The sequence below is a fragment of the Micromonospora sp. LA-10 genome, from assembly GCF_051853095.1.
Taxonomy (GTDB): Bacteria; Actinomycetota; Actinomycetes; order Mycobacteriales; family Micromonosporaceae; genus Micromonospora; species Micromonospora echinospora_A.
Genome location: NZ_CP195710.1, coordinates 4498026 through 4554631, shown reverse-complemented (window position 1 = coordinate 4554631; position 56606 = coordinate 4498026). Strand labels below are relative to the sequence as shown.

51 protein-coding genes and 1 pseudogene (2 of these 52 cut by a window edge) are annotated in these 56606 nt (G+C 72.6%); 22 read left to right on the top strand and 30 right to left on the bottom strand.

Translation table 11 applies throughout. The features are described from left to right. Positions 1–481: the end of an ABC transporter ATP-binding protein gene (locus ACSDG8_RS21585; protein ID WP_210896333.1), read on the top strand. It extends 557 nt beyond the left edge of the window; 481 of the gene's 1038 nt are visible here — the last part of the coding sequence; the start codon falls outside the window, past its left edge; the stop codon is at positions 479–481. Then, a complete protein-coding gene (locus tag ACSDG8_RS21580) occupies positions 465–1493 on the top strand; it encodes an ABC transporter ATP-binding protein (protein WP_210896335.1) in 1029 nt (342 codons plus the stop codon). Before ACSDG8_RS21585 ends, ACSDG8_RS21580 begins: the two co-directional genes overlap by 17 nt. 199 nt (positions 1494–1692) lie before the next feature. Here ACSDG8_RS21580 and ACSDG8_RS21575 read toward each other — a convergent pair whose 3' ends face one another. The 3 genes from ACSDG8_RS21575 to purN form a co-directional block, all read right to left on the bottom strand. Then, positions 1693–2109 carry a hypothetical protein gene (locus ACSDG8_RS21575; protein WP_210896337.1) on the bottom strand — a complete coding sequence of 139 codons (417 nt, stop codon included), beginning with the start codon at positions 2107–2109 and terminating at the stop codon, positions 1693–1695. Positions 2110–2262: 153 nt separating this feature from the next. Then, entirely contained in the window at positions 2263–3837 is a 1575-nt protein-coding gene (purH, locus tag ACSDG8_RS21570; RefSeq protein WP_210896339.1) for a bifunctional phosphoribosylaminoimidazolecarboxamide formyltransferase/IMP cyclohydrolase, read from the bottom strand. Then, the gene (gene purN / locus ACSDG8_RS21565; RefSeq protein ID WP_073828854.1) at positions 3834–4454 is read right to left on the bottom strand and encodes a phosphoribosylglycinamide formyltransferase; all 621 of its coding nucleotides are present in this window, start codon (positions 4452–4454) and stop codon (positions 3834–3836) included. Before purN ends, purH begins: the two co-directional genes overlap by 4 nt. Positions 4455–4635: 181 nt before the next feature. Between purN and ACSDG8_RS21560 the strand changes: the two genes are divergently transcribed. Then, complete coding sequence (locus ACSDG8_RS21560; RefSeq protein ID WP_210896341.1) at positions 4636–4932, top strand: CD225/dispanin family protein; 297 nt, start codon at positions 4636–4638, stop codon at positions 4930–4932. A gap of 35 nt (positions 4933–4967) precedes the next feature. Next, positions 4968–5513, top strand: coding sequence for a DUF4190 domain-containing protein (locus ACSDG8_RS21555; protein ID WP_210896343.1), 546 nt, complete (start codon positions 4968–4970; stop codon positions 5511–5513). Between the two features lie 77 nt (positions 5514–5590). Here the strand turns inward: ACSDG8_RS21555 and ACSDG8_RS21550 are convergent, their stop codons facing one another. Continuing rightward, positions 5591–6916, bottom strand: coding sequence for a cell division protein PerM (locus ACSDG8_RS21550; RefSeq protein ID WP_210896345.1), 1326 nt, complete (start codon positions 6914–6916; stop codon positions 5591–5593). Between the two features lie 158 nt (positions 6917–7074). Between ACSDG8_RS21550 and ACSDG8_RS21545 the strand changes: the two genes are divergently transcribed. Beyond that, complete coding sequence (locus tag ACSDG8_RS21545) at positions 7075–7344, top strand: DUF4190 domain-containing protein (RefSeq protein ID WP_210896347.1); 270 nt, start codon at positions 7075–7077, stop codon at positions 7342–7344. A 56-nt stretch (positions 7345–7400) separates the two neighbouring features. Here the strand turns inward: ACSDG8_RS21545 and sucD are convergent, their stop codons facing one another. The 3 genes from sucD to ACSDG8_RS21530 form a co-directional block, all read right to left on the bottom strand. Further along, entirely contained in the window at positions 7401–8288 is an 888-nt protein-coding gene (gene sucD / locus ACSDG8_RS21540; RefSeq protein WP_210896349.1) for a succinate--CoA ligase subunit alpha, read from the bottom strand. A gap of 2 nt (positions 8289–8290) precedes the next feature. Then, a complete protein-coding gene (gene sucC / locus ACSDG8_RS21535) occupies positions 8291–9469 on the bottom strand; it encodes an ADP-forming succinate--CoA ligase subunit beta (protein WP_210896351.1) in 1179 nt (392 codons plus the stop codon). A gap of 464 nt (positions 9470–9933) precedes the next feature. Then, positions 9934–10338: a cobalamin B12-binding domain-containing protein gene (locus tag ACSDG8_RS21530; RefSeq protein ID WP_210896353.1), complete on the bottom strand. Its 405-nt coding sequence runs from the start codon at positions 10336–10338 to the stop codon at positions 9934–9936. A 402-nt stretch (positions 10339–10740) separates the two neighbouring features. Here ACSDG8_RS21530 and ACSDG8_RS21525 point away from each other — a divergent pair, with 402 nt between their 5' ends. Together ACSDG8_RS21525 and ACSDG8_RS21520 are read left to right on the top strand one after the other, a co-directional pair. Then, positions 10741–11451: a M23 family metallopeptidase gene (locus ACSDG8_RS21525; RefSeq protein ID WP_030501513.1), complete on the top strand. Its 711-nt coding sequence runs from the start codon at positions 10741–10743 to the stop codon at positions 11449–11451. 259 nt (positions 11452–11710) lie between these two features. Further along, on the top strand, positions 11711–12466 hold the full coding sequence (locus ACSDG8_RS21520) for a M23 family metallopeptidase (RefSeq protein WP_210896357.1): 756 nt from the start codon (positions 11711–11713) through the stop codon (positions 12464–12466). A gap of 60 nt (positions 12467–12526) precedes the next feature. Here the strand turns inward: ACSDG8_RS21520 and pcrA are convergent, their stop codons facing one another. Further along, entirely contained in the window at positions 12527–14920 is a 2394-nt protein-coding gene (gene pcrA / locus ACSDG8_RS21515) for a DNA helicase PcrA (protein WP_439427199.1), read from the bottom strand. A gap of 288 nt (positions 14921–15208) precedes the next feature. Between pcrA and ACSDG8_RS21510 the strand changes: the two genes are divergently transcribed. Then, positions 15209–15562 carry a chorismate mutase gene (locus ACSDG8_RS21510; RefSeq protein WP_210896361.1) on the top strand — a complete coding sequence of 118 codons (354 nt, stop codon included), beginning with the start codon at positions 15209–15211 and terminating at the stop codon, positions 15560–15562. Between the two features lie 73 nt (positions 15563–15635). Here ACSDG8_RS21510 and ACSDG8_RS21505 read toward each other — a convergent pair whose 3' ends face one another. The 7 genes from ACSDG8_RS21505 to ACSDG8_RS21475 all read right to left on the bottom strand — a co-directional run bounded on the left by ACSDG8_RS21505 (position 15636) and on the right by ACSDG8_RS21475 (position 23985). Further along, on the bottom strand, positions 15636–16652 hold the full coding sequence (locus tag ACSDG8_RS21505; RefSeq protein WP_210896363.1) for an ABC transporter ATP-binding protein: 1017 nt from the start codon (positions 16650–16652) through the stop codon (positions 15636–15638). Then, on the bottom strand, positions 16645–17673 hold the full coding sequence (locus ACSDG8_RS21500) for an ABC transporter ATP-binding protein (RefSeq protein WP_210896456.1): 1029 nt from the start codon (positions 17671–17673) through the stop codon (positions 16645–16647). The genes ACSDG8_RS21505 and ACSDG8_RS21500 overlap by 8 nt, the downstream gene beginning before the upstream one ends. Positions 17674–17698: 25 nt before the next feature. After that, positions 17699–18682: an ABC transporter permease gene (locus ACSDG8_RS21495; protein WP_210896365.1), complete on the bottom strand. Its 984-nt coding sequence runs from the start codon at positions 18680–18682 to the stop codon at positions 17699–17701. A gap of 75 nt (positions 18683–18757) precedes the next feature. Then, positions 18758–19684 (bottom strand): ABC transporter permease, encoded by a 927-nt coding sequence (locus ACSDG8_RS21490; protein WP_013288523.1) that lies wholly within the window; start codon positions 19682–19684, stop codon positions 18758–18760. A 146-nt stretch (positions 19685–19830) separates the two neighbouring features. Further along, entirely contained in the window at positions 19831–21474 is a 1644-nt protein-coding gene (locus tag ACSDG8_RS21485) for a peptide ABC transporter substrate-binding protein (protein WP_210896367.1), read from the bottom strand. Positions 21475–22055: 581 nt separating this feature from the next. Next, the gene (locus tag ACSDG8_RS21480; RefSeq protein WP_210896368.1) at positions 22056–22733 is read right to left on the bottom strand and encodes a response regulator; all 678 of its coding nucleotides are present in this window, start codon (positions 22731–22733) and stop codon (positions 22056–22058) included. A gap of 1 nt (position 22734) precedes the next feature. Next, positions 22735–23985: an ATP-binding protein gene (locus ACSDG8_RS21475; RefSeq protein WP_210896457.1), complete on the bottom strand. Its 1251-nt coding sequence runs from the start codon at positions 23983–23985 to the stop codon at positions 22735–22737. 176 nt (positions 23986–24161) lie between these two features. On the opposite strand from ACSDG8_RS21475, the gene ACSDG8_RS21470 reads away from it, so the two are divergent. From ACSDG8_RS21470 to ACSDG8_RS21460, 3 genes are all read left to right on the top strand, one after another. After that, positions 24162–26021 (top strand): PspC domain-containing protein, encoded by a 1860-nt coding sequence (locus ACSDG8_RS21470; protein WP_439427198.1) that lies wholly within the window; start codon positions 24162–24164, stop codon positions 26019–26021. After that, entirely contained in the window at positions 26018–26407 is a 390-nt protein-coding gene (locus tag ACSDG8_RS21465) for a hypothetical protein (protein WP_210896373.1), read from the top strand. Before ACSDG8_RS21470 ends, ACSDG8_RS21465 begins: the two co-directional genes overlap by 4 nt. Positions 26408–26562: 155 nt before the next feature. Then, positions 26563–27810, top strand: a complete 1248-nt coding sequence (locus tag ACSDG8_RS21460) for a phosphatidylserine decarboxylase (protein WP_210896375.1) — start codon at positions 26563–26565, stop codon at positions 27808–27810. A 60-nt stretch (positions 27811–27870) separates the two neighbouring features. Here ACSDG8_RS21460 and ACSDG8_RS21455 read toward each other — a convergent pair whose 3' ends face one another. The 3 genes from ACSDG8_RS21455 to ACSDG8_RS21445 all read right to left on the bottom strand — a co-directional run bounded on the left by ACSDG8_RS21455 (position 27871) and on the right by ACSDG8_RS21445 (position 31124). Continuing rightward, complete coding sequence (locus tag ACSDG8_RS21455) at positions 27871–28782, bottom strand: CDP-alcohol phosphatidyltransferase family protein (RefSeq protein ID WP_210896377.1); 912 nt, start codon at positions 28780–28782, stop codon at positions 27871–27873. Positions 28783–29128: 346 nt separating this feature from the next. Further along, positions 29129–30040, bottom strand: coding sequence for an NUDIX hydrolase (locus ACSDG8_RS21450; RefSeq protein ID WP_439427197.1), 912 nt, complete (start codon positions 30038–30040; stop codon positions 29129–29131). Between the two features lie 136 nt (positions 30041–30176). Next, the gene (locus tag ACSDG8_RS21445) at positions 30177–31124 is read right to left on the bottom strand and encodes an NUDIX hydrolase (protein ID WP_439427196.1); all 948 of its coding nucleotides are present in this window, start codon (positions 31122–31124) and stop codon (positions 30177–30179) included. A 144-nt stretch (positions 31125–31268) separates the two neighbouring features. Between ACSDG8_RS21445 and ACSDG8_RS21440 the strand changes: the two are divergent. After that, positions 31269–31568: pseudogene (locus tag ACSDG8_RS21440) on the top strand (PspC domain-containing protein); the annotation flags it as partial. Between the two features lie 144 nt (positions 31569–31712). Here ACSDG8_RS21440 and guaA read toward each other — a convergent pair. Then, positions 31713–33269: a glutamine-hydrolyzing GMP synthase gene (gene guaA / locus ACSDG8_RS21435; protein ID WP_439427195.1), complete on the bottom strand. Its 1557-nt coding sequence runs from the start codon at positions 33267–33269 to the stop codon at positions 31713–31715. A gap of 119 nt (positions 33270–33388) precedes the next feature. Then, positions 33389–35071, bottom strand: a complete 1683-nt coding sequence (locus ACSDG8_RS21430; RefSeq protein ID WP_439427194.1) for an FAD-dependent oxidoreductase — start codon at positions 35069–35071, stop codon at positions 33389–33391. 140 nt (positions 35072–35211) lie between these two features. Here ACSDG8_RS21430 and ACSDG8_RS21425 point away from each other — a divergent pair, with 140 nt between their 5' ends. Continuing rightward, entirely contained in the window at positions 35212–36312 is a 1101-nt protein-coding gene (locus tag ACSDG8_RS21425; RefSeq protein WP_439427193.1) for an LCP family protein, read from the top strand. 6 nt (positions 36313–36318) lie between these two features. On the opposite strand, the gene ACSDG8_RS21420 is transcribed toward ACSDG8_RS21425, so the two are convergent. The 4 genes from ACSDG8_RS21420 to guaB form a co-directional block, all read right to left on the bottom strand. Continuing rightward, complete coding sequence (locus tag ACSDG8_RS21420) at positions 36319–37776, bottom strand: M1 family metallopeptidase (protein WP_439427192.1); 1458 nt, start codon at positions 37774–37776, stop codon at positions 36319–36321. 88 nt (positions 37777–37864) lie between these two features. Next, entirely contained in the window at positions 37865–39259 is a 1395-nt protein-coding gene (locus ACSDG8_RS21415) for a M1 family metallopeptidase (protein WP_210896390.1), read from the bottom strand. Between the two features lie 97 nt (positions 39260–39356). Then, positions 39357–40475: a GuaB3 family IMP dehydrogenase-related protein gene (locus ACSDG8_RS21410; RefSeq protein ID WP_174537005.1), complete on the bottom strand. Its 1119-nt coding sequence runs from the start codon at positions 40473–40475 to the stop codon at positions 39357–39359. A gap of 30 nt (positions 40476–40505) precedes the next feature. Further along, entirely contained in the window at positions 40506–42068 is a 1563-nt protein-coding gene (gene guaB, locus ACSDG8_RS21405; RefSeq protein WP_210896393.1) for an IMP dehydrogenase, read from the bottom strand. A gap of 197 nt (positions 42069–42265) precedes the next feature. Here guaB and ACSDG8_RS21400 point away from each other — a divergent pair, with 197 nt between their 5' ends. Beyond that, positions 42266–42670 carry a DUF5319 domain-containing protein gene (locus ACSDG8_RS21400; RefSeq protein ID WP_030501537.1) on the top strand — a complete coding sequence of 135 codons (405 nt, stop codon included), beginning with the start codon at positions 42266–42268 and terminating at the stop codon, positions 42668–42670. Between the two features lie 18 nt (positions 42671–42688). Here ACSDG8_RS21400 and ACSDG8_RS21395 read toward each other — a convergent pair whose 3' ends face one another. Beyond that, positions 42689–43501 (bottom strand): helix-turn-helix transcriptional regulator, encoded by an 813-nt coding sequence (locus ACSDG8_RS21395; RefSeq protein ID WP_210896395.1) that lies wholly within the window; start codon positions 43499–43501, stop codon positions 42689–42691. Between the two features lie 252 nt (positions 43502–43753). Here ACSDG8_RS21395 and ACSDG8_RS21390 point away from each other — a divergent pair, with 252 nt between their 5' ends. Continuing rightward, positions 43754–44137, top strand: a complete 384-nt coding sequence (locus tag ACSDG8_RS21390) for a WhiB family transcriptional regulator (protein ID WP_210896396.1) — start codon at positions 43754–43756, stop codon at positions 44135–44137. Between the two features lie 171 nt (positions 44138–44308). Here ACSDG8_RS21390 and ACSDG8_RS21385 read toward each other — a convergent pair whose 3' ends face one another. From ACSDG8_RS21385 to groES, 3 genes are all read right to left on the bottom strand, one after another. Next, complete coding sequence (locus ACSDG8_RS21385; protein ID WP_439427191.1) at positions 44309–46012, bottom strand: sulfite oxidase; 1704 nt, start codon at positions 46010–46012, stop codon at positions 44309–44311. 135 nt (positions 46013–46147) lie between these two features. Then, positions 46148–47791 carry a chaperonin GroEL gene (groL, locus tag ACSDG8_RS21380; RefSeq protein WP_439427190.1) on the bottom strand — a complete coding sequence of 548 codons (1644 nt, stop codon included), beginning with the start codon at positions 47789–47791 and terminating at the stop codon, positions 46148–46150. Between the two features lie 70 nt (positions 47792–47861). Continuing rightward, entirely contained in the window at positions 47862–48176 is a 315-nt protein-coding gene (groES, locus tag ACSDG8_RS21375) for a co-chaperone GroES (RefSeq protein ID WP_018222648.1), read from the bottom strand. Positions 48177–48430: 254 nt separating this feature from the next. Here groES and ACSDG8_RS21370 point away from each other — a divergent pair, with 254 nt between their 5' ends. The 7 genes from ACSDG8_RS21370 to ACSDG8_RS21340 all read left to right on the top strand — a co-directional run bounded on the left by ACSDG8_RS21370 (position 48431) and on the right by ACSDG8_RS21340 (position 55711). Continuing rightward, positions 48431–49663, top strand: a complete 1233-nt coding sequence (locus ACSDG8_RS21370; protein ID WP_439427189.1) for a THUMP-like domain-containing protein — start codon at positions 48431–48433, stop codon at positions 49661–49663. A gap of 56 nt (positions 49664–49719) precedes the next feature. After that, the gene (ybaK, locus tag ACSDG8_RS21365) at positions 49720–50199 is read left to right on the top strand and encodes a Cys-tRNA(Pro) deacylase (RefSeq protein WP_439427188.1); all 480 of its coding nucleotides are present in this window, start codon (positions 49720–49722) and stop codon (positions 50197–50199) included. 204 nt (positions 50200–50403) lie between these two features. Continuing rightward, positions 50404–51507: a sugar ABC transporter substrate-binding protein gene (locus tag ACSDG8_RS21360; RefSeq protein ID WP_439427187.1), complete on the top strand. Its 1104-nt coding sequence runs from the start codon at positions 50404–50406 to the stop codon at positions 51505–51507. A 103-nt stretch (positions 51508–51610) separates the two neighbouring features. Beyond that, positions 51611–52423 (top strand): ATP-binding cassette domain-containing protein, encoded by an 813-nt coding sequence (locus ACSDG8_RS21355; RefSeq protein ID WP_439427186.1) that lies wholly within the window; start codon positions 51611–51613, stop codon positions 52421–52423. Further along, positions 52420–53679 (top strand): sugar ABC transporter permease, encoded by a 1260-nt coding sequence (locus ACSDG8_RS21350; protein ID WP_210896408.1) that lies wholly within the window; start codon positions 52420–52422, stop codon positions 53677–53679. Before ACSDG8_RS21355 ends, ACSDG8_RS21350 begins: the two co-directional genes overlap by 4 nt. Positions 53680–53710: 31 nt before the next feature. Then, entirely contained in the window at positions 53711–54886 is a 1176-nt protein-coding gene (locus ACSDG8_RS21345) for an ROK family protein (protein ID WP_210896459.1), read from the top strand. An 87-nt stretch (positions 54887–54973) separates the two neighbouring features. After that, a complete protein-coding gene (locus ACSDG8_RS21340; RefSeq protein WP_073828892.1) occupies positions 54974–55711 on the top strand; it encodes a DUF4142 domain-containing protein in 738 nt (245 codons plus the stop codon). Positions 55712–55724: 13 nt separating this feature from the next. Here ACSDG8_RS21340 and ACSDG8_RS21335 read toward each other — a convergent pair whose 3' ends face one another. Both ACSDG8_RS21335 and tsaD read right to left on the bottom strand, forming a co-directional pair. After that, positions 55725–55979: a hypothetical protein gene (locus tag ACSDG8_RS21335; protein ID WP_269704054.1), complete on the bottom strand. Its 255-nt coding sequence runs from the start codon at positions 55977–55979 to the stop codon at positions 55725–55727. A gap of 17 nt (positions 55980–55996) precedes the next feature. After that, on the bottom strand, positions 55997–56606 hold the 3' portion of the coding sequence (gene tsaD / locus ACSDG8_RS21330) for a tRNA (adenosine(37)-N6)-threonylcarbamoyltransferase complex transferase subunit TsaD (protein ID WP_439427185.1). It continues 437 nt past the right edge of the window; only the last 610 of its 1047 coding nucleotides appear in the window; the start codon falls outside the window, past its right edge; it ends in the stop codon at positions 55997–55999.

The window sequence follows — 56606 nt, the reverse complement described above, 5'->3', positions numbered from 1 at the left end:
GGCGCTCGACCCGAAGGTGCTGATCGCCGACGAACCGACAACCGCGCTGGACGTCACCGTGCAGGCGCAGATCATGGACCTCCTGGCCGACCTGCGCCGCGACCTCGGCACGGCGCTCATCCTGATCACCCACGACCTGGGTGTGGTCGCCGGCGTGGCGGACCGGATCGCGGTCATGTACGCGGGCCGCATCGTCGAGCACGCCGACGTGCACGCGCTGTACCGGGCGCCCGCCCACCCGTACACGAAGGGGTTGCTGGAGTCGATCCCGCGCCTGGACGTGCGCGGCCAGGCGCTGTCGAGCATCCGCGGCCTGCCGCCGAACCTGATGGCGATCCCGTCCGGCTGCCCGTTCCACCCCCGGTGCCCGTACGTCCAGCAGGTCTGTGTGGACGAGGTACCGCACGACCTGGTGCTCGGCGACGGGCGGACCAGCGCCTGCCACTTCGCGCAGGAGGTGCACGATGACAGCGCCGGCTGAGCCCGCCAAGGTGCGCGGCGAGACCATCCTCGCCGTCGACCACCTGGTCAAACACTTCCCGATCAGCCAGGGCGTGCTGTTCAAGAAGACCATCGGCCAGGTCAAGGCGGTCGACGGCGTCTCGTTCGAGCTGCGGCGCGGCGAGACGCTCGGCGTGGTCGGCGAGTCCGGCTGCGGCAAGTCCACGCTGGCCCGGCTGCTCATGCGGCTGGAGACCCCGACCGCCGGGCGGGTCACGCTGGAGGGGCGCGACCTGCTCGGGGCCAAGGGGGCGGACCTGCGCCGGCTGCGCCGCAACATGCAGATGGTGATGCAGGACCCGTACACCTCGCTGAACCCGCGCATGACGGTCGGCGACATCATCGGCGAGCCGTTCGAGATCCACCCGGAGGTCGCGCCGAAGCGCAGCCGGCGGCAGCGGGTGCAGGAGCTGCTGGACGTGGTAGGGCTCAACCCGGAACACGTCAACCGCTACCCGCACCAGTTCTCCGGCGGCCAGCGGCAGCGCATCGGCATCGCCCGGGCGCTCGCGCTGCGCCCCGAGATCATCGTCTGCGACGAGCCGGTGTCGGCCCTGGACGTCTCCATCCAGGCCCAGGTGATCAACCTGTTGGAGCAACTCCAGGACGAGTTCGGGCTGTCGTACGTCTTCATCGCCCACGACCTGTCCGTGGTGCGCCACATCTCCGACCGGGTCGCGGTGATGTACCTGGGCCGGATCGTCGAGATCGGCACCGAGGAGCAGATCTACGAGCGGGCCACCCACCCGTACACCCAGGCGCTGCTGTCGGCGGTGCCGGTGCCCGACCCGGAGGCCCGCGACCGGCAGACCATCATCCGGCTCAGCGGCGACGTGCCCAGCCCGGCCGAACCGCCGTCCGGCTGCCACTTCCGGACCCGCTGCTGGAAGGCCGAGGAGGTCTGCGCCGTCCAGGACCCGCAGACAGTGCCCCGGGCCGCCGACCCGCACCCCAGCGCCTGCCACTTCGCGGAGGTCCGCACCGCCGTGTGAGCGCGACGAAGGCCCCGTCCCCCGGAGGAAGAGGGGGCGGGGCCTCCGCTGCGGCGGGTGGGCGTGGACCCGGGAGATCGCGGCGGCGTTGAGGCGCGCCGCCGTACGTGATCGGTGTCCCGGAACCGCCGGGTCGACGCGGCGGTCCGGTGCGCTCGGGTGAGGTGTCCCGGCGTGCGGGTCCCGGGTCCGGCGTGGCTCAGGCGGCCGGCGGGGCGCGCGCGGCGAGCGGGCCGCGCGGCGGCAGCGGCGCCGCCGACGGCCGGGGCGCGGGCGCCACCGGCACGGGCACGGCCGGTCCGGCCACGCGCGGGAGCGCGGCCGGGACCACGTCGTCCGGCCCGTCGGCGTAGGCGAGGCCGCCGCGGTGGTCACCCGAGCGCCCGTCGGCAAGCTCCGACCAGGACCGTTCGGGGTACGCGGCACGCAGCGCCACCGGGCTCGTTCCGCTCGCCGGCGCGGCGGCGAGCGTTCCGGCGGGTGGCGCGGCGGCGAGCGCTTCGATGATCGGGGCGGCGGCCGGTGCGACGACGGCGGGCGCGGCAGCCGATCCCAGTCCGGCCAGGACGAAGGCCAGCGTGACGACGACGGCGGTCAACCGGTCGCGAACGCGCATGGCACACCTGCCGGTCTCACGGGCTGCGGAGACGGTCGATCGTCGCCGCGCACACGCTAGCAACCGGTTCCGGCGGCGGGCAACGGCACGACGCCCGGGGTGCGTCCGCCGTGTGGACGGCAGGCGCACCCGGACGGGTGGGGCCGGACTCGTTCAGTGGAAGAAGTGCCGCGTCCCGGTCAGGTACATGGTGACGCCGGCCGCCTTGCAGGCCGCGATGGTCTCCTCGTCCCGGATCGAGCCGCCCGGCTGCACGATGGCCCGCACCCCGGCGTCGATGAGGATCTGCGGGCCGTCGGCGAACGGGAAGAACGCGTCCGAGGCGCAGACCGAGCCGCGGACCCGCTCGTCACCGGCCCGGCTGACCGCCAGCCGCGCCGAGTCCACCCGGTTGACCTGACCCATGCCGACGCCGACGGTCGCGCCGTCGCGGGCCAGCAGGATCGCGTTGCTCTTCACCGCGCGTACCGCCCGCCAGGCGAACGCCAGGTCACGCAGCGTCGCTTCGTCGGCCGGGTCGCCGGTGGCGAGCGTCCAGCCGGACGGGTCGTCGCCGGGCGCGTCGACGGCGTCCCGCGACTGCACCAGCACGCCGCCGCTGACCTGCCGCCACTCCGCCGGGCGCACGGCGAACGCGGGGGCCCGCAGCAGGCGGAGGTTCTTCTTGGCCCGCAGCAGCTCCAGTGCGTCCTCGTCGAAGCCGGGCGCCACCAGCACCTCGGTGAAGATCTCCGCGACCTGGCCGGCCATCGCCGCGTCGACCGGCCGGTTCACCGCGATCACCCCGCCGAACGCGGAGACCGGGTCGCAGGCGTGCGCCTTGCGGTGCGCCTCGGCCACGTCCGCGCCCACAGCGATGCCGCACGGGTTGGCGTGCTTGATGATCGCCACCGCCGGCTGGTCCGGGAAGTCGTTGGCGGCCCGCCAGGCGGCGTCCGCATCGACGTAGTTGTTGTAGGACATCTCCTTGCCGTGCAGCTGCTCGGCCTGGGCCAGTCCGGCCGGCGCGTCCGGGTCGGTGTAGAGCGCCGCCGCCTGGTGCGGGTTCTCGCCGTACCGCAGCACGGCCTGGCGGCGCAGCGCCAGGCCGGCGAACTGCGGCCAGCCGTCCTCGGCCGGCGCCACGGTGGTGGCGAACCAGTCGGCCACCGCCACGTCGTAGTCGGCGATGTCGGCGAACGCCCGGGCGGCGAGCGCCCGGCGCTGGGCGATCGTGAAACCGCCGTCGGCGAGCGCGGCCACCACCGCCGGGTACGCGGCCGGGTCCGTCACCACCGCCACCGAGGCGTGGTTCTTCGCCGCGGCCCGCACCATCGCCGGACCGCCGATGTCGATCTGCTCCACGCACTCGTCGGCGTCGGCGCCGGAGGCGACGGTGGCCTGGAACGGGTAGAGGTTGGAGACCAGCAGGTCGATGCCGCCGATGCCGTGCTCGTCGAGCTGGGCGGCGTGCGCGTCCTTGCGCAGGTCGGCGAGGAGACCACCGTGGATCTTCGGGTGCAGCGTCTTGACCCGCCCGTCGAGGATCTCCGGAAAGCCGGTGACCTGCTCGACCGGCGTGACCGGCACCCCGGCGCCGGAGATCGTCGACGCGGTGCTCCCGGTCGACACGATCTCCACGCCGGCCTCGTGCAGGGCGCGGGCCAGCTCGGCCAGGCCGGTCTTGTCGTAGACGCTGACCAGCGCGCGCCGGATCGGGCGGCGGCCGGCGTCCTCAGTGGCGTTCACGGGATGGTGACCTTTCTTCCGGTGATCGTCCAACCTTCACGGACCAGCCGGCCGACCTGCTCGACGAGCTGGCGCCGCTCGGCGGACTTGATGCGCTCGGTGAGCGTGTCCTCGTCGTCGCCGTCGAGCACCGGCACGGCGACCTGGGCCACGATCGGCCCGGTGTCCATCCCGGCGTCGACGAAGAACAGCGTGGCCCCGGTGACCTTCACGCCGTACGCCAGCGCGTCGCGGGGGCCGTGGATGCCGGGGAACGCCGGCAGCAGCGTGTTGTGCGTGTTGAGGTAGCGGTCGCCGAACGCGGCCAGGAACTCCGGCCCGACCAGCTTGAGGAACCCGGCGCTGATGACCAGGTCCGGCCGGTGCTCGGCGACCCGCGCGGTGAGCGCCTTGTCCCAGTCGGCACGGGTGGGGTGGTCCTTGAGTCGCTCGACGAAGGACGGCACGCCCGCGGCGGCGGCCCGGTCCAGGCCGGCGATCCCGTCCCGGTCGGCGCCGACGGCGACGACCCGGGCGCCGTAGCCGGGGTCGGCGGTGGCGTCCAGCAGCGCCTGGAGGTTGCTGCCGGAACCGGAGACGAGGACGACGAGGCGGGCGACGGACGCGGGCTCGGTCACGCGGCAACCCTATCGGGCAGGTCAGGCGCTCCGGCCACGGGGCGGCGGGCACGTCGCGTCACCTCGCGCATGGCGCGCTCGCGGTACGCTGCGCCTCGCCCGGTGTCCGGTCCTCTGCCCGGCCCGCACCCCCACGAAGAAAACGGCACGCCGCGTGCCGCCGGACCGAGGAGTACGTCTCATGCAGCCCGGATACCCCCCGCAGCAGCCGCAGCAGATCGACAACAACATGACGATGTCCATCGTCGCGATCTTTCTGTTCTGGCCGCTCGCGATCCCGGCCATCATCAACGCGTCGAAGGTCAACCCGCTGATCCAGCAGGGCGACTACGCCGGCGCCCAGGCCGCCGCCGCCGAGTCCAAGAAGTGGTCCAAGTGGGCCCTCATCGCCGGCCTGGCCTGGCTCGGCATCATCGTGGTGCTGTGTTGCCTCTTCGGCGGCCTGGCTGGTCTCGCCGGCAGCACCGGCAGCAACTGACGCACAACCGAACCGAACCTGAGGAGCACCCAGACATGCAGCCCGGTTACCCCGGCCAGGACCCGTACGGCCAGCAGCCGAACCAGGACCCGACCGCTCAGCCGAACGACCCGTACGCCCAGCCGCCGCAGGCCCCGCAGTACGGCCAGCAGCCGCAGTACGGCCAGCAGCCGACCTCGGGCCAGCCGTACGGCCAGCCCACCTCGGGTCAGCCCGCCTACGGCCAGGACCCGTACGCCCAGCAGCAGCAGCCGTACGGCGCGGCGCCGCAGTACCCGGCCGCCGGCTACCCGGCCGGCCCGGCGCAGGGTCAGGGCCAGAACAACACCATGGGCCTGGCCGGCATGATCGTCGGCATCGCCTCGATCGTGCTCGGCCTGTGCTGCCCGCTGCTGGGTGTCCCGGCCGGCATCGTGGCGGTCGTCCTCGGCGTGCTCGGCCAGAAGAAGGTCCAGGCGGGCGAGGCCAGCAACCCCGGCCAGGCGCGGGCCGCCCTGATCTGCGGCGCCGTCGGCGTGGTCGTCGGCATCATCAGCGCCATCGCCGGCGCTGCGATCAACATGAACAACTTCGGCGCCTGACCGTCGTTCGAACGAGGGGCGTCCGGCGACCGCCGGGCGCCCCTCGCGCGTCTCTCCCCCGCGCAGCGCCGGACGGGTCAGCGGGGCGCCGGGGTGGCGCGAGGCGGGGGCGTCGGACGCGCCGGGCGGGTCAGGGTGCGGGTGGCGGCCGCGCCGAGCACCGCGCCCACCGCGATCACCAGGGTGGCCACCAGCGCCACCGGCCAGGGCGACGGGCCGACCTCGGCCAGCCGCCCACCGCCGAGTGAGCCGCCGGAGGCCGCCGCGACCAGCCCCAGCAGCGCGCCGGCCACCGGGCCGGCGAGCGCGGCCGGCCCGAGCAGCGCCGGCCAGCCCACCTCGGCCCGTTCCTCGGCGGCCGCCCGGATCAGCCGCCGGGCCAGGAGCCAGCCGGCCGCCATCGCGGCCAGGACCGGCACCGCGAGCAGCGCGGCGCCGAGCCCGTCCATCGGGCCACGCGGCAGGCCGGCCAGCAGCGGTACGGCCGGCAGCGCGCCGACCGACACCTCACTCGTACGGACGGCGGTGTCGGTGCCGACGGCGAACCCGGGACCGAGCAGGTAGCTGGCCGACCAGGCGATGGCGTTCGGCGCGTACGCGAGGCTGACCAGGGTGATGCCGGCCTGACCGGCCACCCCGGTCTGGTAGGCGCCGATCATGTCGGCCGCGTCGCCGCCGCCGGTGGCCACCGCCAGTCCGGCCGCGCCCGCTCCCGCGCCGAGCAGCAGCAGCGCCGCGACCAGCCCGGTACGCAGGCCGTCGCGCAGCGGCGGTGGGCAGCGGTCGGCCAGCAGCGCCCAGACGCCCGTGGTGCGCAGCGCCCCGACCAGGGCGGCCGGTACGCCGAACGCGGCGAACATGAGCGCTGCGGTCACCGGGGAGACCCGCAGGCCGCCCGCGTCGACGGCGAACGCGGCGAGCGCGCCGATCAGCGCGTACCCGATCCCGACGGCGACCGCGACGGTGAGCGCCTGGCGCGGCGAGCCGGTCCCGCGCGCGCCGACGGCCCGGCTGACGTGCACCCCGGCGCGGGTGAGCCGCCAGACGGCGAGCGCGCTCAGCGCGAGCGGGATCAGGCCCAGCGGCCCGGCGGTGGTCTGCAGTGGCACGCCGTGCCCGAGCAGCCAGCCGGCCAGGCCGGCGCGCAGCGCGCCGCCGAGTGAGCCGGCGTCCTCGCTGAGCTGGGCCAGGCCCAGCACGACGGAGACCGGCAGCCACGAGGTCAGCGCCGCCCAGAGCGCCGCCACGCCGGCCGCGACGGGCAGTGGCGCCCGGCTGCGCGGCTCCTCGCCCGAGCGCGGCGCGGGCACCCGTGCGGCCGGACGGGCGCGGCCGGGTGGCCGGTCCCCGGCGCGGGGACCGGTGGCCGGGCGGCGTGGCTGGTCAGGGGTGACACGTGACATCGCGTCTACTCTGGCACGCCGCGGGAAGGACGGCAGTCCGATACCGGGTCGGCAGCGTGGCGAGTTCGCCGAACCCCCCGCTCAGCGGTGGTGATCCGGTCTAGCCTCGGCCTCAGACGCGACCTTTCCGTCGCGGCGCCTACCGCTCGGAGGAAGCCGTGCACGCTCCGTATCCGCCACCACCGCCGCCGCCCGCCGTCGGCCGGGACCGGACCACGCTCTGGGGCGTCCTCGGCATCGTCTTCGGCCTGTTCTGCTGCGGCGTCCTGGGCATCGTCTTCGGCGCGCTGTCGATCCGCGACGCGCGGCGCAACGGCCGGTCGCAGCTGCTCGGCTGGCTGGGCATCGCGTTCGGCGTGATCAACATAGTCGCCAGCGCCATCGTGCGGGCCCGGGGCAACTCGTACTACCCGTACTGGTACCGCTGAACGCGAGGGGGCCGACCGGTTACCCGGTCGACCCCCTCGGCGCGTCGTACGGCCGCTCAGCGGCCGGACATGAGCTCCCGCATCAGGTTGGCGGTCTCGGTCGGGGTCTTGCCGACCTTGACGCCCACCGCCTCCAGCGCTGCCTTCTTGGCGTCGGCGGTGCCCGCCGAGCCCGAGATGATCGCGCCGGCGTGACCCATGGTCTTGCCGGGCGGGGCGGTGAAGCCGGCGATGTAGCCGACCACCGGCTTGGTGACGTTGGCCTTGATGAACTCGGCCGCCCGCTCCTCGGCGTCGCCGCCGATCTCACCGATCATGACGATCGCGTCGGTCTCCGGGTCCGCCTCGAAGGCGGCCAGGGCGTCGATGTGGGTGGTGCCGATGATCGGGTCACCGCCGATGCCGACGCAGGTGGAGAAGCCGATGTCGCGCAGCTCGTACATCATCTGGTAGGTCAGCGTGCCGCTCTTGCTGACCAGGCCGATGCGGCCGGAGCCGGTGATGTCGGCCGGGATGATGCCGGCGTTGGACGCGCCCGGCGAGGCGATGCCCGGGCAGTTCGGGCCGATGATGCGGGTGCGCTCGCCCTTGGACTTGTTGTACGCCCAGAACGCGGCGGTGTCGTGCACCGGCACGCCCTCGGTGATGACCACGGCCAGGTCGATGCCGGCGTCGATCGCCTCGACCACCGCGGCCTTGGTGAACTGCGGCGGCACGAAGATGACTGTGACGTCCGCGCCGGTCTCCTTCATCGCGTCCGCGACGGAGGCGAACACGGGCAGCTCGGTGCCGTCGAAGTCGACAGTGGTGCCGGCCTTGCGCGGGTTCACGCCGCCGACCACGTTGGTGCCGGCGGCGAGCATCCGCCGGGTGTGCTTGGAACCCTCGGAACCGGTCATCCCCTGCACGATGACCTTGGAGTCCTTGGTCAGCCAGATAGCCATTGTCAGACCCCCGCAGCTGCCAGCTCGGCGGCCCGCTCGGCCGCGCCGTCCATGGTGTCGACCCGCTGGATCAGCGGGTTGGCCGCGCCGTCGAGGATCGCCCGACCGGCCTCGGCGTTGTTGCCGTCGAGGCGGACGACGAGCGGCTTGGTGGCCTTCTCGCCGCGCTGCTCCAGCAGCGCCAGCGCCTGCACGATGCCGTTGGCGACCGCGTCGCAGGCGGTGATGCCGCCGAAGACGTTGACGAAGACGCTCTTGACCGACGGGTCGGACAGGACGATCTCCAGGCCGTTCGCCATCACCTCGGCGCTCGCGCCGCCGCCGATGTCGAGGAAGTTGGCCGGCTTGACGCCGCCGTGCCGCTCGCCCGCGTACGCGACCACGTCGAGCGTGGACATGACCAGGCCCGCGCCGTTGCCGATGATGCCGACCTCGCCGTCGAGCTTGACGTAGTTGAGGTCCTTGGCCTTGGCGGCCTGCTCCAGCGGGTCCACCGACGCCTGGTCGACCAGGGCCTCGTGGTCCGGGTGCCGGAACGCGGCGTTCTCGTCCAGGGTGACCTTGGCGTCCAGGAGCAGCAGCTTGCCGTCCTTGGTGGTGGCCAGCGGGTTCACCTCGACGAGCGTGGCGTCCTCGGCGACGAACGCCTGCCACAGCTTCACCGCGACGTCGACGACCTGGTCGGCGATCTCGGCCGGGAAGCCGGCCGCGGTGACGATCTCCCGGGCCTTCGCCTCGTCGACGCCGGTGTTGGCGTCGATCGGGGCCTTGACGACCCGATCCGGGGTCTCGGCCGCCACCTGCTCGATGTCCATACCGCCGGCCACGCTGGCGATGCAGAGGAAGGTGCGGTTCGCCCGGTCGAGCAGGTAAGAGAAGTAGTACTCCTCGGCCACGTCCGCGGTCACGGTGATCATGACCTTGTGGACGGTGTGACCCTTGATGTCCATGCCGAGGATGTCGGTGGCCCGGGCCACCGTCTCCTCCGCGCCCTCGGCCAGCTTCACGCCGCCGGCCTTGCCGCGGCCACCGACCTTCACCTGCGCCTTGACGACCACCCGGCCGCCGAGGCGTTCGGCGATCGCGCGGGCCTCCTCCGGGGTAGTGGCGACGCCGCCGGCGAGCACGGGCAAGCCGTGCCGCTCGAACAGGTCCCGCCCCTGGTACTCGTACAGGTCCACGTTTGCGCGTCCCGTCCCGTCTCCGCGGCGCGCCGTCGCGCCGCCACCAGCGTTGGAAAATCAGTTTGACGCCTGTCATCAGAAGAGACAGGCCATTTGCCGCAGCCTAACGAGATGGGAACCGGCGGCAACCGAGCGGGTGCGGGGTGTGCGGTAATGCACAGCCGTCCCGGGCCGGCACCGGTTCCGGCCGGGACTGTCGTCGCCGGGAGGCTCTCCGGGCGGCCGGGCACGCGGCGAGGGCCGCCGGCGTCAGCCGTCCGGGGGATGTGCCGGACCGGGCGTAACCGCCGGTCGAGGGCGTCGTTGAGTGTGATGTCGGAGCGCTGGTCAAGCGCGACGACGGGAGCGGCCGATGCCCTGTCGGTCGAGGGGTGGCGGCGGGGCATCGTGCATAGAGGGGCCGGGCGTGTGAGGGGTGCGTCCGGCCCCTCCCCCGTGCCCGGAGCCGCAAATGCGGCGGCTCAGCCGACCGGCTGCGCGACGTTCTCCCGCACCCATTCGACGATCGACCCGGTGGTGGCGCCGGGGGTGAAGATCTTCGCGACGCCGAGCCGCTCCAGCTCCGGCAGATCGGCGTCGGGGATGATGCCGCCGCCGAACACCACGATGTCGGTGGCCTCGCGCTCGGCGAGCAGTTCGAGGACGCGCTTGAACAGCGTCATGTGCGCGCCGGAGAGCACCGAGAGGCCGACCGCGTCCGCGTCCTCCTGGATGGCCGTCTCCACGATCTGCTCGGGCGTCTGGTGCAGGCCGGTGTAGATGACCTCCATGCCCGCGTCACGCAGGGCACGCGCGACGACCTTCGCGCCCCGGTCGTGGCCGTCCAGGCCGGGCTTCGCGACGACGACCCGGATACGAGAGCTCATCTGCGCACACCTTTCACCAGGACTCTGACCTGAACGAACGGTAACCCGGCGCAGCGGGAGGCGGAAAGCGGGGCCCGAACCGTCCCACGCACGGGCCACTCCCCTACCGCTCAGCCGCGTACGCGGAAAGCCGGACACCTCCGCCGATCGGTCACTGTCCGCGACGAATGGACAGTCGGAGGCCCATCCGACCGGCGGCACGAGATATGACAACCCAGGATGGAAACGGACATAAAGAATCGCCAGTTCGGCGCTTCGGCTTGTGACAGGAGTGGCAGTTGGCTAACGTGTCCACGGTTGTCATCAGGTCCACGGACGGGTGACGACGCGACACCGGAGGTTCCACCGAGCTTCACCGAACGGTCCGGAGTCGCATCGGATCCCCGACAACGGAGGGTGTGCGTGCGCCAGCGCCTGTCGTCTGAGCCCGATCGCTATCGCGGCCGCCGTCGCGTACCCACCCCCCCGCGGAGCCGCTACGCGGCGGTGGTCACCACCGCGTTCGTCGGCGCCGGCATCGTCGCCATCGGCGCGAACGCCCTGCCCGACGCCAAGAGCGTCAACCCGTCGGTCCTCGACGAGCTCCGGCAGGCCTCGGTCGCCAGCCAGGACGCCGCGGCCCGTGCCGACAGCGCCGACCGCGCGTCCCGGTCCGACCGCACCGACAGCAAGATCACCGAGCAGGACCCGTGGCTCCTGCCACTGCACGGCTACGACTTCAAGTCCCCCTACGGCGTGCGCTGGGGCAAGCTGCACACCGGCATCGACCTGGTCGCGCCGGAGGGCACGCCGTACAAGGCGGTCCACGCCGGGACGGTCACCAAGGCCGGCTGGTTCGGCGGCTACGGCTACGCGGTGATCGTGAAGCACTCCGACGGCACCGAGGCCATCTACGGCCACTCCTCCGCCGTGTCGGTCAAGGAGGGCCAGGAGGTGAAGGCCGGCGACCAGCTCGGCCTGGTCGGCAACACCGGCCACTCCTACGGCTCCCACCTGCACCTGGAGATCCATGTCAAGGGCCAGCCGCAGGACCCGGTGGCGTTCCTCAAGGAGCGCGGAGTGGACATCCAGCTCGAAATCGAAGCGATTTACGGCGACGTAGCCGCCTCCTGACGCTCAGTACGCCCCGTCACCGCCCGGATCACACGATCCGGGCGGTTTCGTTTGGCCGAAGTCTGCCACGTCACACCCGCCGGAGTGAGCGGGACCACAAGCGTCGGTGATCGTCTTCGCCGCGGAACCGCCCATCCGGTCCGGAACCGGGCACGAGGCGACGGCCCGCGGCCCTTGCTCCGGCCACCCGATACCCGCCACCACCTGCGCCGACACCAGTATTTCGTGGTCACGTGCCCCTCGACTGGTGAAGGATCCCGTGCAGCACAACAGCCCCACCCCGGACAACGCTCCCGCCCGGCACCGGCGCCCGCGCCGCGCCCGGCGCACCGCATACGTGGTCACCGGCGCGGTGGCCCTGCTCGGCCTCGGCATCGGCGGCGTGGTCACCGTCGCCGACCGCTCCACGCCGACGCCCGCCGCCGTCGACGTACAGGCCCGCCTCGACGACGCGGCCCGCGCCGACCGCTCGGCCCGCGAGCCGCTCACCCCGTCCGCCGTCCCGGCCAGCCCGTCGCCGAGCCCGAGCGCGACCACCCCGGCGCCGAAGAAGACGGCGACCGCGAAACCCAAGCCGAAGAAGACAGTGGCGAAGAAGCCGGTGGCGAAGAAGCCGGCCTGGGTCATCCCGATGAAGGGCGCCGGCATCACGTCCTGCTACGGGCCCCGCTGGGGCACCCAGCACGCCGGCATCGACTTCGCCATGCCGGCCGGCACCCCGATCCACGCCGCCGCGGCGGGCACCGTGGTCAAGGCCGGCGACGTGGGCGACGGTTACGGCATCTCGGTCTTCATCGACCACCACAACGGCTACCTGACCCACTACGCCCACCAGAGCCGGCTCGCCGTCGCCGTGGGCGACAAGGTGAAGGCCGGTCAGGTCATCGGCTACGAGGGCTCCACCGGCGACTCCACCGGCCCGCACCTGCACTTCGAGGTGCACCAGGGCGCCATGTGGAACCAGATCGACCCGGCGCCGTTCCTGCGCGCGCGGGGCATCTCCGTGGCCTGCTGAGCGCGCCACGACAGGGGCAGGGCCCGGTCCGGCCACGAGCCGGACCGGGCCCGCTCACGCTCAGAGTTTGTCGATGGGCGCGTGCCGCAGCACCAGCCACATGGTCTGGTCGCCGAAGTCGATCTGCGCCCGGGCGCCCGGCCCGGCCCCCTCCACCGCCAGCACCCGGCCCAGGCCGTACCGCTGGTGATTGACCCGGTCCCCGGCCGAGACCTTCGGGGCCTGCTTCAGCTCGCTCGCCGTGGACAGGCGGCTGGCGTCCACGCCCAGCCGCTTCGCCAGCTCGGTCGCCTTGGGCGTGCCGCCGGCGAAGCCGCCGCGGCCCAGGCGGTCCGCCCGGCCGCCGACGCCACCGCCCCCGCCACCCCACGAGGTGTACGACCCCTCGGTGCGCTCCCAGCGGACCAGCTCCGGCGGCAGCTCCTCCAGGAACCGCGACGGCGGGTTGTACGCGGGCGCGCCCCACGCCGACCGGGTGACCGCGCGGGACAGGTAGAGGCGCTGGCGGGCCCGGGTGATGCCGACGTACGCCAGCCGCCGCTCCTCCTCCAGCTCGCGGGTGTCGCCGAGCGACCGCAGGTGCGGGAAGACGCCGTCCTCCAGGCCGGTCAGGAACACCACCGGGAACTCCAGGCCCTTGGCCGTGTGCAGCGTCATCAGGGTGACCACGCCCTGGTGGTCCGGGTCGTCGGACGGGATCTGGTCGGCGTCGGCGACGAGCGCCACCTGCTCCAGGAACCCGGCCAGGGTGGCCCGCTCGTCATCGGCGCCCAGCGCCTCGATCCGCTCGGTGTACTCCCGGGCGACGCTCACCAGCTCCTGGAGGTTGTCCACCCGGCCGGCGTCCTGCGGGTCGAGGCTCTCCTCCAGCTCGGCCAGGTAGCCCGAGCGGGTCAGCACCGCCTCCAGCACCTCCTCCGGCGTGCCGGTGTCGGCCAGCTCCCGCGCCGCGTCGAGCAGCGCGACGAACTCGGCGATGCCGTTCGCCGCGCGGGTGGAGATGCCGGGCGCGTCCTTGGCCTGGCGCAGCGCGGCGCCGAAGGAGATGCGGTCCCGCGCGGCCAGCGCCTCCACGCACGCCTCGGCCCGCTCGCCGATGCCCCGGCGCGGCGTGTTGAGGACCCGCCGCAGGCTGACCGTGTCGTCGTCGTTCACCACCGCGCGCAGGTACGCGAGCGCGTCGCGGACCTCCTTGCGCTCGTAGAAGCGCACCCCGCCGACCACCTTGTAGGGCAGGCCGACCCGGATGAACACCTCCTCGAACACGCGGGACATGGCGTTGGTGCGGTAGAAGACGGCCACGTCGCCCGGGCGGGTGTCGCCGTCGTCGACCAGCCGGTCGATCTCCCGGGCCACCCAGTCCGCCTCGGCGTGCTCGGTGTCGGCGACGTACCCGACGATCTGCTCGCCGGACCCGGCGTCGCTCCACAGCCGCTTCGGCTTGCGGGAGGTGTTGCGGTCGATGACCGCGTTCGCCGCGTTGAGGATCGTCTGGGTCGAGCGGTAGTTCTGCTCCAGCAGGATGGTGCGGGCGTCGGTGAAGTCCCGCTCGAACTCCAGGATGTTGCGGATCGTCGCGCCGCGGAACGCGTAGATCGACTGGTCGGCGTCGCCGACCACGCAGAGCTCGGCCGGCGGGATCCCCTCGGTCCCGGAGACCAGCTCCTTGATCAGCACGTACTGGGCGTGGTTGGTGTCCTGGTATTCGTCGACGAGGACGTGCCGGAACCGCCGCCGGTAGCTCTCCGCCACGTGCGGGTGCGACTGGAGCAGGTGCACCGTGGTCATGATCAGGTCGTCGAAGTCCAGCGCGTGGGCCTCGCGCAGTCGCCGCTGGTAGAGCGTGTACGCCTCGGCGAGCGCCCGCTCGTTCGGCCCCTTGGCCCGGCCGGCGAACTCCTCCGGGTCGACCAGCTCGTTCTTCAGGTTCGACACCTGGGCGGCCAGGCCCCGGGCCGGGTAGCGCTTCGGGTCAAGGTCCAGCTCGCGGGCAACCATCTGCATCAGCCGGCGCGAGTCGTCCGCGTCGTAGATCGAGAACGTCGACTTCAGGCCGGCGTGCTCGTGCTCGGCCCGCAGGATGCGTACGCACGCCGAGTGGAACGTCGACACCCACATCATCCGGGCGCGCGGGCCGACCAGCGCGGCCACCCGCTCCTTCATCTCGCCGGCGGCCTTGTTGGTGAAGGTGATCGCGATGATCTCGCCGGGGTGCACGTCCCGGGCGGCGAGCAGGTAGGCGATCCGGTTGGTCAGCACCCGGGTCTTGCCGGAGCCGGCGCCGGCCACGATGAGCAGCGGGGAGCCGGCGTGGGTCACCGCGTCCCGCTGGGGGCCGTTCAGGCCGTCGAGGAGGGCCTGCGGGTCCGACCCGGCGGCCCCGGGGCGGCGCGGCGGGGTCGGCCGGGACTCCGGCGCGGGTGGGGACGCGGGGATGTCGAAGAGAGGATGCATCGCAGCCCGAGTCTATGCCGCCGGCCGGACACTTCCCCGCCCGCGCCGCCGGTCGGCGCGCGGCGGCACGTCTCACCTGTTGGTGCGTCTTCTTGCGCGCCCGCCCGGATGGTCGGCATACTCGACGACGTGTTCGATCAGCGCTTCTACTTTTACTACGGCACCGGGAGTCCGGCAGCCGTGGGTCGCGCCTGATCACAGACCTACGAAACGCCCCGGGCTCCCCGAGCCCGGGGCGTTTCCGTCCCGGGATCCGGGTACCGGGCCCGAGCCCCGAGAGGGACGACGATGATGACTGACGTGGTGGAGAGCAGCGGCAGCCTGGCGCGCGACGGCCGGCCGGCCGGCGCCGACCCGACCGGCGCCGCGGCGGCCCGCACCGGCACCGACGACGCGGCGGCGGCCGAGCGGATCGGCGAGATCCGGCGGCGGATCGACGAGATCGACAGCACCCTCATCGCGCTCTGGCAGGAGCGGGCCGCGCTCTCCCAGGAGGTCGGCGCGACCCGGATGGCCTCCGGCGGGACCCGGCTCGTGCTCTCCCGCGAGCGGGAGATCCTGGAGCGTTTCCGGGCCGAGCTCGGCGCCGACGGCACCCAGCTCGCGCTCCTGCTGCTGCGCGCCGGCCGCGGCCCGCTGTGACGCCGTGACGCCCCCGGATACGACGAACCGCCTGCCGGCGTCGCGTTGACGCCGACAGGCGGTCCGGTTCGAATCAGGACGCGTCGTGGGTGACGACGATCTCCCGCTTCTCCGCGAAGTGGCAGGCGCTCGGGTGGTCCGAGCCCGGCCGGATCTGGAGCAGCGGCACCTCCTGGGCGCAGACGTCCTGCGCCTTCCAGCACCGGGTCCGGAACCGGCAGCCCGAGGGCGGGCTGACCGGCGAGGGGACGTCGCCCTGGAGCCGGATGATCGCCTTGCTCTCGCGCACCGTCGGGTCGGGCACCGGCACCGCCGACAGCAGCGCCTGGGTGTACGGGTGGGTCGGCCGCTCGTAGATCTCGTCCTCGGTGCCGATCTCCACCATCTTGCCCAGGTACATCACCGCGACCCGGTCGGAGAGGTGACGCACCACCGACAGGTCGTGGGCGATGAAGACGTACGACAGGCCGAACTCGCCCTGGAGCTTCTCCAGCAGGTTCATCACCTGCGCCTGGATGGAGACGTCGAGCGCCGACACCGGCTCGTCGCAGACGATGACCTCGGGGCGCAGCGCGAGCGCCCGGGCGATGCCGATGCGCTGCCGCTGACCGCCGGAGAACTGGTGCGGGTACCGGTTGATGTGCTCCGGGTTGAGGCCGACCAGGTCGAGCAGCTCCTTGACCTTGGTGCGCCGGCTGCCGCGCGGAGCCACCTCGGGGTGGATCTCGAACGGCTCGCCGATCAGGTCACCCACCGTCATCCGGGGGTTGAGCGAGGTGTACGGGTCCTGCATCACCAGCTGGATCTGCCGGCGCAGCCGCCGCAGCGCGCCACCGGAGAGCTTGGAGATGTCCTGGCCCTTGTAGAGCACCTGGCCGGCGGTCGGCCGCTCCAGGTTCATCAGCACCCGGGCCAGCGTCGACTTGCCGCAGCCGGACTCGCCGACCACGCCGAGCGTCTCGCCGGCCTTGAGCTCGAAGGAGACGCCGTCGACCGCCTTGACTTGGCCGATGGTCTTCTTGAACACCACGCCCCGGGTCACGGGGTAGTGCTTGACCAGGTCACGAACCTCGATGATGTTCTCAGTCACGGTTCACCAGTTCCTCGGCGAAGTGGCAGGCGCTGGCCCGGCCGTTGCCCAGTTGCAGCAGCGGCGGGACCTTCTCCCGGCACACCGGCTGCGCCATCGGGCAACGCGGGTTGAACGCGCAGCCCGGCGGGATGTTCATCAGGTTCGGCGGGAGGCCCTTGATCGTGCGGAGCTCCTGCCCCTTCTCGTCCATCCGCGGGATCGAGTTGAGCAGGCCGAGCGTGTACGGGTGTGCCGGCTTGCGGTACAGGTCGTAGACGTCGGCTTCCTCGACGATCCGGCCGGCGTACATGACCGCGATCCGGTCCGCGACGTCGGCGACCACGCCGAGGTCGTGGGTGATCAGGATCATGCCCATCTGCCGTTCCCGCTGGAGCTCACCGAGCAGGTCCATGATCTGGGCCTGCACCGTCACGTCCAGGGCGGTGGTCGGCTCGTCGGCGATCAGCACCTCGGGGTCCAGCGCCAGCGACATGGCGATCATGGCGCGCTGCCGCATACCGCCGGAGAACTGGTGCGGGTAGTTGCTGAACCGGCCCTTGGCGTTGGGGATCTTCACCTGGTCGAGCATCTCGATCGCGCGCTTCTTGGCGTCCGAGCGGCTCATGCCGCGCCGGATGCGGAACTGCTCGGCGATCTGGAAGCCGACCGTGAAAACCGGGTTGAGGGCCGAGAGCGAGTCCTGGAAGATCATGGCGATGCCCTCGCCCCGGATCCGCCGCCGCTGCTCGGAGGACATGGTGAGCATGTCCTTGCCGTGGAAGCGCACCTGGCCACCGGTGACGAACCCGGGCGGGGTGTCCAGGATGCCCATGATGGTCTGCGCGGTGACGCTCTTGCCGGAGCCCGATTCGCCGAGCACGGCGAGGGTCTCCCCCGCCTCGACGTGGTACGTGACTCCGTTGATGACCTTGGCGACGCCGTCCCGGGTACGGAACTCCACCCGAAGGTCGTCGACCTCCAGCAGCCGGCCCGAGGGGCGGCCGGATCCGTCGGCGCCCGGCGAGGACTGCTCGGACACGAGAATGTCGGACAACTCAGTTCCCCTATCGGAGCTTCGGGTCGAGGGCCTCGCGGACCGCCTCGCCGAGCATGACGAAGCTCAGCACGGCGGCGACGAGGAACGCGGAGGGGAAGAACAGCAGGTAGGGCGAGACCCGGATGTAGTTCTGCGCCTCGCTGATCATGATGCCCCAGGAGACGACCGGGCTCTTCAGGCCGATGCCCAGGAACGAGAGCGTGGCCTCCGCGCCGATGAACGAGCCGACCATGATCGTGCCGTAGACCAGAAGCGGTGCCAGGCAGTTCGGCAGCAGGTGCTTGAGGATGATCCGGCCGGTGCTGGCGCCGAGCGCGCGGGCCGCGACGATGTAGTCGGCCTCCTTGGTGGCGAGCACCGAGGAGCGCATCAGCCGCATCACGACCGGCCAGCTCAGCACGCTCAGGGACAGGATGACCAGGCCCATGATCGTCCACTCGCCGTTGTCGGTGCCGGACCCGTTGAACGTGGTCAGGATGACGATCGAGCCGAGCACGAACGGCAGGCCGAAGAAGATGTCCGCGATACGGGACAGCAGCGCGTCCACCCAGCCGCCGCGGTAGCCGGCGATGATGCCCATCGTGCCGCCGACGAGCAGCGTCAGGAAGGTGGAGACCACAGCCACCACGATCGAGGCACGGGCGCCGTAGATGACCCGGGCGTAGACGTCGCGGCCCTGCACGTCGTAGCCGAACCAGGCGGCCGACGACGGCTCGACCCGGCTGCGGTCCAGCGAGCCGTTGACCGCGTCGCCGGACGTGAACAGCCACGGGAAGGCCGCCATCACGAGGAACACCAGGATGATCGTCGCCGAGATCCAGAACAGCGGCTTGCGGCGCAGGTCGATCCAGGCGTCACCGAGCAGGCCACGAGGCTTGTTCTGCTTCGCGCTCTCCGGCAGGCCCGCGTTGGTGGGCGCGCCCGACCCCGCCTCGGTGGGCATGGTCGCGGGCGGCGTCGACACGATCGACGCGGTATTCGGGTCACTCATGCCCGTACCTCGCTGCGCTCGGCACGGGCGTGGTTGCCCGCGCAGACTGCTGGGACGTTTCGTACGCTGCGGCGGTCACTCATAGCGGATCCTCGGGTCGAGGGCGGCGTAGAGCAGGTCCACCACCAGGTTCATGATGAGATAGACGAGCACCAACACCACGACGATGCCGACAACGGTAGCGCTCTCCTTGGTGACGATCGAGCGGAGCACCTGCCGGCCGATGCCGTTGATGCCGAAGATGCCCTCCGTCACGATCGCGCCACCCATCAGCGCGCCGAGGTCGGTGCCGAGCAGGGTGACCACCGGGATGAGCGAGTTGCGCAGCAGGTGCACGCCGACCACGCGGCGCATCGGGAGACCCTTGGCGATCGCGGTGCGGACGTAGTCGGCACGCCGGTTCTCGGCGATGCTCGTACGCGCGACCCGGGCGATGTACGCCATCGATGCGCTTCCGAGCACGAAGCCCGGCACGATCAGTTCGCTGAACCGCATCTCGTTGGACACGGTCGGGTTGATGATGCCCCACTTCACGCCGAGCAGCCACTGCAGCACGAAGCCGATGACGAAGACCGGGAGGGCGATCAGGAAGAGGGTGGAGACCAGGACCAGGTTGTCCAGGAAGCCGTTGCGCCGCAGGCCGGTCAGGATGCCCGCGCCGAGACCGATCACGGCCTCGATGGCGAGGGCGACCACCGCCAGCTTCAGGGTGTTCGGGTAGGACGTGGCGATGATGTCGCTGATCTCGCGACCGCCGAACGTGATACCGAAGTCACCCTGCAGAAGGTTCTTCATGTAGCTGGCGTACTGCACCCAGATCGACTCGTCGAGGTTGTACTTCTCGGTCATCATGGCGCGGTAGTTGGGCGGGCAACCACGGTCGCCGCACTTGCCGGCGAAGGGGTCACCGGGCACTGACCAGACGAGCCAGTAGATCAGGAACGTCGTGCCGATGAACACCGGTACGAGTTGCAGCAGCCGTCTCAAGAGATAACGGCCCATGGGGTGGTCCTCCAGACAGGGAGCGCCGGGGCGGGCCGGCGCGGCGGCGACAACGTTGCGAGGGGTTCGTTGTACACCCCCTCGCGGAACGGCCCCGGGCCGGGCTCACCGGTAGGCGAGCCCGACCCGGGGTCAGAGCGTTCGGATCAGAGCTCGACCGAGGTGATGTCGAGCTCGCCGACGTTGGTCAGCTCGAGCTTCTTGATCTTCTCCGAGTGGCCGGACTGCTGGCCACCGAAGTAGATCGGCATCGACGGAACGTCCTGGTCGATCAGCTTGACGGCCTCAGCGAACTTCTTGTGGGCCTCCTCGATGCTGGGGGCCGCGGTGGCCTCCTTCGAGAGGGCGTCCACCTGCGGGTTGCTGTACTTGCCGTCGTTCGAGGAACCACCGGTGACGTAGAGCGGGTTGATCCAGTTCTCCACGTCCGGGTAGTCCTGCTGCCAGCCGGCCCGGTACGCGCCGGTCATCTTGTAGGCGTTGATGTTGGCGCGGAAGACCGCGAAGGTCGGCACGCCGACGGCGACCGCGTCGATGCCCAGGTTGGTCTTGATCTGCTGGGCGACGGCCTCCATCCACTCCTTGTGGCTGGCGTCCGCGTTGTACGACAGGGTCAGCTTGCCCTTGAAGCCACCGGACTCGGCGTAGAGCTTCTTGGCCTCGGCCACGTCGAACTTGCAGGAGGTGCAGTTGCCCGGCTCGGCGCCCGGGGTCAGAGGGTTGGCCCAGCTGTCGGCCGGCTTACGGGTACCGAAGAAGATCTTGTCGGTGATCGCCTGCCGGTCGATGGACAGCGAGATCGCCTTGCGCAGCTTCGGGTCCTTGAAGCGCGCGTCGTAGATCGGGAAGGCGATGATGCCGGTCGACGGGGTGGTCGAGGACATCGCCCGCTCGCCCAGGTCGGTCTTCCACTTCTCGCCGGCGAGCGCGGAGACCGGAACCTGCTGCTGGAAGTCCAGGTTGCCGGCGAGCAGGTCGTTGTAGGCCGCCGTGTCGTCCTGGTAGATCTTGACGGTGACGTCCTTGACCTTCATCTTGTCGCGCAGGCTGTAGTCGTCGAAGCGGGTCAGCTTGATCTCGACGTCGTCCTGCCAGGAGACCAGCTTGACCGGGCCGTTACCGACCGGCTTCTTGCCGAACTCCGCCGGGGTGGTGGAGAAGAAGGCGTCCGGCAGCGGCACGAAGGCGCTGTAGCCGAGCTTGGTCGGGAACACGGCGGTCGGCGCGTTCAGCGTGACCTCGAAGTTCCAGTCGTCGACGACCTTCAGGCCGGACATGTCCTTGGCCTTGGGCTCCGGGGCCTTCTGCGGGCCGTCCGGGCCGTCCGGGTCCTCGGTGTAGACCTCATCGAAGCCCTGGATGTCGGAGAAGAAGGAGGCGTTCTGCGCGCCGTTCGGGCCGTACGCCGCCCAGTTCCAGGCCTTGACGAAGCTCTCGGCCTTGACGGTGGTGCCGTCGTGGAACTTGGTGTTCTGCTTGATCTTGATCTTGAAGACCTTCGAGTCGCTCGTCTCGATCGACTCGGCGAGCAGGTTCTGCGGCGCCCCACCGTTGTTGGGGTACTCGACCAGACCGCTCCACATCCAGTCGATGATCGCGCCGCCACCGGTCTCGGTGGTGTTCGCCGGAACCAGGGGGTTCTCCGGCTGGGTACCGTCGATGACGATCGCGCCGTCCGAGCTGGCGCCGGCGTCGCCACCGTCGTTGTTCCCGCTGGAGCAGCCGGACGCGACGAGCGCGAATGCCGCGCCCACCGCGAGCGCGCCGCTCGCCCGCTTCGAGACTCTCATTCCGAGGGGCCTCCTCTTTCTTAACCTGGTTCCGTCGTGGGTTTCACGCACGTTTGGGGGTGACACCACCGGCGACCCGGACAACGGGACACCGGTTTACCGCAGAGGATTTCGGGACACCCCAGGGGTACCGATCCGCCGGGCGCCACACCTTGGACGCGGGCACCGCGCAGGGTCGACGACCACGCGGCGACGCTGGTGGCGGCGTCACGTGGTCGGCAGGCCCGACGAGATGCCTCACACCGGGGGGTGAGGTGCTGCCACTGTGACACCCACCGGCCCTTTCCGTGAAGGTGCCGTTATCAAGACGTTAGTTGCCTGCCGCGTTGCCGATACTTGAGAAAAGATCACAAAGCGTACGGACGATAGGGCCCTGAACAGGCAAGACGGGCACGTAGAGGTCGACGGGCATCCCTGCCGCCCGCAGGCTCTGTGACGTGGACCGCGCCCGCTCCGGGCCCGCCGACGGGCGCACGACTGCGGCTTTTTTGTCCGTCCGGACGATACCGGTGTCGACTGTGCGGACAGCAACGACCCCCCGGGGGGACGATGCCTCCCAGGGGGTCGCCGTGCGGCGTGGGTCAGACCAGGCGGCGGTCGGCGGCCCAGCGGGACAGCTCGTACCGGTTCGACATCTGCAGCTTGCGCAGGACGTTGGAGACGTGCGTCTCGACCGTCTTGATCGAGATGTACAGCTCCTTGGCGATCTCCTTGTAGGCGTACCCCCGGGCGAGCAGCCGGAGCACCTCGCGCTCCCGGTTGGTGAGCTGGTCCAGCTCGGGGTCGGCCACCGGCGCGTCCGGCCGGGACGCGAACGCGTCCAGCACGAACCCGGCCAGCCGAGGGCTGAACACGGCGTCGCCGTCGGCCACCCGGCGGATCGCGTCGGTCAGCTCCTCCGGGGAGATCGTCTTCGTGACGTAGCCCCGCGCGCCGGCGCGGATCAGCCCGATCACGTCCTCGGCCGCGTCGGAGACGCTCAGCGCGAGGAACCGCACCTGCGGGTGGGTACGCCGCATCGCCTCCAGCACGGCACGGCCACCGCCGTCGGGCATGTGCACGTCGAGAAGCACCACGTCCGGCTGGGTGGCCGCGATCCGGGTCACCGCCTCGGCCACGGAGCTGGCCTCGCCTACCACCTCGACCCGCGCGCCCAGCTCGGCGCGGACGCCGGCCCGGAACATCGCGTGGTCGTCGACGAGGAAGACCCGCAGCGGCCCTCGCGGCACCGTGCCCTCGACCGGTTCCTGCTCGGACATGTCACTTGTCCCTTTCCGCCGTGGAGCCGGAGCCGCTGATCGGCAGGATCAGCCGGACCTCGGTTCCCTCTCCCGGCTCGGACCGGATCTCCGCCCGGCCGCCGTGCCGCTTCATCCGCCCGATGATCGATCCTCGGACGCCGTGCCGGTGATTCTCCACCGTATCCGGGTCGAAGCCCTTGCCCCGGTCCCGGACGAAGACGCTCACCTGGTCCGGCTCCACCTCGGCGTAGAGCGACACGGTCTGCACACCGGCGTGCCGGGCCGCGTTGACCAGAGCCTCCCGGGCGGCGGCCACGAGGGCGCCCACCCGCTCGTCGGTCTCCCGGTCGCCGACGACCACCGTCTCGACAGTGATGGCGAACGTGTCCTCCACCTCGGCGGCGGCCTGCTCCAGCGCGGCCGCGAACCGCTCGGTCGGCGAGGCGGTCGGCTTGTAGAGCCAGTTGCGCAGCGAGCGTTCCTGGCCACGGGCCAGCCGCTGCACCGTCTTGACGTCGCTGGCGTTGCGCTGGATCAGGGCCAGCGTGTGCAGCACCTGGTCGTGGACCATGGCGGCCAGCTCGGCCCGCTCCTGCTCGCGGATGCGTCCCTCCCGCTCCGACCGGAGCTGGTTCCAGGTCCGCCAGAGGACCGGGCCGGTCACCACGCCGACGCCGGCCAGCCCGACCAGCGCGAAGATCACGCCGTTGAGCACCGCGTCGAAGTTCTGCGCCGGTGAGTAGACGGCCGCCACGCCGATGATGCCCACTGCGACGAGCACGCCACCGCCGATGAAGCGCAGCACGAACGCGCGCCGGTCGGTCTCCTCCACCACCGCGCCCAGCCAGGGCACCGCCGCGTCGCCCCACTGCCTGCGCCGCTCCGGGCCGGACTGGTGCCAGATGACGCCCGCGCCGACCGCGATGATCGCTACCAGCCAGCCGGCGGTGCCGGCCGCGCCCACCGAGTTGAAGGCGAACACCTGCAACAGCAGTACGCCCAGCCCGATCGCCACGAACGGCAGCAGCTGGGCGAGGTCGCGGCGCGGCGGGACGGCGGCGTCGCCGGGGCGGGGTGGCACCACCGCCCAGAATGCGGCGTAGAGCAGCAGTCCGAGGCCGCTGAGCCCGAGCAGGACCATGAACGCCATCCGTACCCGCAGCACCGGGATGCCCAGGTGCTCGGCGATGCCCGCGGCGACGCCGGCGGCCAGCCGGTGCTCGGTGGCCCGGTAGAGGCGCGGGACGTGCGGGGCGGGGGTGCTGCTGATCGGAAACTCCCAGGTCGAGGTGGAGACGCCGGCGACGCCGACGCTCAGATCGTCACACGACGGCGACGTCCCGGACCACGGGGACGCCCCGGACTTTCGTCGCCGGCGGATCTCAGGGTGGGGTCAGGGTCGGGTCCTGAGGCAGTCCGGGCGGCCGGGGCAGCAGTATCGGAGGCATGACCGAGGACGCTGCCCGTCCGCCCCGCCCCTGGGCGGCAGCACAGGACGCCCCGCCGCCGCCCCCACCGGGGTCGGCGCCCCCCACCGACCACGCGACCCCACCGCCCGGCGGCGGCGCGCCGTTCACCGGCCCGCCACCCGGCGGGTACGCCCCGCCGCCCGGCGCTGCCGGCTTCACCACCCGGTACGGCCTGGTGCGCCCCCGCGAGGGCCGCTACCTGGCCGGGGTGTGCGCCGCCATCGGCCGGGCCACGAACACCGACCCGGTGCTCTGGCGCGTGCTGCTGGCCGTGCTCGGCTTCTTCGGCGGCATCGGCATCATCGTGTACGTCGCCGGCTGGCTGATCATCCCGGGCGAGGGCGACACCGCGTCACCTGTGGAGGCCATGCTCGGCCGCGGCCGGTCCAGCATGTCGCCGATCACCGTGATCGTGCTCGGCATCGTGGTGGCCCTCGGCTTCGCCTACGTCGTCACCGACGGTTTCCGGGCCATCCTGCTGGGCGCGGTGATCCTGATCGGCGGCGCGCTGCTGCTCAACCGCGAACAGCGCGGCCCGGGGCAGCGGCCGGCCCAGCCGACGCCGCCGCCCGGCCCGCCGCCGGGTCCGGTGCCGCCGGTGGCCTGGCCCGCGCCGCCGGCCTCGGCGCCGGGCGCCTGGGCCGCGGGCCCCGCCGGGACGCCGTGGACCGCCGCGCCGCCGGTACGCCCCGAAGCAGCGTCGTACGCCGCCCACGCCGAGCCCGGCTACCCGCCGGCCGGCCGGCCCGAGCCGGGCTATCCCCCGGCGACCGCTTCCGAGCCGGGCTACCCGCCCGCGTCCCCGTCCGAGCCGGGCCGGCCCGCGACCTCCGAGCGCGAGCCGGGCCAGCCCGCGACGTCGGAGCGCGAGCCGGGCCCCGCGGGGTCCGGGACGAGCTACCCGACGCTGCCGGCGCCGGGCTGGCCCGCCGCGGCGGGCACCCGGCCGGGCTGGTCCGAGCCGACGACCGCAGCGATGCCACCGGTGAGCGGTCCGGTCGCTGACACCGCCACCTGGCCGGCCTACGGCGCAGCGCCCTCCTGGCCGGGCACCCGGAGCACCGACGCCCCGCTGGGTGGACCCGCAGCCGTGCCGCCCCCCGCTCCGGTGGGCGCGCCGCTGCCGCCCGGCGGCTACCGCCCGCCGTTCGCCCCGCACGGCCCGTACGCCGGGTCGCCGCCCCCGCAGCCGCCGGCCCGGCCGCCGCGACCGCCGAAGCGGCCGAAGGAGCGCTCCCCGCTCGGCGCGATCACGTTCTCGCTGATCTTCCTGGCGCTGGGCGTGGTGGCCATGCTCGACCTGCTCGACGTCTTCCCGGTCGGCGCGGCCGGCTACTTCGCCGCGGTGCTCGCCACCATCGGCCTCGGCCTGCTCGTGGGCACCTGGTTCGGCCGGGCGCGCTGGCTCATCGCCCTCGGCCTGGTGACCGCGGCGGCGCTCGGCGTCGCCACCATCGCCGAGTCCTACGACCGGGTGCGCGGCATCGACGGCAACGTCACCTGGGCGCCGACCGACCTGCGCGACCTGGCCAACCGCTACGAGAACAACCTCGGTGACGCCGTGCTCGACCTGCGCGGGATCAACTTCGACAAGCAGGACGTGCAGGTGACAGTCGACGTGAACCTCGGCAACGCCACGGTGGTCGTACCGCCGAACGTCGACGTGACCACAGTGGCCGACGTCAACGCCGGTGACGCCACGGTCTTCGGCCGGCGCAGCGGCGGGCTCGGCGGTCGCCAGTGGGAGACCACCGACGTCGGCGCCGACGGCCCCGGTGGGGGCAAGCTGCGCCTCTTCGTCCACGTGAACGCCGGCAAGCTGGAGGTGACCCGATGAAGGCGCACCGCACCGACGTCGTGTCGTTCGCTTTCGGACTCGTCTTCCTCGGCCTGTCCATCTGGTGGCTGCTGGCCCGGATCCTCGGGCTGTCCGTACCGCCGGTCGGCTGGTTCCTGGCCGGCGGGCTGGTCCTGATCGGGCTGCTCGGGCTGATCGGCGCGCTGCGCTCCGGGCAGACCGCGGAGCCGCCCGCGCCACCGGAGGCCACGGTCTCCGCGCCGTACCGGGACGACAGCCCGGCCGGCGGCGGCGACACGACGTCCGACGTGGCCGACGAGTGGGCCACCGAGGCGACGACCGACGTGTCGGAGCCCGCCACCCGCGAGATGCCGGCGGTGGACGAGACGCGCGAGGAGCGGCGTACGCCGGGCGACCCGGCCTGACCGCGCCACTGCGGGGCCGTCGGAACGCGGCCTATGCTGGTCGGCGGAGATCTCGCCTCCGCCGGCCGGCCCGCGCACCCGACCACGCCGGAGCCGCGTCGGGTCGCCGGAGCCGCCGCCCGCCCGTCCGCTACCTCGTCAGGAGCCCGCCCGACATGACCCAGTCCCCCGCCGTGCGCGTCACCGGTCCCTCCGGTGCGGTCCGCATCGGCGAGCGCGCCGCCCGCGCGCTCGTCAGCGAGTTCGCCCGGCGCAACGACCCGAAGGCCGGCCTGCTGGTCGGCGCGACCCCGGAGTCCGCGGTGCTGGCCGCGGCGATCGAGGCGTTGCTCCCCGGCGACCGGCTCACAGTGGTGCCGGCGGAGGGCGCCGCGGCGGCGGCGCTGCGGGAGCACGTTACCGCGCAGGGCCGCTGGGTCGACGACCGGGTACGCGTGGTCGACACGCTCGCCGAGGCGGACGCCGCCGCCGTGGTGGTCGTCGCCGAGCCGTTCACCGGCACCGCCGAGCAGGCGCGCGCCGCTGTCGACGGGCTGACGAAGTACCTGGCCGACGGCGCTGTGCTGAGCGTCGCCGCGCCGCTGTTCCGCACCGAGGGCGCGGACGGCGAGCTGGACCGGCAGGGCGTGCTGCACGGCGTACGCACCGACCTGGTGCTGCGCAACACCCCGCCGGTACGCGTGCACCACCTGCGTTTCACCCCGGCGCCGGTCGCGCTCGCGGCCTCGCTGTCCCCGGCGTACCGGCCGTCGAGCGTGCCGCTGACCCGGGGCATGCACATCGACTCCAACGGGGTGGCCGCCGCCGGCATCACGCTCGGCCTGGCCGCCCTGACCCGGGCCGCGCGGCCGAAGTCGAAGCTCTGGCTGCTGCCGGCGCTGGCCGCCGCGCCGGTGGCCGCGTTCTTCCGCGACCCGGAGCGGGACGTGCCGGAGGACCCGTCGGCGGTGGTCGCCTCGGCGGACGGCCAGGTGCTCTCCGTGCAGCGTCTGCAGGACGAGCGCTTCGGCGACGGCGAGTGGCTGCGCGTCGCGGTCTTCCTGTCGGTGCTGGACGTGCACGTCAACCGCGCTCCGGTGGCCGGCAAGGTGGTCGACTACTTCGTCGCCGACGGTGGGTTCGTCAACGCCATGAAGCCGGACGCCGAGCACAACGTGGCGGCGTACACGGTGCTGGACACCGACCACGGCACCGTGGTGGTGGCGCAGCGCACCGGGCTGATCGCCCGCCGGATCGTGCAGCGGGCGCCGGTCGGCTCGCTGCTGGCGCGGGGCGAGCGCTTCGGCCTGATCCGGTTCGGCTCGCGTACCGACGTCTACCTGCCGGCCGACGCGGCGGACCCGCTCGTCGGTCCGGGCGACAAGGTGGTCGGCGGCGCGACTGTGATCGCCCGCTGGCGCTGAGCGCCGGACACGAAGAAGGGGCGCCGCTTCCCGCGGCGCCCCTTCTGTCGTTGTCGGGGATCAGGCGGTACGGCGCTGGTGCAGCCAGAGCAGCGGCCCGCTGACCAGGTAGCCCACCACCACGATGACGAACGTGAGCCGGATGTCGACGAGCGCGCCGATCACCGGGGCCAGCCAGAGCCACGGCGGCAGCTTCAGCAGCCGGGCGAGCTTGGCGTACGGGAAGCTCGACACCATCGCGAAGGCGAGCAGCGCCACGCCGGCCACCATCACCAGGCCGGGGACCGGCACGCCGATGGCCACGGTCAGGGCGAGCACTGCTGCCGCCATGGTGGTCGGCACGCCGCAGAAGAAGCGGCCGTCCTTCGGCGAGACGTTGAACCGGGCTAGCCGGACCGCCGCGCACGCGGCGACGAGCGCGCAGGAGACCGCGGCGGCCGCCGGGGGCGCCGAACCGGCGAGCGAGGCGTAGACCACTACCGGCGCGGCGAGGCCGAACGAGCACATGTCGGCGAGCGAGTCCATCTGCGCGCCGAACGGGCTGGCCACACCGAGCTTGCGGGCCAGCGCGCCGTCGAGGCCGTCGAAGGCCACGCAGGCGATCAGGAAGATCGCCGCGATCTGCACGTCACCGCGCATGGCCAGGAAGATGGCCAGCATGCCGAGCATGAGGCTGCTCAGCGTGCACGCGTTGACGAGCGCGAACTTGGCCCGGCGGGCGGCCGTACGCTCCCCCGGCAGGAGCGGGATCGACATCGCCGGTGACTCGTCGACCGGAGCGGCCGGTGCGAGCGCCGGGCTGACCGGGCGTACCGCCTCGATGTCGGCGTCGAGCCGACCGTAGCGGAGACGCTGGCGGTCGGCGTAACGGTGGTCGGGGGTGACCAGGTCGGTCCCCGGAACGGCGGCGCCGTCCCGGCGGCCCACCCGGACCAGCAGCACCTGGCGGGCGAACGTGCTGCTGCGGCGCAAGCGGCCCGCCCAGCGACGCCCTGCGGGGCGCGGACTGTCAGTCGTACGACGCCGGCGCCATGGGGCTCTCGGCACGTTTCCTCCATCACCGGATCGGCTGGCCGCCCTCGACGGGGCGGGTGTCCGGCTGTCTCGTGCCGGACCTTTCGGGTCCGGCAGCCCTTTTGCGGAGTACACCATTGCACAGGGAACAGGGGCTTGGCGATAGCTGCCGGCGGTAGTTATATCTCCCCTAACCGCACGAACCGCTCAATCATTCCCATCTCGGGTCTCAACGTCCGTTTTCGTCGGCCAACCCCTACTTCTGACTGTACCGGAGCTCACCCAGGGCGGCTCGGCGAGCGATTCACCTCACCCGTTGCCCGGTGGCACGAGCCGCCACGTCGGTCATCGACAGGCCGCTGACCTGCTCCGGGGCGAACCAGGCCGCCCGCGCGGTGGAGCCGCCGGCCAGCTCGGTCACCACCGCCTCGGTCGGCGCGTCCACGCGTACCCGGTAGGTCACCCGGATGCCGTGCCAGTCCAGCGGACGGCCCTCCGGGCCGAGCGCGGCCGGGTTGTGCAGGTTGTCCACCGCCATCAGGTCGACCACCCGGCCCAGCTGTCCGGCCTCCTCGACCAGCTCACGCAGCAGGCCGGTGGCCGGCTGCTCGCCGTGGTCGGTGCCGCCGCCGGGCAGGTGCCAGCGGCCCGCGCCCGGGTAGCCGTCGGCGATCATGGTGAGCAGCACCCGGTCGGCGGGGTCGGTGACCAGCCCGTACGCGGCGAAGCGCTGGCGGCGGTCGGCGGCCGGGCCGGCCGGGTCGACGGGCAGACCCCGGGGCACGTCGGCAGGCAGCGGGGACACCGGCAGGCCGAGCAGCTCGGCGGTGAACACCATCAGCGGAAGCCCGGCGGCCTCCTCCGGGGTGAACCAGCCCACCTCGTCGGTGCCACCGTCCGGCTCGGGTCGCAGCCGCCCGCCCCGCGCCTCGACCTCGAAGATCAACCGGTCCGTGTGCATCGCGACGTCCTCGGCGCGGAACGCGGCCACGTCGGCGACGGCGGCCCGGATCGCACCGGGCGCGACGGTCAGCCCGGTCTCCTCGGCGAACTCGCGGACCACGGTGTCGGCCGGGTGCTCCGCGTGCTCGACGCTGCCGCCGGGCAACTGCCACACCCCCGGGTACGGGCACCGCGCCGAGCCGCGCGCCAGCAGCACCCGCCCGTCGGAGTCCCGCAGCATCCCGTACGCCCCGACCCGCCGCCGCTGCTCCATCCGCACCACTCCCCCGCGCCCCGCGCGCACCCGCGCCCCACTCCGTCGATCATGAGGTTAGCGGCATCGAGGCGGACATTTCCCGCCGTCAACTTCATGATCGCCGGAGTGGGGCGCGGGTGCGCGCGGGGTGGGTCTAGAGAAGGTGGGCGGCCTGGACCGCCTCGGCGGTCACCTCGGTGAGGCGGTCGGTGGGGAGGGCGCCGAGTTCCTCACGGCGGAACCAGCGGGCCTCGCAGGTCGAGCCGCCGACGTCGGCCACCGTGGGCGGCGCCGGCTGATCCACGACCACGCGGTAGAAGGCGCGTACGCCGTGCCAGTCGATCGGGTAACCCTCCGGGCCCAGCGAGGCCGCGTCCCGGTGGCTGGCCACGCCGAGCAGCTCGACCAGGCGGCCGGTCTGCCCGGTCTCCTCGACCAGCTCCCGGATCAGCGCGGCGCCCGGCTGCTCCCCGTAGTCGGTGCCGCCGCCGGGCAGGTGCCAGCAGCCGGCGCCCGGGTAGCCGTCGGACACCCGGGTCAGCAGTACGCGCTCCTCCGGGTCGGTCACCACCGCGTACGCGGCGAAGCGCTGCGCCCGGTGCAGCCCGTCCGGGCCGGGTACGGCGTAGAACGAGGGGAACTCGGGCACCTCCTCCGGCACGATGTCGGCGCTGGAGGTGGGCAGGCCCAGGGCGCGCGCGGTGAACGACCTCAGCGGCAGATGCCGGGCCTCGTCGAGGGTGAACCAGCGGGCCAGGTCGGTCGGGCGGTCGACCCGCTCGGTGAGCGTCCCGCCGCGTACCGAGACGGTGTAGAGGAGGCGGTCGGTGTGGATCGTGATGCGCCGCTCGGGCAGCGCCCGCATGTCGGCGAGCACGTCCTGAAGGCCGGCGACCGCTACCGAGAGCCCGGTCTCGGCCGCGGTCTCCCGGACAACTGTGTGCTTGGGGTCCTCACCGTGGTCGACCGCTCCTCCAGGGAGCGACCAGGTGCCGGGGGTGCCGGAGCGCTCCGATGCGCGGACCAGCAACACTCGGCCGTTTGAATCAGCACAAACTGCGTATGCCGCGATCCTGCGAAGCGGCTCCAGCGAGGTGGTCACGGGGTCAAATTCTCCCCGGAGCGGGTTACCGGGATCGAAAAGAGTCAGATTCCTGACTCTTCGCTGGCGTCTCAGGGATGCGTCAGGGTAGGGCTCCGGGCGGTCACCGAGGTCGTCCGCCGCGGCGCGCGGGAACGTTGAGACATGACCTCCCCGAATCCCTCCCACGCCCCGTACAAGCAGCTCCGCCGCCCGGTCAGCGACCGCATGATCGCCGGTGTGGCCAGCGGCCTCGGCCGCTACTTCGCCGCCGACCCCACGCTCATCCGGGTGATCTTCGCGACCGCCACGGTGCTCACCGGCGGGCTCGCCGCGCTCGCGTACCCGATCATGTGGTTCCTGATGCCCGAGGAGCCGGCCGGCGCGCCCGCCTGGCCGCACCCGCCGGGCACCGCGCCCGGGTGGCCGCCTGTCCCGCCGGCCGGGCCTGTTCCGCCGGCCGGGCCGACTCCACCGACCACGGTGGTCCCGCCGATCCCGGGGGTGCCGCCGACCGCGCCGGCTACGCCGCGGACGCCGGCCGGGCCGGACGCCGGACCGCCGGCGCCCCGCCCGGACGCCGGACCGCCGCCCGCGGCCTGAGCCGCGTCACTCCCACTCGATGGTGCCCGGCGGCTTGCTCGTCACGTCCAGGACCACGCGGTTGACCTCGGCGACCTCGTTCGTGATCCGGGTCGAGATCCGGGCCACCACGTCGTAGGGCAGCCGGGACCAGTCGGCGGTCATCGCGTCCTCGCTGGAGACCGGGCGCAGCACCACCGGGTGACCGTAGGTGCGACCGTCGCCCTGCACCCCGACGCTGCGGACGTCGGCCAGCAGCACCACCGGGAACTGCCAGACGCCCCGGTCCAGGCCGGCCGTGGTCAGCTCCTGCCGGGCGATCAGATCCGCCTTGCGGAGCACGGCGAGGCGCTCCTCGTCGACCGCGCCGATGATCCGGATGGCCAGGCCCGGGCCGGGGAACGGGTGCCGCCACACCATCGCCTCGGGCAGTCCCAGCTCCAGGCCGATCGTGCGGACCTCGTCCTTGAACAGCGTGCGCAGCGGCTCGACCAGCGAGAACTTCAGGTCCTCGGGGAGACCGCCGACGTTGTGGTGGCTCTTGATGTTGGCGGTGCCGGTGCCGCCGCCGGACTCCACCACGTCCGGGTAGAGCGTGCCCTGCACCAGGTATTCCACGTCGCCGTGCGCCGCGATCTCCCGGGCGGCGGCCTCGAACACCCGGATGAACTCCCGGCCGATGATCTTCCGCTTCTGCTCCGGGTCGGTCACCCCGGCCAGCGCGCCGAGGAATCGCTCCCGGGCGTCGACCACCTTCAGCTTGATGCCGGTGGCGGCGACGTAGTCCTTCTCGACCTGCTCGGCCTCACCGGCCCGCAGCAGGCCGTGGTCCACGAACACGCAGGTGAGCTGATCCCCCACGGCGCGGTGCACGAGCGCCGCGGCGACCGCCGAGTCGACGCCGCCGGAGAGGCCGCAGATGACCTCCTTGTCGCCGATCTGCTCCCGGATCCGGGCGACCTGCTCGTCGATGATGTTCGACGGCGTCCACGTCGGTTCGATGCCGGCGATGTCGTACAGGAAGCGGGTGAGCATCTCCTGGCCGTGCGCGGTGTGCCCGACCTCCGGGTGGAACTGCACGCCGGCCCGGCGGCCGGCCAGGTCCTCGAACGCGGCGACCGGGGCGCCCGCCGACTCGGCGGTGACTGTGAAGCCCTCCGGCGCCTCGGTGACGCAGTCGCCGTGGCTCATCCACACCGGCAGGTCGGCCGGGAGGTCGCGCAGCAGCACACCGGGCTCGGTCAGACGCGGGCGCAGCGGCGTGCCGCCGTACTCGCGGTTGCCGGTGCGCGCGACGGTGCCGCCGAGCGCCTGGGCCATGGCCTGGAAGCCGTAACAGATGCCGAAGACCGGCACGTCGGCGGTGAACATCCCGGCGTCGATCTGGGGCGCGTCCGGCGCGTACACGCTGGCCGGGCCGCCGGAGAGGATGATCGCGGCCGGGTTCTTCGCCAGCATCTCGGACACCGGCATGGAGTGCGGGACGATCTCCGAGTAGACCTTCGCCTCGCGGACACGGCGCGCGATGAGCTGGGCGTACTGGGCTCCGAAGTCCACCACGAGGACGGGGCGAGGCGTGCTCATGTGCGCAAAGCCTACCGACAGTCACCGGGCCGCCGGACGCGCCCCGGCGGTGTGGCGGGATGAATGTGTTAACAAGGGCCCCTTCCTCTACCGGAGGCGTTAAGAAGGGGCCCTTCCTTTCACCGCAGGGCGGCGGGGGCGTGGGCGGGGACGGCGGGGCGCCGCGGCGGCACCGGCGCCACCCGGGTGTACGCCGAGCCGAGCTCCGGGCGCGGGTCGGCCTCGCCCTTGTTCGGCCAGTACGACATGGCCCGCTCGGCCTGCGCGGTGATCGTCAGCGACGGGTTGACGCCCAGGTTCGCCGAGACCGCAGCGCCGTCGACCACGTGCAGCCCCGGGTGGCCGTACACCCGGTGCCAGGGGTCGACTACCCCCTCGTCCGGGGTGGCGCCGATGACCGCGCCGCCGAGGATGTGCGCGGTCACCGGGATGTTGAACGGCTCGGTGACCGCCCCGCCGGGGGTGCCGCCGATCTCCTCGGCGAGCAGCCGGGCCGCGGCGTTGCCGGCCGGGATCCACGTCGGGTTGGGCGCGCCGTGGCCGGGGCCGGAGACGAGCCGGCCCCTGCGGAGCCGGGTGGTCAGCGAGTTGTCGACCGACTGCATGACGAGCGCTATCACGGTGCGCTCGGACCACCGGCGCACGGACAACATCCGCGCGGCCAGCACGGGCTGCCGGACGATGCTGCCCAGCCAGCGCCGGGCCCGGCGGGGACCGCCGTCGACGAGCAGCGACTGGAGCAGCCCCATCGCGTTGGAGCCCTTGCCGTAGCGAACCGGCTCGATGTGGGTCTGCGGGTCGGGGTGGAACGAGCTGGTGATCGCCACCCCCTCGGTGAAGTCGAGTCCGCGCCGGCGGGCGGCGCCGGGCAGCACCGAGGCGCCGAGGATGGCCTCGGAGTTGGTCCGGGTCAGCTCGCCGAGCCGGGGCGAGAGCGCCGGCAGCGCGCCGGTCGCCTTCATCTCGTGCAGCAGCCGCTGGGTGCCGAGCGCGCCGGCTGCGAAGACCACCTGGTCGGCATGGATCACCTCGCGACGCTTGCGCAGCCACGCGCCGGTGCGTTCGGTGTGCACCGCGTACCCGCCGGCCGGATCGGGGCGGACGGCGGTGACTGTGGTCAGCGGGTGCACCTGCACGCCGAGCCGCTCGGCCAGCCAGAGGTAGTTCTTCACCAGTGTGTTCTTGGCGCCGTGCCGGCAGCCGGTCATGCAGGACCCGCAGTGGCTGCACCCGATGCGGTCCGGCCCGGCGCCGCCGAAGTAGGGGTCGGCCACCCGCTCGCCGGGGCGCCCGATGTGCACGCCGACCGGCGTCGGGTGGTAGGTGTGCGCCACCCCCATCCGCTCGGCCACCGCGCGGACGGCCTGGTCCGCGCGGGTGTCGATCGGGTACGTGGTGACGCCGAGCATCCGCTTGGCCTGGTCGTAGTGGCGGGCCAGTTCGTCGCGCCAGTCGGTGATGTCCCGCCACTGCGGGTCGGCGTAGAACGCGTCGAGCGGCTCGTAGAGCGTGTTCGCGTAGACCAGCGAGCCGCCGCCCACCCCGGCGCCGGAGAGCACCAGCACGCCACCGCCGGCCTTGCGGTCGGCCGAGCGCAGCAGCGTGATCCGCTGGAGCCCGAAGCAGCCGAGCCGGGGCGCCCAGAGGAACCTTCGCGCCCGCCAGGACGTACGCGGGAACTCGTCGTCGGCGAAGCGCCGCCCCGCCTCCAGGACGCCTACCGAGTAACCCTTTTCGGCCAGCCGCAGCGCGGTGACGCTGCCGCCGAACCCGGATCCGATGACGACCACGTCGTAGCGCATGGACGCATCATTACCGACGGGTAGCTATAGCGCCAACGAGACCTTTTCGCACATCATGCAGAGCGCTCGATCGCCGGGATTCCCGCCGCTGCAACCTGTCGGCCCTCCTGGCGCGTCGAATCACACGGGGAGGCACGAACGTGACGAGACGACGCCTGCTGGGCCTGGCCGCGCTGGTGGCCGCGCTGCTGGTGGCCACCGGAGCAGTGGTGACCACCCGGCTGGTGGCCGACCGCCCGGCCGCCCCCGCCGCCGGACCGAGCACCACCCCGCCGGCCGCGCCGACGCCCGCCCCGACCACCGCCAGCCCGACGCCGCCACCCGGCGCCGACCTGAAAGGCCCGCTCAACCTGCTCCTCGTCGGCGTCGACACCCGGGTCAGCATCCCCGGCTGGGAGCCGCACGCCGACGCCGTGCTGCTGCTGCACGTGCCCGCCGGGCTGGACCGGGCGTACCTGTTCTCGCTCCCCCGCGACCTGGTGGTGGACATCCCCGCCTACCCGAAGGCGCGCTACCCGGGCGGCCGGACCAAGCTCACCCACGCGATGAGCTACGGCAGCCGGGTGCCGGGCGACAAGCGCAACCCCAGCACCGCCCAGGGGTACGAGCTGCTGCGCGCCACCGTCTCCCGCTACACCGGGCTGCGCATCGACGCCGGCGCGGTGATCACGTTCGGCGGCTTCGACAAGCTGGTGGACACGCTCGGCGGGGTGGACCTCTACGTGGACCAGCGGGTCGCGTCCCGGCACCGCCGCCCGGACGGCACCATGCGGACGCTGCGCGGCGGCGGCTACATCGGTCCGCAGATGGTCTACGAGAAGGGCACCCGGCACCTGACCGGCTGGCAGGCGCTGGACTACGCGCGGCAGCGCTACACCGCGGGCGGCGACTACACCCGGCAGCGGCACCAGCAGCAACTGCTCCGCGCGCTGGCCCGGAAGATCGTCGAGCAGGGCACGGCCCGCGACCCGCAGCGGGTCGAGCAGGTCGTCGCCGCCCTCGGCAAGACCCTGGTGTACGCCGGAGGCGGCCGGCAGCTGATCGACTTCGCGTACGCCCTCGGTGGCGTGCCCGCGGACCGGCTCACGCTCGTCGTGCTGCCCGGCGCCGGGGTGAGCAGCGGCGGCGCGTACCGGGGCGAGCAGCTCAAGCCGCTCGGCCGCGACTTCCTCACCGCGCTGCGCGGCGGGCGGGTCGACGCCTTCCTGACCGCCAACCCGTCGCTGCGCGTCAAGAACTGACGCGACCTACAGCGGCTTCGGGGTGGGCGGGCGCTCGGTGCCGTACAGCCACGGGTCGAAGACCTTCGCCAGCTTCTTGCCGGAGACCCGCTCGGCCAGCGCCACGAAGTCGGCGGTGGTGGCGTTGCCGTTCTTCCGCTCCGCCGCCCAGGTACGCAGGACGGCGAAGAACGCGGTGTCGCCCACCGCCACCCGCAACGCGTGCACAGTCATCCCGCCCCGGTCGTAGACCGAGCGGCTGAACAGGTTCTCCACCCCCGGCTTGCCCGGCGGCGTCCGCCACACCTGCGCGCCCGCGTTCGCGTACTTCTGGTCGAACGTGCGCTGCACTGTCGTCGAGCCGCTGTGCTCGGCCCACAGCCACTCCGCGTACGTGGCCAGCCCCTCGTTGAGCCAGATGTCCTGCCAGCGCTGGATCGACACGCTGTTGCCGTACCACTGGTGGGCCAGCTCGTGCGCAACCACGCCGGTGTTGTCGCCCTGCCGGAAGAAGGTGGCCGAGTAGACCGGGCGGCTCTGCGTCTCCAGCGCGTACCGGATCCGCTCGTCGGCGATCACCACCCCGCCGTACGCGTCGAACGGGTACGGCCCGAAGACGCTCTCCAGGTAGTCGGCGACCTCGACGGTGCGCGCGATCGACCGGTCCGGGGCGCCCTGGGGCAGCTGCGTGGTGACCGCGCTGTACACCGGCCGTCCCTTGTGCTGCCCGGTGGTGACCCGGAACTTCCCGATCGCCACAGTGGTCAGGTAGCTGGCGGTCGGCGCGCCCTCGGACCACTTCCAGGTGGTCCAGTCGCCGCTTGTCGTCTTCCCCTTCGGCACGCCGTTGGAGACCGCCGTCAGTCCCTTCGGGACGGTCAGCTCGATGTCGTAGGTGGCCTTGTCCGACGGGTGGTCGTTCACCGGGTACCAGGTGCTCGCCGACTCCGGCTGCCCGAGCGCGATCGCCCCGTCGGAGGTGTGCAGCCAGCCGCCCTCGCCCAGCGCCTCGGTACGCAGCGCCTCCGGCCGCCCGTCGTAACGGATCTCGGCGGTGAAGCCGTTTCCGGAGGTCAGCCCGATGGCCGGGGTGATCACCAGCTCGTTCTCGGTGCGGCTGTGCCGGGCGGCGGCGCCGTCCACTGTGACCGAGCGGACGGTCAGCCCGGCCAGGTCCAGGTTGAACGCGGACAGGTTCGCGGTCGCGGTGGCCCGCAGCGTGGTGGTGCCGCTGAGCTTGTCCGTCTCCGGGTCGTAGCGCACCTTCACCGTGTAGTGCGCGACGTCGTAGCCGCCGTTGCCGTAGCTCGGGAAGTAGGGATCGCCCGCGCCCGCCGCGCCCGGCGCGAAACCGCGCGTGGCCGTCGGGGCGGCAGTGGTGGGAGACGCCGGTTGCGGCTCCGGCTCGGCCGAGCCGCAGCCGGCCACCAGCAGCGTCGCGCAGGCCAGCAGCCCGAGCCGTCGTCGTCCGCCGCGCTGCGCCATCGCCTCGATCCCTCCGGGGTCCCGACAGCGGCCCCGCCCACGGGCCGCTCCGCCCGCGGCAGCCTACCCAGCGGCGGTCACGCCCACGTCACGGCAGCCCCGGTGGCGTCGCGCCGGCCAGCCAGGCGTCCAGCAGCGACCTCAGCGGCCGCCCGGACGTGCGTTCGGCGTACCCGACGAAGTCGGCGGTGGTGACGTTGCCGTTGCGGTGCTGCGCCAGCCAGCCGCGCAGCACGCGGTAGAACGTCTCGTCGCCCACCGCGCGGCGCAGCGCGTGCACCGCGAGCGCGCCCCGCTGGTAGACCGCGTCGCCGAACATCCCGGACCGGCCCGGGTCGACAGTGGGCTTCGACCAGTCGGTCACCGCGTACCGCTCGGCCGCGGTCTGCGCCACCGTCCGGCCGCCGTCGTGCTCGGCCCAGAGCCATTCGGCGTACGTGGCGAAACCCTCGTTGAGCCAGATGTCGCTCCACCGGGCCACCGAGACGCTGTCGCCGAACCACTGGTGGGCCAGCTCGTGCGCGACCACTTCGGTGTTCGGGCGGTCGCCCCGGAAGAAGGCCGGCCCGTAGACCGGCCGGCTCTGCGTCTCCAGCGCGTACCGGATGCGCTCGTCGGCCACCACGATCCCGCCGTACGCCTCGAACGGGTACGGGCCGAAGCGCTCGGCCAGGAAGTCGGCGATCTCGCCGGTGCGGGCCACCGACGCGGCGGCCGGCCCGTCCGCGGGCAGCGCCGCGGCGACGGCGGTGACCAGCGGCTTGCCCGCGTGCGTGCCGGTGCTGACCCGGTAGTCGCCGATCACCAGCGTGCTCAGGTAGCTGGCCATCGGCGCGCGCTCCGACCAGCGCCAGGTGGTCCAGCCGCCGGTTGAGGTCTTGCCCTGCGGCACGCCGTTCGCCAGCGCGGCCAGCCCGTCCGGCACGGTGACCGCGAAGTCGTAGGTGGCCTTGTCCGACGGGTGGTCGTTCACCGGGTACCAGGTGCTCGCCGACTCCGGCTGGCCGAGCGCGATCGCGCCGTCCGGTGTGGCGTGGAAGCCGCCGTCGCCGAGTTCGGCGTTCGGCAGCGGTTCCGGCACCCCGCCGTACGTCACCTCGACGGTGAGCCGCTTCCCCGACGGCAGCCCGCGCGGCGGGGTGACGATCAGCTCGGCGCCGTCGTGGCGGTGCTTCGCCGCCTCCCCGTCCACCCGGACCCGCTCGACGTCCAGCCCGGCCAGGTCGAGCTGGAACCGGGACAGCGCACGGGTGGTGGTGACGGTCAGCGTCGCGGTCCCGGTGAGCTTGTCGCCGGCCGGGTCGTAGCGCACGTCCAGCGCGTAGTGGCCCACGTCGTAGCCACCGTTGCCGGCCCCCGGGACGTACGGGTCACCGACGTCCGCCGCGCCCGCCCGGAACCCGTTGTCGTCGCCGCCCGTGCACCCGCCGGCCGCGAGCGCCACCGCCACCAGCCCTGCCGCCCAGATCCGCCGCCGCCTCACCCGGCGAGCCTAGACGCGCGACGGCGCGGGCGGGGCCGGAACACGTCCGGGCCGCCACCCGCGCCGTCGTGCGGTGATCAGTGGTGATCAGCGGTGCTCAGCGGTCGAGGACCAGCCCGACCTTCTGGAACTCCTTGAGGTCGCGGTAACCGCACTTGGCCATCGCGCGGCGCAGGCCGCCGAAGAGGTTGAGCTGGCCGTCCGGCTCGTCGGCCGGGCCGAACAGCAGCTTCTCCATCGAGCCGAGCGGCTCGCCGGCCACCTCGAACGCGCCACGCGGCAGCGACGGGTGGCTGGCCGCGGAGTGCCACCAGGCGCCACCGGCCGGCGCCTCCTCGCAGAGCGAGAGCGGCTCGCCGAGCATCACCGCGTCCGCGCCGCAGCCGAGCGCTTTGGCGATGTCGCCGGAGGTCTGCATGTCGCCGTCGGCGATCAGGTGCACGTACCGGCCGCCGGTCTCGTCCAGGTAGTCGCGGCGGGCAGCGGCGGCGTCGGCGATCGCGGTGGCCATCGGCACCCGGATGCCGAGCACCGACTCGGTCGTCGACCAGTCGTCGCCGCCGATGCCCACGATCACGCCGGCCGCGCCGGTGCGCATCAGGTGCAGCGCCGTCTTGTAGTCGGTGCAGCCGCCGACGACGACCGGCAGGTCCAGGTCGGCGATGAACTCCTTGAGGTTCAGCGGCTCGTCGGTGGTCGAGACGTGCTCGGCCGAGACGAGCGTGCCCTGGATGACCAGGATGTCCACGCCCGCGTCGAGGATCACCGGGGCCAGCGCCAGGGTGTGCTGCGGCGAGACCCGCACCGCCACCGTGCCGCCGCCCTCGCGCAGCTCGCGTACCCGCTCGGCGATCAGGTCGGGCCGGATCGGCTCGGCGTAGACCTCCTGGAGGCGCTTGGTCGCCCGCGCGTCCTCGCCGAGGCCGGCCAGCTCCTCCAGCACCTTGGCCGGGTTCTCGTACCGGGTCCAGAGGCCCTCCACGTTGAGCACCCCGAGGCCGCCGAGCTGACCGAGGCGGACCGCCGAGGCCGGGCTCATGGTCGCGTCCGAGGGGTGGCCGACGCAGGGGATGCCGAACTGGTACGCGTCGAGCTGCCACGCGGTGGAGACGTCGTCGACGTCCCGGGTGCGGCGGCTCGGCACGATGGCGATGTCGTCCAGGTGGTAGCCGCGCTGCGCGGTCTTGCCCAGCCCGATCTCGACCACGTCACGCATGGGGGACTCCAGGTGGTTGGGGGTGGTGGGTCAGCGGGAGTGGTAGTTGGGCGCCTCGACGGTCATCTGGATGTCGTGCGGGTGGCTCTCCTTGAGCCCGGCCGCGGTGATCCGGATGAGCTGGCCACGCCGGTGCAGCTCCGGGATGCTCTCCGCGCCCACGTACCCCATCGCGGCGCGCAGGCCGCCGGTGAGCTGGTGGGCGACAGCGGACAGCGGACCCCGGTAGGGCACCTGGCCCTCGACGCCCTCCGGGACCAGCTTGTCCTCGGCGAGCACGTCCTGCTGGAAGTAGCGGTCCTTGGAGTAGGACTTGCCCTGGCCGCGCGACTGCATCGCGCCGAGCGAGCCCATCCCCCGGTACGCCTTGTACTGCTTGCCGTTGATGAAGATCAGCTCGCCGGGGCTCTCCTCGCAGCCGGCCAGCAGGCTGCCGAGCATCACCGTGTCGGCGCCCGCGACGAGCGCCTTGGCGATGTCGCCGGAGTATTGGATGCCGCCGTCGCCGATCACCGGCACGCCGGCCGCGCGGGCGGCACGGGCCGCCTCCATGATCGCGGTGATCTGCGGTACGCCGACCCCGGCCACGATCCGGGTGGTGCAGATGGCGCCCGGGCCGACGCCCACCTTCACGCCGTCCGCGCCGGCCTCGACGAGCGCCTTCGCGCCCGCGTACGTGGCGATGTTGCCGCCCACGATGTCGATGCTGACGTCCCGCTTGAGCCGGGCGACCATCTCCAGCACGGCGCGCTGGTGGCCGTGCGCGGTGTCCACGATCACCACGTCCACGCCGGCGTCGACGAGCGCGCGGGCCCGCTTGTAGCCGTCCTCGCCCACGCCCACCGCGGCGGCGACCCGGAGCCGGCCCGCGTCGTCCTTGGTGGCGTTCGGGTACTGCTCGCTCTTGGTGAAGTCCTTGACCGTGATCAGGCCGCGCAGCTTGCCGCCCGCGTCCACGATCGGCAGCTTCTCGATCTTGTGCTGGCGCAGCAGGCCGAGCGCGTCGTCCTTGCTCACCCCGACCGGGGCGGTGATCAGCGGGGTGCGGGTCATGATCTCGCGGACCGGCGTGGCCGGGTCGGAGACGAAGCGCATGTCGCGGTTGGTGACGATGCCGACGAGCTGGCCCTGCCCGTCCACCACCGGCACGCCGGAGATGCGGTAACGCCCGCAGAGCGCGTCGACCTCGCGCAGCGTGTCGTCCGGGCTGGCGGTCACCGGGTTGGTGATCATGCCGGACTCGGAGCGCTTCACCAGGTCGACCTGGAGCGCCTGGTCCTCGACGGAGAGGTTGCGGTGCAGCACGCCGATGCCGCCCTGGCGGGCCATGGCGATCGCCATCCGCGCCTCGGTGACCGTGTCCATCGCGCTGGACAGCAGCGGCACGGTCAGCTCGATGTTGCGGGTCAGGCGGGTACGGGTGTTGACCCGGCTGGGTACGACGTCCGACTCGCCCGGCTGCAGGAGCACGTCGTCGAAGGTCAGGCCGAGCGGCACCACGCGGGCCGAACCGGCAGGCAGCTCGGGCAGATGGCCACCCAGCTCCCCGCCGTCGGCGCCGGCCGGGATCTCGGTGCTGGGCGAATTCTCCACGATTGCTCCCCTGAGCTGGTCGAACGGGCTGCAGCGAGGCGGCGCGCGGGGGCACCGGCGGGCGCCGGGTGACGGCGCGTCGCCTCATCGTACCCACTGGCCCGTTCCCGTCCGGGCAGCGGCGGGCCCGGGGGTAGGCCGGGCCACAGCGCGGGCTGGGGCGGGCTTTCCGGCGGCCCGGGGTCTACGGTTAGGGGGTGCACGACGAGCCCATCGACCCGTTCAACGGCGATCCCGCCGATCCGGCTGCCGGTCTGCACGATCCCGGCGACGACGACGCGCTCGACCCGCTGACCGACGTCGAGCGCCAGGACGTGCTGGAGGATCTCGCCGACCTGGAGATCTACCAGGCGCTGCTCCAGCCGATCGGGGTGCGCGGCCTGGTGATCGAGTGCGAGGACTGCCGCGAGCCGCACTACTTCGACTGGGACCTGCTGCGCGGCAACCTGCGCCACCTGCTCAACTCGGGGCGTCCCCGGGTGCACGAGCCGGCCTACGACCCGGATCCGGACCATTACGTGAGCTGGGACTACGCCCGCGGCTACGCCGACGGCGTGCACGACACGCTCACCGAGGGCACCGACGAGTCCACCGAGGGCTGAGCGCCGCCGTCCGGGCCGTCAGGCCACCAGGCCGGCCCGGAAGCCGGCCGCCACGGCGTGTGCCCGGTCCCGCGCGCCGAGCTTGCGGAACAAGCGCCGGGCGTGCGTCTTGACCGTGTCCTCGGAGACGAACAGCTCCCGCCCGATCTCCGCGTTGCTCTTGCCCTCGGCCATGCCGAGCAGCACCTGAAGTTCCCGCTCGGTCAGCCCGATGGCGCCGCGCGGCGTCCGCGCCGGCCGCTGGGCCGTACCGGGCCGGGGCGCCTCCGCGCCGTCGGCCGCCGCCGGGTCGTCCGGGTCCTCACCCCGCTGCACCGGCACCACTGTGGGCAGGCCCGCCGCGTCCACCGGCGCCGCCGCCGGCCAGCCGGGCCCACCCTGGGTACGCCCCGCCGACCGGGCCGGACCGCCGACCGCCGCCGCGTCCCGGGCGGTGTCCGCCACCCGGTGCCTGTTGCTCCGCCCGGGGGCGGAGAGCAGCAGCAGCGCCTTGGCGACCGCACTGGTCAGGTCGTGGTCGGCGTTCTGGATCAGTCCGCGAGCACCGGCGCTGATGGTGGCCGCCGCCGACTCCGACTCCTCGGCGCCGAGCAGCAGCACCGCCGCCTGCGGCGCGCGGGCCAGCACCCGGCGCACGAAACCGGCGCTGTCCGGCCGGGTCAGCGCGGTGTCGGCGAGCACCACGTCCACCGGACGCTCGGCGAGCCGCAACATCACCTCCGGATCGGAGACGGCCGTCCGGACGACGCCGGACAGCCCGAGCCGCGCCGCGGCGGAGGTCAGATGCTGGGCCGCCAATGGTGTCCGAACGCACACAAGAACACTACGCACAGTGGGCTCCTCTCCGACTCAGAGCAGACCATGCGGAGGTGGGCTCGGGAGGGGGTTCCGGGCAATCATCCGAACTTTTCCGACAGATGGGGCATATGCCGCCGACTGTCCGAGGTTTTCGATCACACATGTGTGAGGCGGGGACGGCTCGGGTACCGAGGGGTTCATCCGGAACCGGCATCCCGCGCGGACCGCCGCCCGGTAGCTGGCCACGAACATTCTCCGCGGTGCCGCGCGGGAGGAGGGGTGCTGATGTCGAACGTACGTAGGCTGCCTGGACCGATCGACGAGCTCTGGGACTGGCAGCGGCTCGGGGCCTGCCGTGGCCGCGACAGCGCGCAGTTCTTCCACCCGGACGGCGAGCGCGGCTCCTCCCGGACGCGCCGCGAGATGGGCGCCAAGTCCGTCTGCCGCGCCTGCCCGGTACGCGCCGAGTGCGCCGCGCACGCGCTCTCCGTCCGCGAGCCGTACGGCGTCTGGGGCGGGTTCAGCGAGTCCGAGCGGCTGCGGCTGCTCGCGCTCGGCTGGGAGGACCTGGCCGACCGCCGACAGACCCGGGTGGACATCGCCCGGCTGGAGGCCCGCCTCGGCCGTCCGCACAACACCGCCGTGCCGGACCAGCGTAAGGTCGCCTGACCGGCTTCACGACCACCGACGCCGCGCCCCGAAACCCGGGGCGCGGCGTCGTGTCGTCCCGCCCCGACCCCGCGTGATCGACACCAGCTCGGCGAAGTGGTCATATCGCGGAGCCTCTGATGCCACCACTTCGGGGAACCGATGTCGATCAAGGGTGATGTGCCGCGGTCGTCAGGTGACCGTGACCCTTACCGTGTGCCAGCCGGTAGCGCCGTCCGGGGCGACCGGGGCGCGCTGTTCCGTCTGGGTCTCGCCGGTCGTGTCCGTCGCCCGCACCTGGAGCGCGTGCTCGCCCGGCGTGGCGTCCCACCGCCAGGACCACTGCACCCAGGTGTCCGCCGACACAGCCGGGGCCAGGGTCGCCTCCTGCCAGGGCCCGCCGTCGACACGTACCTCGACTCGCTTGACGCCGCGGTGCTGCGCCCACGCGACACCGGCGACGGTCACCGGACCGGCGGCGGGACGGCTGCGAGGGCGGGGCGTGTCGATCCGGGACTGCGTCTTGATCGGCCCCTGCGCGGACCAGCCGCGCGGCACCCAGTACGCGTCGAAGTCGGCGAAGCTGGTCAGCTCCAGCTCGGTCAGCCACTTGCAGGCCGAGACGTACCCGTAGAGGCCGGGCACCACCATCCGCACCGGGAAGCCGTGCTGGATCGGCAGCGGCTCGCCGTTCATGCCGACCGCGAGCAGCGCGTCCCGCCCGTCGCGCAGCACCGAGGTGGGCGTGCCGCAGGTCCAGCCGTCGACGGCCCGGCCGACCACCTGGTCCGCGCCGTCCTCCGGATCGGCCTCGTCGAGCAGGTCCTTGATCGGTACGCCGAGCCAGCGCGCGTTGCCGATCAGGTCGCCGCCCACCTCGTTGGAGACGCAGGCGAGCGTCACGTAGCGCTCGACCATCGGGCGGGCGAGCAGGTCGTCGAAGCTCAGCTCGATCGGGTTGCGGACCCGCCCGTGGATGCGCAGCCGCCACGTGACCGGGTCCACCTGCGGCACCACCAGCGCGGTGTCGATCCGGTAGAACTCCGAGTTCGGCGTGACGTACGGCGCGAGCCGGGACAGCGACAGGTCGGCGCCGGCCGGCACCGGCGGGGCGGGCGCGACCGGGGCGGGCAGCGTCACCGCGTCCCGGGCCGCCGAGACGCCGCGCCGGCCGGCCAGCCAGTGCCCGCCCAGCCCGGCCACCGCGGCCGCTCCGGTGAGCAGCCCGGCGCCGCGCAGGAACCGTCGTCGCGACTCCGCGTCGTCGTCGTGCCGGACCGGCTCCCAGCCACCCGGCGTCTTCTCCTCCCCCGCGAGCGCGGCGACCGCCGGAGGCGGCGCGGACGACGGCTCACCGTCCCCGGGAGCGGCCCCGTCGCGCTGCGCCGGGCCGGTCCCGGCCCGGTCGCGTGGCGCGGCGTCGGTCCGATCACGTCCGGGCCGCGTCCGATCCGGCGGGTCGGCGCCCAGCGGGCCGGCCACGAACGCCCAGAGCGTCAGCGCGCCGAGGCCGCCGCCGACCAGCGAGGGCAGCGTGTCGAACGCGTCGGCGCCGGCCCGGGTCAGCGCGGCGGCGACGCCGAGCGCGGCGAACGCGGCGATGCCGGCCAGGCCGATCGCCAGCCGCCGGACCGCCACCAGGCCGAGCAGCGCGCCGAAGGCGGCCAGCAGCAGCGCCGTCCCGACCAGCAGGGCGATCTTGTCGTACGTGCCGAAGACGTCGATGGCGAACTGCTTGAGCGGCTCGGGCACCAGGTCGACGACGAGTCCGCCGACGGCGACGAGTGGAGCCGACCGGGGGCCGGTCAGGACCGCCACGGGTTCGGCGGCGCCGAGCGCCACCACGGCGGCGACGACACCGGCCAGTGCCGCGCGGCGGCGGGAAAGGGTGCTCACGGCATCCAGTCTGGTCGACCCGCGGGGACGGCTGCCATTTCCGTCAGCGTTCCGTAAGGGGACACGGCCCGGAAAAGCCGTCAGGGCACACCACCGGGTCGGCGGTGTGCCCTGACGTCGGGCCGTGCGGTCGGGTCAGAAGCCCGGGCCGTGCTGGTGGCCGTGACCGTGCGAGTGGCCGTGGCCACCGGCGGCCGGCTCCGGCTCGGCCGGCTTCTCCACCACGAGGCTCTCGGTGGTGAGCAGCAGGCCGGCGATCGAGGCGGCGTTGCTGACCGCGTTGCGGGTCACCTTCACCGGGTCGATGATGCCGGACTTGGCCAGGTCGACGTACTCGCCGGTGGCGGCGTCGAGGCCGTGGCCCCAGTCCTTGCCGACGACCTTCTGCACCACCACGTAGCCGTCGTGGCCGGCGTTCTGGGCGATCCAGCGCAGCGGCTCGACGAGCGCCTTGCGCACGATCGAGACGCCGACCTTCTCGTCACCGGTGAAGCCCAGGTCGTCGTCGAGCGCCGGCAGGATCTGGGCCAGAGCGGCGCCGCCACCCGGGACCGTGCCCTCCTCGACCGCGGCCTTGGTCGCGGCGATGGCGTCCTCGATGCGGTGCTTGCGCTCCTTCATCTCGACCTCGGTGGCCGCGCCGACCTTGATCACGGCGATGCCGCCGGAGAGCTTCGCCAGCCGCTCGGCCAGCTTCTCCCGGTCCCACTCCGAGTCGGACGCCTCGATCTCCTTGCGGATCTGCGCGACCCGGTCGGCGACCTCGGAGGCCTGCCCGCCACCGTCGACGACGGTGGTGTTCTCCTTGTCGACCACGACGCGGCGGGCGGTGCCGAGCACCTCCAGGCCGACCTGGTCGAGCTTGTAGCCCAGCTCCGGGGCGACCAGCTCGGCGCCGGTCAGGATCGCCATGTCCTGGAGCATCGCCTTGCGGCGGTCACCGAAGCCCGGGGCCTTGACCGCGCAGACCTTGACGGTCTTGCGCAGCGCGTTGACCACCAGCGTCGACAGGGCCTGGCCCTCGACGTCCTCGGCGACGATGAGCAGCGGCTTGTTGTTCTGGAGAACCTTCTCCAGCAGCGGCAGCAGCTCCTCGATGGCCGAGATCTTCTGCGTGGTGATCAGGATGTACGGGTCCTCCAGGACCGCCTCCTGCGCCTCCAGGTCGGTGACGAAGTTCGGCGAGATGAAGCCCTTGTCGAACTGGAGCCCCTCGGTCACCTCCAGCTCGGTGGTGAGCGCGGAGCCCTCCTCGACGGTGATGACGCCGTCGCGGCCGACCTTCTCCATCGCCTCGGCGATCAGCTCGCCGATGGCGGCGTCCTGCGCGGAGACGGTGGCGACGTGCGCGATCGACTCCTTGGCGGAGACCTCGACGGCCTTGCCGAGCAGCGCCTCGGAGACCTTGGCGGCCGCCGCGTCGATGCCCCGCTTCAGGCCGGTCGGGTTCGCGCCGGCGGCCACGTTGCGCAGGCCCTCGCGGACCATGGCCTGGGCCAGCACGGTGGCGGTGGTGGTCCCGTCGCCGGCGACGTCGTTGGTCTTGGTCGCCACCTCCTTGACCAGCTGCGCGCCGAGGTTCTCGTACGGGTTGGTGAGCTCGATCTCCTTGGCGATGGTCACGCCGTCGTTGGTGATCGTGGGCACACCGAACTTCTTGTCCAGGACGACGTTGCGCCCGCGCGGGCCGAGGGTGACCTTGACCGTGTCCGCGAGGGCGTTGACACCGTGCTCCAGCAGGTGCCGGGCGTCGTCCGAGAAGCTGAGGATCTTCGCCATCAGTATCCCTTCGAAGCGACGTTGCCCCGGCCCGGCGAGCCGGACCGGGGCAACGACACTGATCGGTTGCTTACTTCTCGATGACCGCGAGGACGTCGCGGGCGGAGAGCACCAGGTACTCCTCGCCGGCGTACTTGACCTCGGTGCCGCCGTACTTCGAGTAGAGGACGGTGTCGCCGACCTTCACGTCGATCGGCACGCGGTTGCCCTTGTCGTCGATCCGGCCCGGGCCGACAGCGAGGACGGTGCCCTCCTGCGGCTTCTCCTTGGCGGTGTCGGGGATCACGATGCCCGAGGCGGTGGTGGTCTCGGCCTCGTTCGCCTGGACCACGATGCGGTCCTCGAGCGGCTTGATCGCAACCTTGGTCGCGGTAGTCACGGGCATACCCTCCCGGGTACTTGGTGTCGTTGCCGGCCGGCGTGCCGACCAGCGTCAATCTGCCACATGCCACCGGGCGGGGCCGTCGTCGCGGGTGCCGGTCCGCCTGGCGCTCAACCCCCGGGCACGAGGCTCGGGGGTTGGCACCCTCAGGGTGAGAGTGCTAATCGCAGGTTATTCCTCGGCTAGCACTCCGTCAAGGAGAGTGCCAACGCGTCGCCCTCCGTGTCGCGCCGGAACGGGGCCGGGAGAATGAGTCCGTGGATCTCGACCAGCTCGCCGCGCTGCGTACCCCCGAGGGGTCGGCGGCGCTCGCCGCGGCCGGGCGGGTGGCCGGCGGCGACCCGCTGGCGGCGGCCGCCGCGCTGCGCTCGGCCGGGATTCCGGGCGACCTCGCCGCCGCCGCGCTGACCCAGGCGGAGCTGCGCCGCCGCGCGGTCGGCAAGTTCGGCGCGGCCGCCGCCGGGATGTTCCTCACCCGGCCCGGGCTGGAGCAGGCCACCCGCGGGGTGGTCGCCGGCCGGCGGGCCGCGCGGCTGCGCGCCGCGGGCGTGACCACACTGGCCGACCTGGGTTGCGGCCTGGGCGCCGACGCGCTCGCCGCGGCCCTCGCCGGGATCCGGGTGTACGCGGTGGAGGCCGACCCGCTGACCGCCGCGATGGCCGCCGCGAACGCCGAGGCCGCCGGGCTGGCGGAACTGGTGACCGTCGAGTGCGGCGACGCCACCGCGTTCGACGTGAGCCGGGTCGACGGCGCGTTCTGCGATCCGGCGCGGCGGCGGGCCGGCACCGGCCGGCGCGTCTTCGACCCGAAGTCCTACTCGCCGCCGTGGGACTTCGTCACCGGCCTGGCCGCCCGGGTGCCGCGCACCGTGGTGAAGGTGGCGCCAGGGCTGGACCACGCGCTGATCCCGGCGGGCGCCGAGGCGGAGTGGGTGAGCGTGGACGGCGACCTGGTCGAGGCGGCGCTGTGGTGCGGCGAGCTGGCCGGCGTCCCCCGCCGAGCCACAGTGCTGCGCGAGAAGGAAGGGCCCCTTCTTAACGCCTCCGGTAGTAAAAGGGTCCCTTCCTATCACCTCACCGGCACCGGCGCGGCGGAGGCGGAGGTGGGGCCGGTCCGGCGTTTCCTGTACGACCCGGACCCGGCCGTGGTGCGCGCGCACCTGGTCGCCGAGCTGGCCACCGACCTCGACGCCACGCTCGCCGACCCGTCGATCGCCTACCTCTACGCCGACGAGGCCCGGCCCACCCCGTTCGCCCGCTGCCTGGAGATCACCGACGTGCTGCCGTTCTCGCTGAAGCGGCTGCGCGCCCTGCTGCGGGAGCGGCGGGTCGGCCGGGTCGAGATCCGCAAGCGCGGGTCGGCGCTGGAGCCGGAGAAGCTGCGCCGTGACCTGCGGCTCTCCGGCGAGGCGGCGGCCGACCTGGTGCTGACCCGGGTCGCGGGCGACCCCGCGGTGCTCGTCTGCCGGCCGGTCCCGGCGGGCGGCTGACCCGCGGCGCGCGGTTTCGGCTCGCGGTCGGGCGACGACCGGGCTAGCTTGAGCCGGTGGCGGGCCCTGGCACTCCGGCGATCGCGTTGCTGAGCAAGCAGAAGATCGCGCACAGCACCCACCCCTACGACGTCTCGCCGGACGCGCCGAACTACGGCGCGCTGGTCGCCGAAGCGCTCGGGGTGGCACCGGAACGCGTGTTCAAGTCGCTCGTCACCGAGGTCGACGGCGGGCTGACGGTGGCTGTGGTGCCGGTGACCGGCGAGCTGGACCTGAAGGCGCTCGCCGCGGCGGTGGGCGGCAAGCGGGCGGCGATGGCGGACCGGGCGGTGGCCGAGCGGGCGACCGGGTACGTGCGGGGCGGGATCAGCCCGCTGGGCCAGCGCAAGCGGCTACCGACAGTCGTCGACTCCTCGGCGCTGGCGTACCCGACCGTGTACGTCTCGGCGGGCCGCCGAGGCTTGCAGGTGCAGCTCACGCCGACCGATCTGGTGGCGCTCACCGGGGCGGCCACGGCATCGATCGCCGCCGTCTGACGGGCCTCGTCACGGTACGTGTGGGAGCGTTCCCGGAACGCGCACGCCCGGCGGTGTCTCGCGGGTGACAACCGCGTTGCTGAATTGTTACCGCCGCCAACAAACTTCTGACCTCGGCAGTCTTGCGGCCCATGGGCGGCGAGGAATACGTTGCCGGACACAACAAAACATCACCACTCCCCCACCTCCGAAAGGACCCTGCACATGCGCAAGGGCTTCCTCACCTTCGCGGCCGTCGGTCTCCTCGCGACCGGCAGCATGGCCGCCTGTGGTGACAACGGCGGTTCTTCCGACGAGGCCGGCGGCTCCAACGCCAAGAAGCCGAAGATCGGCGTGATCCTGCCCGACAGCAAGTCCTCCGCCCGCTGGGAGGGCGCGGACCGCAAGTACCTCAAGGCGGCGTTCGACGCGGCGGGCGTCGAGTCCGACATCCAGAACGCGCAAAACGACAAGACCGCGTTCCAGACCATCGCCGACCAGATGATCACCAACGGCGTCAACGTCCTGATGATCGTCAATCTGGACTCCGGCACCGGCAAGGCCGTGCTCGACAAGGCCAAGTCGCAGGGCGTGGCGACCATCGACTACGACCGGCTGACGCTGGGCGGCTCCGCCCAGTACTACGTCAGCTTCGACAACGAGGCGGTCGGCAAGCTCCAGGGCGAGGGCCTGAGCAAGTGCCTGACCGACAAGGGCGTCAAGAACCCGTCGATCGCGTACCTCAACGGCTCGCCGACGGACAACAACGCCACCCTGTTCAAGAACGGGTACGACTCGGTGCTCAAGCCGAAGTTCGACTCGAAGGAGTACACCAAGGTCGCCGACGACCCGGTACCGGCGTGGGACAACGCGCAGGCCGCGACGATCTTCGAGCAGCAGATGACCAAGGCCGGCGGCAAGATCGACGGCGTGCTCGCCGCCAACGACGGTCTCGGCAACGCGGCCATCTCGGTGCTCAAGAAGAACAAGCTCAACGGCAAGGTCCCGGTGACCGGTCAGGACGCCACCAAGGAGGGCCTGCAGAACATCCTCGCCGGTGACCAGTGCATGACCGTCTACAAGGCGGTCAAGAAGGAGGCGGACGCCGCCGCCGATCTGGCCATCGCGCTCGCCAAGGGTGAGAAGAAGGACACCGGCCAGACGGTCAAGGACCCGGAGGGCAACCGGGACGTGCCGGCCGTGCTGCTGGAGCCCAAGGCCATCTTCAAGGACAACGTCAAGGACGTGGTGGCCGACGGCTACGTCACCAAGGAAGAACTCTGCACCGGTGCCTTCACGAAGCTCTGCACCGACGCCGGCGTGAGCTGACCCACCCGCCTCAGGCGGCGCCGCCCGGCACGGGGTGACCCGTGCCGGGCGGCGCCCGCGCCGGACGGGATCCGAGACCTCCCTCCGCCCAAAGGAGAACCCCGTGTCCGCAACCCCCCTGCTGGAGCTACGCGGGATCGACAAGAGCTTCGGTCCCGTCCAGGTACTGCGTGACGTCGCCTTCGCCGCGCACCCCGGCGAGGTGACCGCGCTTGTCGGCGACAACGGCGCCGGCAAGTCGACCCTGGTCAAGTGCATCAGCGGCATCCACCCCACCGACGCCGGCGAGTTCCTCTTCGACGGCCGGCCGGTGAGCATCAACAGCCCGCGCGACGCCGCCGCGCTCGGCATCGAGGTCGTCTACCAGGACCTGGCGCTCTGCGACAACCTCGACATCGTGCAGAACATGTTCCTCGGCCGGGAGAAGCGCAGCGGCATCGTGCTCGACGAGCCGACCATGGAGCAGATGGCCGCCGAGACGCTCGCCGGCCTGAGCGTGCGCACCGTGAAGTCGCTGCGCCAGCACGTGGCCAGCCTCTCCGGCGGCCAGCGGCAGACGGTCGCCATCGCCAAGGCGGTGCTCTGGAACAGCCGCCTGGTCATCCTGGACGAGCCGACCGCCGCGCTCGGCGTCGCGCAGACCGCCCAGGTGCTGGAACTGGTGCGCCGGCTGGCCGACAACGGCCTGGCCGTGGTGCTCATCTCGCACAACATGAACGACGTCTTCGCCGTCTCCGACCGGATCGCCGCGCTCTACCTCGGCCAGATGGTCGCCCAGGTGAAGACCACCGACATCACCCACTCGCAGGTGGTCGAGCTGATCACCGCCGGCCGATCCGGCGGCCTCGGCCTCACCGGCGAGCCGGGCGGCAACGGCGCCGCGCCCGCCGACACCACCCCAGGAGCCATCCGATGACCGCCATCGTCGTGAAGAAGGAAGGCCCGGCCGGCGTCGCGCCGACACCGACCCTGAGCAGCCACGTGAACAACTACTGGCGCCGGGTACGCGGCGGCGACATCGGCGCGCTCCCCGCGGTGGTCATGCTCGTGGCGCTCGCGGTGGGCTTCTCGATCGCCCGCCCGTCGTTCTTCACCGCCGGCAACCTGGCGAACCTGTTCACCCAGGGCGCGGCGGTCACGCTCATCGCGATGGGCCTGGTCTTCGTCCTGCTGCTCGGCGAGATCGACCTCTCCGCCGGCTTCGCCAGCGGCGTCTGCGCCGCGATCCTCGCGAACGTGGTCACCGTGCTGGGCTACCCCTGGTACGTGGCGGTCCTCGCCGCCGTCGTCACCGGTGTGGTGATCGGCACCGTGCTGGGCCTGCTGGTCGCCAAGGTCGGCATCCCGTCCTTCGTGGTCACGCTCGCCGGCTTCCTCGCCTTCCAGGGCGTCGTGCTGACGCTCATGGACGAGGGCGCCAACATCGCGATCCGCGACGACGTGCTCGTCGCGATCGCCAACCGCAACCTCTCCCCCGCGCTGGGCTGGGCGCTCGCCGCGGTGGCCGTCGCCGGGTACGCGGCCGTGCAGTTGCTCCGGTACCGCAACCGGGCCTCCCGCGGCCTGCTCACCGACCCGCTCACAGTGGTCGGCGCGCGGATCGCCGGCCTGGCCGTGATCCTCGGCGTGGCGGTCTACGTGCTCAACCTGGAGCGCAGCCGCAACGTGCTGATCACCTCGCTCAAGGGCGTGCCGATCGTCGTACCGATCATCGCGGTGCTGCTGATCGTCTGGACGTTCGTGCTCCAGCGCACCAGCTACGGACGGCACATCTACGCGGTCGGCGGCAACGCCGAGGCGGCCCGCCGGGCCGGCATCAACGTCGACCGGATTCGTATCTCCGTCTTCGTGATCTGCTCCTCGATGGCCGCCATCGGTGGCATCGTGGCCGCCAGCAGGGGCAACTCGGTCGACCCCAACACCGGTGGCAGTAACGTACTGCTCTACGCCGTCGGCGCGGCGGTGATCGGCGGCACCAGCCTCTTCGGCGGCAAGGGCCGGATCCTCGACGCCGTGCTCGGCGGCGCGGTCGTCGCGGTCATCGACAACGGTATGGGACTGATGGGATACAGCTCGGGCGTCAAGTACGTGGTCACCGGCGTGGTGCTGCTCGCCGCGGCGACCATCGACGCGCTGTCGCGTCGGCGGGCCGCCGCCACCGGCAACCGCTGAGCAGGGACACGGAAACACCATGGCAGTGGCAATGCGCGCGGGCCCCAGTCAGGACGAGATCCGTCGGCAGAACCTGGGCGCATTGCTCCGCTACGTACACGTTCACGGGGCCACCACCCGCGCCGAGCTGACCACCGCGCTCGGCCTCAACCGCAGCACCATCGGCGCGCTGACCGCGGACCTGGCCGGCGCCGGTCTGGTCAGCGAGGGGACGCCGAAGGAGACCGGCCGGGCCGGACGACCGTCACTCGTCGTCCGGCCCGAGTCGGGGCGGGTCTACGCGTACGCGTACAGCGTCGAGGTGGACCGGCTGCGGGCCGCGCGGGTCGGGCTCGGCGGTGAGGTGCTCGACCGCCGGGAGATGGAGCGGCCGCGCAACCTGGTCGCCGGGGAGGCCGCCCCGCTGCTCGCCGGCGCGGTCAAGGAGATGCACCAGTCGGTGCCGCCGGACGCGGTCTGCGTCGGCGCCGGGGTGGCGGTGTGCGGCATGGTCCGCCGCGAGGACGGGCTGGTCCGGCTCAGCCCGACCACCGGCTGGGTGGACGAGCCGATCGGTGCGGCGCTCGCCGTCGAGCTGGGAATAGACGTACCGATCACGGTGGGGAACGTGGCCGACGTGGCCGCCTACGCCGAGCACGCCCGCGGCGCGGCCGTCGGCTGTGACAACGTCATCTACATCTACGGCGACGTGGGCGTGGGCGCCGGCATCATCGCCGGGGGCCGGCGGCTGCGGGGGCACGGCGGCTACGGCGGCGAGGTCGGCCACATGGTGGTGGTCCGCGACGGCGTACGCTGCGACTGCGGCCGGCGCGGCTGCTGGGAGACCGAGATCGGCGAGCACGGGCTGCTGCGCGCCGCCGGCCGGTCCGAGGCGCGCGGCCGGGACGCGCTGCTCGCCGTCTTCGACGCCGCCGACCGCGGCGACGCCCGGGCGCAGACCGCGGTACGGCAGGCAGGCGACTGGCTCGGCTTCGGCGTCGCGAACCTGGTGAACATCTTCAACCCGGAGATGGTCATCTTCGGCGGCACCATGCGCGACCTCTACCTGGCCGCCGCGGCGCAGGTGCGCAGCCGGCTCAACTCCAACGGGCTGCCCGCGTGCCTGGAGCACGTGCGGCTGCGTACCCCGAAGCTGGGCGACGACGCGGCGCTGATCGGCGCCGCCGAGCTGGCGTTCGAACGACTCCTCGCCGATCCGCTGAACTGATCGGCCCGGTGATCCGTACCAGTGTGCGGACGGGCGGCCGTCCACGACACCCCGTGTACCGGTCCGGACCGAGGAGGCACCGCAACCATGGCATCGCTGGAATCCGCACGCCGCAAGCTGGCGCACCGGGTGGTACTGCTGCTCGCCGCGCTGGGCGCGGGGATCGGCGTCGTTCCCGGGACGGCGCAGGCCGCGCCCAACCCCGGCGTGCAGATGAACGCCGCCGACATGACGCTGCTCAACGGGGTACGGCTGGCCGGGCTGTGGGAGATGCCGGCCGGGCAGATGGCGGCCGAGAAGGGCCAGTCCGCCCGGGTACGTGAGGTCGGCGCGGAGATCGCCAAGCAGCACGCGGAGTTGGACCAGCTGGTGGTCGAGGCGGCCAACAAGCTCGGCGCCACCCTGCCGACCGATCCGACGGCCGAGCAGCAGGGGTGGCTGACCGAGATGCGGAACGCCAACGGCGCCCGGTTCGACCAGATCTTCGTCACCCGGCTGCGGGTCGCCCACGGCAAGATCTTCCCGGTGATCGGCGCGGTCCGGGCCAGCACCCGCGACCCGATCGTGCGCAAGCTGGCCGAGGACGCCAACAAGTTCGTCAACGACCACATGACCATGCTGGAGAGCACCGGGCTGGTGCGCTGGCAGCAGCTGCCGCCGGCCGCGCTGCCGCCCGCGCAGAGCGACTCGCTCGTCGCCGCGGCCCAGGCCAACGTGGGCAGCGGCGGTGGGCTCCAGGTCGGCACCGGACTGGTGTGGGCGGTGTTCCTGATCGCGCTCGGCACCGGCGGGTACGCCACCTGGCGGCTGACCCGCCGCTCCTGACGAAGCGGCAGAGTCAGCGGTCGACCTGGGCGAAGTCCCAGCTGTGCGGCGGGCGGGCGATCAGGCGCGCCGGCGGCTCGGGAAGCTCCCGGGGGTTGTTCCGCCACTTGGAGATGACCACCAGCCGGTGGTCGGTGGAGGAGAACACCTCGCTGGAGACGTGCATCGGGTCGTGCTCGAACTCGGGCAGCGCGGTCTCGCAGACCCAGGTGATCAGGTCGGCGAAGCCGTACGGCTCGGCCTTGGCCTCCCACATCCGGACGATCATGTCGGTTCCCTCCCCGCTCACACACTGACCACTGTCAGCGGCATCGCCGAGTCGGCCGGCAGGTCCAGCCGGCTCGGCGCGACGCCCGCGGCGACCAGATGCGAGCCGAGCGCGGCCACCATCGCGCCGTTGTCCGTGCAGAGCTTCGGCCGGGGCGTACGCACCCGGATGCCGTGCCTGCCGGCCCGCTGCTCGGCCATCGCCCGTAGCCGGGAGTTGGCGGCCACCCCGCCGCCGATCACCAGCGTGTCGATGCCGCTGGTGCGGCAGGCGTCGATCGCCTTGCCGATCAGCACGTCGCAGACCGCCTCCTGGAAGGACGCGGCCACGTCGGCGACCGGGACCGGCTCACCGGCCCGCTGCCGCGCCTCCACCCAGCGGGCCACCGCCGTCTTCAGACCCGAGAACGAAAAATCGAAGCGGTGCCCGGCCAGGTCCTTCGCGGCGGTCAGCCCGCGCGGGAAGGCGATCGCCGCCGGGTCACCGGCCCGCGCCTCGCGGTCGATGTACGGTCCGCCGGGGAACGGCAGCCCGAGCAGCCGGGCCACCTTGTCGAACGCCTCCCCGGCCGCGTCGTCGATGGTGGCCCCGAGCGGTACGACGTCGCGGGCCAGGTCGTCGACGCGC

Bases quoted from the DNA above. Each gene is read 5' to 3' on its own strand.
- ACSDG8_RS21430 (WP_439427194.1), bottom strand. From the start codon at position 35,071: ATGCGCTACGACGTGGTCGTCATCGGATCCGGGTTCGGCGGCAGCGTC.
- ACSDG8_RS21340 (WP_073828892.1), top strand. From the start codon at position 54,974: ATGGCATCGCTGGAATCCGCACGCCGCAAGCTGGCGCACCGGGTGGTA.
- ACSDG8_RS21490 (WP_013288523.1), bottom strand. From the start codon at position 19,684: ATGGGCCGTTATCTCTTGAGACGGCTGCTGCAACTCGTACCGGTGTTC.
- ACSDG8_RS21485 (WP_210896367.1), bottom strand. From the start codon at position 21,474: ATGAGAGTCTCGAAGCGGGCGAGCGGCGCGCTCGCGGTGGGCGCGGCA.
- ACSDG8_RS21560 (WP_210896341.1), top strand. From the start codon at position 4,636: ATGCAGCCCGGATACCCCCCGCAGCAGCCGCAGCAGATCGACAACAAC.
- ACSDG8_RS21530 (WP_210896353.1), bottom strand. From the start codon at position 10,338: ATGAGCTCTCGTATCCGGGTCGTCGTCGCGAAGCCCGGCCTGGACGGC.
- ACSDG8_RS21345 (WP_210896459.1), top strand. From the start codon at position 53,711: ATGCGCGCGGGCCCCAGTCAGGACGAGATCCGTCGGCAGAACCTGGGC.
- ACSDG8_RS21555 (WP_210896343.1), top strand. From the start codon at position 4,968: ATGCAGCCCGGTTACCCCGGCCAGGACCCGTACGGCCAGCAGCCGAAC.
- ACSDG8_RS21360 (WP_439427187.1), top strand. From the start codon at position 50,404: ATGCGCAAGGGCTTCCTCACCTTCGCGGCCGTCGGTCTCCTCGCGACC.
- sucD (WP_210896349.1), bottom strand. From the start codon at position 8,288: ATGGCTATCTGGCTGACCAAGGACTCCAAGGTCATCGTGCAGGGGATG.
- ACSDG8_RS21510 (WP_210896361.1), top strand. From the start codon at position 15,209: ATGATGACTGACGTGGTGGAGAGCAGCGGCAGCCTGGCGCGCGACGGC.
- groL (WP_439427190.1), bottom strand. From the start codon at position 47,791: ATGGCGAAGATCCTCAGCTTCTCGGACGACGCCCGGCACCTGCTGGAG.
- ACSDG8_RS21460 (WP_210896375.1), top strand. From the start codon at position 26,563: ATGACCCAGTCCCCCGCCGTGCGCGTCACCGGTCCCTCCGGTGCGGTC.
- ACSDG8_RS21390 (WP_210896396.1), top strand. From the start codon at position 43,754: ATGTCGAACGTACGTAGGCTGCCTGGACCGATCGACGAGCTCTGGGAC.
- guaA (WP_439427195.1), bottom strand. From the start codon at position 33,269: ATGAGCACGCCTCGCCCCGTCCTCGTGGTGGACTTCGGAGCCCAGTAC.
- ACSDG8_RS21495 (WP_210896365.1), bottom strand. From the start codon at position 18,682: ATGAGTGACCCGAATACCGCGTCGATCGTGTCGACGCCGCCCGCGACC.
- ACSDG8_RS21450 (WP_439427197.1), bottom strand. From the start codon at position 30,040: ATGGAGCAGCGGCGGCGGGTCGGGGCGTACGGGATGCTGCGGGACTCC.
- groES (WP_018222648.1), bottom strand. From the start codon at position 48,176: ATGCCCGTGACTACCGCGACCAAGGTTGCGATCAAGCCGCTCGAGGAC.
- ACSDG8_RS21335 (WP_269704054.1), bottom strand. From the start codon at position 55,979: ATGATCGTCCGGATGTGGGAGGCCAAGGCCGAGCCGTACGGCTTCGCC.
- ACSDG8_RS21580 (WP_210896335.1), top strand. From the start codon at position 465: ATGACAGCGCCGGCTGAGCCCGCCAAGGTGCGCGGCGAGACCATCCTC.
- ACSDG8_RS21420 (WP_439427192.1), bottom strand. From the start codon at position 37,776: ATGGCGCAGCGCGGCGGACGACGACGGCTCGGGCTGCTGGCCTGCGCG.
- ACSDG8_RS21550 (WP_210896345.1), bottom strand. From the start codon at position 6,916: ATGTCACGTGTCACCCCTGACCAGCCACGCCGCCCGGCCACCGGTCCC.
- ACSDG8_RS21575 (WP_210896337.1), bottom strand. From the start codon at position 2,109: ATGCGCGTTCGCGACCGGTTGACCGCCGTCGTCGTCACGCTGGCCTTC.
- ACSDG8_RS21480 (WP_210896368.1), bottom strand. From the start codon at position 22,733: ATGTCCGAGCAGGAACCGGTCGAGGGCACGGTGCCGCGAGGGCCGCTG.
- ACSDG8_RS21350 (WP_210896408.1), top strand. From the start codon at position 52,420: ATGACCGCCATCGTCGTGAAGAAGGAAGGCCCGGCCGGCGTCGCGCCG.
- ACSDG8_RS21465 (WP_210896373.1), top strand. From the start codon at position 26,018: ATGAAGGCGCACCGCACCGACGTCGTGTCGTTCGCTTTCGGACTCGTC.
- ACSDG8_RS21470 (WP_439427198.1), top strand. From the start codon at position 24,162: ATGACCGAGGACGCTGCCCGTCCGCCCCGCCCCTGGGCGGCAGCACAG.
- ACSDG8_RS21410 (WP_174537005.1), bottom strand. From the start codon at position 40,475: ATGCGTGACGTGGTCGAGATCGGGCTGGGCAAGACCGCGCAGCGCGGC.
- pcrA (WP_439427199.1), bottom strand. From the start codon at position 14,920: ATGCATCCTCTCTTCGACATCCCCGCGTCCCCACCCGCGCCGGAGTCC.